Origin of the sequence: Streptomyces sp. NPDC050422, assembly GCF_044458665.1 — a bacterium.
GTDB lineage: Bacteria > Actinomycetota > Actinomycetes > Streptomycetales > Streptomycetaceae > Streptomyces.
Window position 1 is genome coordinate 1 of sequence record NZ_JBITIE010000032.1, and the last position, 55,341, is coordinate 55,341.

52 protein-coding genes and 1 pseudogene (1 of these 53 only partly in view) are annotated in these 55,341 nt (G+C 72.0%); 16 read left to right on the top strand and 37 right to left on the bottom strand.

Annotated features, from left to right (window positions below; genetic code table 11):
- Positions 1–174: pseudogene (locus ACIBJG_RS35345) on the top strand (ABC transporter ATP-binding protein); the annotation flags it as partial.
- Positions 175–337: 163 nt separating this feature from the next.
- Here ACIBJG_RS35345 and hsaA read toward each other — a convergent pair.
- The 4 genes from hsaA to ACIBJG_RS35365 form a co-directional block, all read right to left on the bottom strand.
- Positions 338–1,504 (bottom strand): 3-hydroxy-9,10-secoandrosta-1,3,5(10)-triene-9,17-dione monooxygenase oxygenase subunit, encoded by a 1,167-nt coding sequence (gene hsaA, locus ACIBJG_RS35350; RefSeq protein ID WP_399313967.1) that lies wholly within the window; start codon positions 1,502–1,504, stop codon positions 338–340.
- A gap of 42 nt (positions 1,505–1,546) precedes the next feature.
- Complete coding sequence (locus ACIBJG_RS35355) at positions 1,547–3,130, bottom strand: FadD3 family acyl-CoA ligase (RefSeq protein WP_399313969.1); 1,584 nt, start codon at positions 3,128–3,130, stop codon at positions 1,547–1,549.
- 52 nt (positions 3,131–3,182) lie between these two features.
- Entirely contained in the window at positions 3,183–3,977 is a 795-nt protein-coding gene (locus tag ACIBJG_RS35360) for an SDR family NAD(P)-dependent oxidoreductase (RefSeq protein WP_399313971.1), read from the bottom strand.
- 115 nt (positions 3,978–4,092) lie between these two features.
- A complete protein-coding gene (locus ACIBJG_RS35365; RefSeq protein WP_399313973.1) occupies positions 4,093–5,658 on the bottom strand; it encodes an FAD-dependent oxidoreductase in 1,566 nt (521 codons plus the stop codon).
- A gap of 176 nt (positions 5,659–5,834) precedes the next feature.
- On the opposite strand from ACIBJG_RS35365, the gene ACIBJG_RS35370 reads away from it, so the two are divergent.
- Positions 5,835–6,446, top strand: coding sequence for a TetR family transcriptional regulator (locus ACIBJG_RS35370; protein WP_399313975.1), 612 nt, complete (start codon positions 5,835–5,837; stop codon positions 6,444–6,446).
- A gap of 40 nt (positions 6,447–6,486) precedes the next feature.
- On the opposite strand, the gene ACIBJG_RS35375 is transcribed toward ACIBJG_RS35370, so the two are convergent.
- The 15 genes from ACIBJG_RS35375 to ACIBJG_RS35445 form a co-directional block, all read right to left on the bottom strand.
- Positions 6,487–7,428: a 3-oxoacyl-ACP reductase gene (locus tag ACIBJG_RS35375; RefSeq protein WP_399313976.1), complete on the bottom strand. Its 942-nt coding sequence runs from the start codon at positions 7,426–7,428 to the stop codon at positions 6,487–6,489.
- A 148-nt stretch (positions 7,429–7,576) separates the two neighbouring features.
- On the bottom strand, positions 7,577–8,368 hold the full coding sequence (locus tag ACIBJG_RS35380; protein WP_399313978.1) for a 2-keto-4-pentenoate hydratase: 792 nt from the start codon (positions 8,366–8,368) through the stop codon (positions 7,577–7,579).
- Positions 8,361–9,218: a MaoC/PaaZ C-terminal domain-containing protein gene (locus ACIBJG_RS35385; protein WP_399313980.1), complete on the bottom strand. Its 858-nt coding sequence runs from the start codon at positions 9,216–9,218 to the stop codon at positions 8,361–8,363. The genes ACIBJG_RS35380 and ACIBJG_RS35385 overlap by 8 nt, the downstream gene beginning before the upstream one ends.
- A complete protein-coding gene (locus tag ACIBJG_RS35390) occupies positions 9,215–10,396 on the bottom strand; it encodes a lipid-transfer protein (protein ID WP_399313981.1) in 1,182 nt (393 codons plus the stop codon). The genes ACIBJG_RS35385 and ACIBJG_RS35390 overlap by 4 nt, the downstream gene beginning before the upstream one ends.
- Entirely contained in the window at positions 10,393–10,839 is a 447-nt protein-coding gene (locus ACIBJG_RS35395; RefSeq protein WP_399313983.1) for a MaoC family dehydratase, read from the bottom strand. The genes ACIBJG_RS35390 and ACIBJG_RS35395 overlap by 4 nt, the downstream gene beginning before the upstream one ends.
- Positions 10,836–11,954, bottom strand: coding sequence for an acyl-CoA dehydrogenase family protein (locus tag ACIBJG_RS35400; protein WP_399313985.1), 1,119 nt, complete (start codon positions 11,952–11,954; stop codon positions 10,836–10,838). The genes ACIBJG_RS35395 and ACIBJG_RS35400 overlap by 4 nt, the downstream gene beginning before the upstream one ends.
- Complete coding sequence (locus tag ACIBJG_RS35405; protein WP_399313987.1) at positions 11,954–12,940, bottom strand: bifunctional MaoC family dehydratase N-terminal/OB-fold nucleic acid binding domain-containing protein; 987 nt, start codon at positions 12,938–12,940, stop codon at positions 11,954–11,956. The genes ACIBJG_RS35400 and ACIBJG_RS35405 overlap by 1 nt, the downstream gene beginning before the upstream one ends.
- Positions 12,937–14,103, bottom strand: a complete 1,167-nt coding sequence (locus ACIBJG_RS35410) for an acyl-CoA dehydrogenase family protein (protein ID WP_399313989.1) — start codon at positions 14,101–14,103, stop codon at positions 12,937–12,939. Before ACIBJG_RS35410 ends, ACIBJG_RS35405 begins: the two co-directional genes overlap by 4 nt.
- Before the next feature lie 43 nt (positions 14,104–14,146).
- Positions 14,147–15,802, bottom strand: coding sequence for an AMP-binding protein (locus ACIBJG_RS35415; protein WP_399313991.1), 1,656 nt, complete (start codon positions 15,800–15,802; stop codon positions 14,147–14,149).
- A gap of 209 nt (positions 15,803–16,011) precedes the next feature.
- Positions 16,012–16,773 carry an SDR family NAD(P)-dependent oxidoreductase gene (locus ACIBJG_RS35420; protein ID WP_399313994.1) on the bottom strand — a complete coding sequence of 254 codons (762 nt, stop codon included), beginning with the start codon at positions 16,771–16,773 and terminating at the stop codon, positions 16,012–16,014.
- A 14-nt stretch (positions 16,774–16,787) separates the two neighbouring features.
- Entirely contained in the window at positions 16,788–17,435 is a 648-nt protein-coding gene (locus ACIBJG_RS35425; protein ID WP_399313996.1) for a PaaI family thioesterase, read from the bottom strand.
- Positions 17,432–18,322, bottom strand: coding sequence for a MaoC/PaaZ C-terminal domain-containing protein (locus ACIBJG_RS35430; RefSeq protein WP_399313999.1), 891 nt, complete (start codon positions 18,320–18,322; stop codon positions 17,432–17,434). Before ACIBJG_RS35430 ends, ACIBJG_RS35425 begins: the two co-directional genes overlap by 4 nt.
- Before the next feature lie 2 nt (positions 18,323–18,324).
- Positions 18,325–20,511, bottom strand: coding sequence for an acyl-CoA dehydrogenase (locus tag ACIBJG_RS35435; protein ID WP_399314000.1), 2,187 nt, complete (start codon positions 20,509–20,511; stop codon positions 18,325–18,327).
- 10 nt (positions 20,512–20,521) lie between these two features.
- Positions 20,522–21,682, bottom strand: coding sequence for a steroid 3-ketoacyl-CoA thiolase (locus tag ACIBJG_RS35440; protein WP_399314002.1), 1,161 nt, complete (start codon positions 21,680–21,682; stop codon positions 20,522–20,524).
- Positions 21,683–21,828: 146 nt separating this feature from the next.
- Positions 21,829–22,575 (bottom strand): SDR family NAD(P)-dependent oxidoreductase, encoded by a 747-nt coding sequence (locus tag ACIBJG_RS35445; RefSeq protein ID WP_399314004.1) that lies wholly within the window; start codon positions 22,573–22,575, stop codon positions 21,829–21,831.
- 217 nt (positions 22,576–22,792) lie between these two features.
- On the opposite strand from ACIBJG_RS35445, the gene ACIBJG_RS35450 reads away from it, so the two are divergent.
- Both ACIBJG_RS35450 and ACIBJG_RS35455 read left to right on the top strand, forming a co-directional pair.
- On the top strand, positions 22,793–23,953 hold the full coding sequence (locus tag ACIBJG_RS35450) for a Rieske 2Fe-2S domain-containing protein (RefSeq protein WP_399314006.1): 1,161 nt from the start codon (positions 22,793–22,795) through the stop codon (positions 23,951–23,953).
- Positions 23,953–24,225 carry a ferredoxin gene (locus ACIBJG_RS35455; protein WP_399314007.1) on the top strand — a complete coding sequence of 91 codons (273 nt, stop codon included), beginning with the start codon at positions 23,953–23,955 and terminating at the stop codon, positions 24,223–24,225. Before ACIBJG_RS35450 ends, ACIBJG_RS35455 begins: the two co-directional genes overlap by 1 nt.
- Positions 24,226–24,419: 194 nt before the next feature.
- On the opposite strand, the gene ACIBJG_RS35460 is transcribed toward ACIBJG_RS35455, so the two are convergent.
- Genes ACIBJG_RS35460 through ACIBJG_RS35495 form a run of 8 tightly spaced genes read right to left on the bottom strand, consistent with a single transcriptional unit; the run spans position 24,420 to position 33,713 of the window.
- Positions 24,420–25,901, bottom strand: a complete 1,482-nt coding sequence (locus tag ACIBJG_RS35460; protein ID WP_399314009.1) for an FAD-dependent oxidoreductase — start codon at positions 25,899–25,901, stop codon at positions 24,420–24,422.
- Positions 25,898–26,833 carry a VOC family protein gene (locus ACIBJG_RS35465; protein ID WP_399314011.1) on the bottom strand — a complete coding sequence of 312 codons (936 nt, stop codon included), beginning with the start codon at positions 26,831–26,833 and terminating at the stop codon, positions 25,898–25,900. Before ACIBJG_RS35465 ends, ACIBJG_RS35460 begins: the two co-directional genes overlap by 4 nt.
- A gap of 41 nt (positions 26,834–26,874) precedes the next feature.
- Positions 26,875–28,059 carry an acyl-CoA dehydrogenase family protein gene (locus ACIBJG_RS35470; RefSeq protein ID WP_399314013.1) on the bottom strand — a complete coding sequence of 395 codons (1,185 nt, stop codon included), beginning with the start codon at positions 28,057–28,059 and terminating at the stop codon, positions 26,875–26,877.
- Between the two features lie 8 nt (positions 28,060–28,067).
- Positions 28,068–29,123 (bottom strand): 4-hydroxy-2-oxovalerate aldolase, encoded by a 1,056-nt coding sequence (gene dmpG, locus ACIBJG_RS35475; RefSeq protein ID WP_399314015.1) that lies wholly within the window; start codon positions 29,121–29,123, stop codon positions 28,068–28,070.
- Positions 29,124–29,150: 27 nt separating this feature from the next.
- Complete coding sequence (locus tag ACIBJG_RS35480; RefSeq protein WP_399314016.1) at positions 29,151–30,059, bottom strand: acetaldehyde dehydrogenase (acetylating); 909 nt, start codon at positions 30,057–30,059, stop codon at positions 29,151–29,153.
- A 56-nt stretch (positions 30,060–30,115) separates the two neighbouring features.
- Positions 30,116–31,153, bottom strand: coding sequence for a 2Fe-2S iron-sulfur cluster-binding protein (locus ACIBJG_RS35485; protein ID WP_399314017.1), 1,038 nt, complete (start codon positions 31,151–31,153; stop codon positions 30,116–30,118).
- A complete protein-coding gene (locus tag ACIBJG_RS35490; protein WP_399314019.1) occupies positions 31,150–32,847 on the bottom strand; it encodes an FAD-binding protein in 1,698 nt (565 codons plus the stop codon). The genes ACIBJG_RS35485 and ACIBJG_RS35490 overlap by 4 nt, the downstream gene beginning before the upstream one ends.
- Positions 32,844–33,713 (bottom strand): alpha/beta fold hydrolase, encoded by an 870-nt coding sequence (locus tag ACIBJG_RS35495; RefSeq protein WP_399314021.1) that lies wholly within the window; start codon positions 33,711–33,713, stop codon positions 32,844–32,846. Before ACIBJG_RS35495 ends, ACIBJG_RS35490 begins: the two co-directional genes overlap by 4 nt.
- A gap of 318 nt (positions 33,714–34,031) precedes the next feature.
- On the opposite strand from ACIBJG_RS35495, the gene ACIBJG_RS35500 reads away from it, so the two are divergent.
- Positions 34,032–34,595 (top strand): flavin reductase family protein, encoded by a 564-nt coding sequence (locus ACIBJG_RS35500; RefSeq protein ID WP_399314022.1) that lies wholly within the window; start codon positions 34,032–34,034, stop codon positions 34,593–34,595.
- A 43-nt stretch (positions 34,596–34,638) separates the two neighbouring features.
- On the opposite strand, the gene ACIBJG_RS35505 is transcribed toward ACIBJG_RS35500, so the two are convergent.
- The gene (locus ACIBJG_RS35505) at positions 34,639–35,466 is read right to left on the bottom strand and encodes an IclR family transcriptional regulator (RefSeq protein WP_399314068.1); all 828 of its coding nucleotides are present in this window, start codon (positions 35,464–35,466) and stop codon (positions 34,639–34,641) included.
- Positions 35,467–35,718: 252 nt separating this feature from the next.
- Here ACIBJG_RS35505 and ACIBJG_RS35510 point away from each other — a divergent pair, with 252 nt between their 5' ends.
- The 4 genes from ACIBJG_RS35510 (at position 35,719) to ACIBJG_RS35525 (ending at position 40,948) form a co-directional block, all read left to right on the top strand.
- Positions 35,719–36,324, top strand: a complete 606-nt coding sequence (locus ACIBJG_RS35510; RefSeq protein ID WP_399314023.1) for a TetR family transcriptional regulator — start codon at positions 35,719–35,721, stop codon at positions 36,322–36,324.
- A 132-nt stretch (positions 36,325–36,456) separates the two neighbouring features.
- Positions 36,457–38,061, top strand: a complete 1,605-nt coding sequence (locus tag ACIBJG_RS35515; protein WP_399314025.1) for an MDR family MFS transporter — start codon at positions 36,457–36,459, stop codon at positions 38,059–38,061.
- A gap of 192 nt (positions 38,062–38,253) precedes the next feature.
- Positions 38,254–40,419 carry a prolyl oligopeptidase family serine peptidase gene (locus ACIBJG_RS35520; protein ID WP_399314027.1) on the top strand — a complete coding sequence of 722 codons (2,166 nt, stop codon included), beginning with the start codon at positions 38,254–38,256 and terminating at the stop codon, positions 40,417–40,419.
- Positions 40,420–40,492: 73 nt separating this feature from the next.
- Entirely contained in the window at positions 40,493–40,948 is a 456-nt protein-coding gene (locus ACIBJG_RS35525; RefSeq protein WP_399314028.1) for a Rieske (2Fe-2S) protein, read from the top strand.
- Here the strand turns inward: ACIBJG_RS35525 and ACIBJG_RS35530 are convergent.
- Entirely contained in the window at positions 40,932–41,609 is a 678-nt protein-coding gene (locus ACIBJG_RS35530) for a cysteine hydrolase (protein WP_399314030.1), read from the bottom strand. The genes ACIBJG_RS35525 and ACIBJG_RS35530 overlap by 17 nt on opposite strands.
- Before the next feature lie 112 nt (positions 41,610–41,721).
- Between ACIBJG_RS35530 and ACIBJG_RS35535 the strand changes: the two genes are divergently transcribed.
- Positions 41,722–42,198 (top strand): pyridoxamine 5'-phosphate oxidase family protein, encoded by a 477-nt coding sequence (locus tag ACIBJG_RS35535; protein WP_399314031.1) that lies wholly within the window; start codon positions 41,722–41,724, stop codon positions 42,196–42,198.
- Positions 42,199–42,229: 31 nt separating this feature from the next.
- Here ACIBJG_RS35535 and ACIBJG_RS35540 read toward each other — a convergent pair whose 3' ends face one another.
- Positions 42,230–43,150, bottom strand: coding sequence for a LysR family transcriptional regulator (locus tag ACIBJG_RS35540; RefSeq protein WP_399314032.1), 921 nt, complete (start codon positions 43,148–43,150; stop codon positions 42,230–42,232).
- 74 nt (positions 43,151–43,224) lie between these two features.
- On the opposite strand from ACIBJG_RS35540, the gene ACIBJG_RS35545 reads away from it, so the two are divergent.
- The gene (locus ACIBJG_RS35545; RefSeq protein ID WP_399314034.1) at positions 43,225–44,289 is read left to right on the top strand and encodes a DMT family transporter; all 1,065 of its coding nucleotides are present in this window, start codon (positions 43,225–43,227) and stop codon (positions 44,287–44,289) included.
- Between the two features lie 50 nt (positions 44,290–44,339).
- Here ACIBJG_RS35545 and ACIBJG_RS35550 read toward each other — a convergent pair whose 3' ends face one another.
- Entirely contained in the window at positions 44,340–45,671 is a 1,332-nt protein-coding gene (locus ACIBJG_RS35550; RefSeq protein ID WP_399314036.1) for an aminotransferase class I/II-fold pyridoxal phosphate-dependent enzyme, read from the bottom strand.
- Positions 45,672–45,706: 35 nt separating this feature from the next.
- On the opposite strand from ACIBJG_RS35550, the gene ACIBJG_RS35555 reads away from it, so the two are divergent.
- Positions 45,707–46,402 carry a pyridoxamine 5'-phosphate oxidase family protein gene (locus ACIBJG_RS35555; protein ID WP_399314037.1) on the top strand — a complete coding sequence of 232 codons (696 nt, stop codon included), beginning with the start codon at positions 45,707–45,709 and terminating at the stop codon, positions 46,400–46,402.
- A 57-nt stretch (positions 46,403–46,459) separates the two neighbouring features.
- Here ACIBJG_RS35555 and ACIBJG_RS35560 read toward each other — a convergent pair whose 3' ends face one another.
- From ACIBJG_RS35560 to ACIBJG_RS35570, 3 genes are all read right to left on the bottom strand, one after another.
- Positions 46,460–47,416 carry a DMT family transporter gene (locus ACIBJG_RS35560; RefSeq protein ID WP_399314038.1) on the bottom strand — a complete coding sequence of 319 codons (957 nt, stop codon included), beginning with the start codon at positions 47,414–47,416 and terminating at the stop codon, positions 46,460–46,462.
- A gap of 158 nt (positions 47,417–47,574) precedes the next feature.
- The gene (locus tag ACIBJG_RS35565; RefSeq protein ID WP_399314039.1) at positions 47,575–48,579 is read right to left on the bottom strand and encodes an EamA family transporter; all 1,005 of its coding nucleotides are present in this window, start codon (positions 48,577–48,579) and stop codon (positions 47,575–47,577) included.
- 148 nt (positions 48,580–48,727) lie between these two features.
- Positions 48,728–49,261, bottom strand: coding sequence for a Clp protease N-terminal domain-containing protein (locus ACIBJG_RS35570; protein WP_399314070.1), 534 nt, complete (start codon positions 49,259–49,261; stop codon positions 48,728–48,730).
- Between the two features lie 248 nt (positions 49,262–49,509).
- On the opposite strand from ACIBJG_RS35570, the gene ACIBJG_RS35575 reads away from it, so the two are divergent.
- A complete protein-coding gene (locus ACIBJG_RS35575) occupies positions 49,510–49,704 on the top strand; it encodes a hypothetical protein (RefSeq protein WP_399314040.1) in 195 nt (64 codons plus the stop codon).
- Positions 49,705–49,782: 78 nt separating this feature from the next.
- On the top strand, positions 49,783–50,214 hold the full coding sequence (locus ACIBJG_RS35580) for an SRPBCC family protein (RefSeq protein WP_326734992.1): 432 nt from the start codon (positions 49,783–49,785) through the stop codon (positions 50,212–50,214).
- Between the two features lie 102 nt (positions 50,215–50,316).
- Here ACIBJG_RS35580 and ACIBJG_RS35585 read toward each other — a convergent pair whose 3' ends face one another.
- Positions 50,317–50,922, bottom strand: coding sequence for a PadR family transcriptional regulator (locus ACIBJG_RS35585; RefSeq protein WP_399314043.1), 606 nt, complete (start codon positions 50,920–50,922; stop codon positions 50,317–50,319).
- A gap of 167 nt (positions 50,923–51,089) precedes the next feature.
- Between ACIBJG_RS35585 and ACIBJG_RS35590 the strand changes: the two genes are divergently transcribed.
- Complete coding sequence (locus ACIBJG_RS35590) at positions 51,090–51,911, top strand: PhzF family phenazine biosynthesis protein (RefSeq protein WP_399314045.1); 822 nt, start codon at positions 51,090–51,092, stop codon at positions 51,909–51,911.
- Between the two features lie 63 nt (positions 51,912–51,974).
- Here ACIBJG_RS35590 and ACIBJG_RS35595 read toward each other — a convergent pair whose 3' ends face one another.
- Complete coding sequence (locus ACIBJG_RS35595; RefSeq protein WP_399314047.1) at positions 51,975–52,754, bottom strand: CPBP family intramembrane glutamic endopeptidase; 780 nt, start codon at positions 52,752–52,754, stop codon at positions 51,975–51,977.
- 184 nt (positions 52,755–52,938) lie between these two features.
- Here ACIBJG_RS35595 and ACIBJG_RS35600 point away from each other — a divergent pair, with 184 nt between their 5' ends.
- Complete coding sequence (locus ACIBJG_RS35600; protein WP_399314049.1) at positions 52,939–54,726, top strand: substrate-binding domain-containing protein; 1,788 nt, start codon at positions 52,939–52,941, stop codon at positions 54,724–54,726.
- A 42-nt stretch (positions 54,727–54,768) separates the two neighbouring features.
- Here the strand turns inward: ACIBJG_RS35600 and ACIBJG_RS35605 are convergent, their stop codons facing one another.
- Positions 54,769–55,341: the 3' end of a glutamate-cysteine ligase family protein gene (locus ACIBJG_RS35605; protein WP_399314050.1), read on the bottom strand. It continues 933 nt past the right edge of the window; the window shows 573 of its 1,506 coding nt (coding positions 934–1,506); the start codon falls outside the window, past its right edge; its stop codon occupies positions 54,769–54,771.

A 55,341-nucleotide genomic window follows, 5' to 3' on the forward strand; every position in this document is an offset into this window, starting at 1 on the left:
ACCGTCGTCATGGTCACCCACGACCCCGCCGCCGCCACCTGGGCCGACCGCGTCCTCTTCCTCGCCGACGGCACCTTCGCCGGCTCCCTGGAACACGGCTCGGCGCAGCAGATCGCGGCACGCATGGCCGCTCTTGCCTCCCGTACCGGCGCGTTGGCAGGGGTCGCTGCGTGAGTCGCTTCACCCCCAACGGCCGCGCCCGCGCGGCCTGACGGGGCGAGGCCCCGCTCGTGTACGGGGCCTTCGCCGCGGCCGCTGTGGGCCTCGCCCTGCCCGTCGTCTCCGTCCCGGCGCGAGCGGCGCTCCGCAGCCGGGGGACAGCGGCCTGCGGGCGCGCTCAGACCAGGTTGTCCTCGACCGTGAGGCCGAAGGCTCCGCGGCCGTACATGGCGAGGGCGCGCTCCACGTCGTTGGCGACGTGGACGCTGCCAGCGTGGGCGTCGCGCCAGGCACGTTCGACGGGGTTGCCCCGCCGCAGCGCGTTGCCGCCGGCGGTCTTGAAGAGCAGGTCGATGGCGGCGACGGCCCGTTCGGTGCCCCGGACCTGGTCACGGCGGGTGCGCAGCCGCAGCTCCATGGGGATCTCCTTCCCGGCGGCGGCGAGTTCGGACAGCTCGCGCATGTTCCGGTCCATCTGGAGCACGGTCGCGTCGATGTCGGAGGCGGCGCGCGCGATGGCGACCTGGGCGAACGGGTCCTCGGTGAAGTTGCCGCCGCCCAGGCTGAGCCGCACCCTCTCCTTCATCCGCGACACGTACGAGGCGTAGCCGCCGGAAACGGCCCCGATCACCGGCGCGGTGACGGCGCTGGTGAAGATCGCGCCGAACGGCAGCCGGTACAGGGGCCCCGGGTTGACCTGCTGCCCCGGCACCTTCAGCTGCGCCTGTTCGTAGTTGCGCAGGACCCGGTGGGCGGGGACGAACGCCGTTTCGACGACGACGTCGTTGCTGGCGGTGCCGCGCAGCCCGACCACGTCCCACATGTCTTCGATGCGGTAGTCGGACCGGGGCACCAGGACGGTGAGGAAGTCCACCGGCCGCCCCTGCGCCCCGACGACGAGGGCACCGAGCAGCGCCCATGTCGCGTGCTCGCAGCCGGAGGAGAAGCTCCACCGGCCGGCCAGTTCGTAGCCGCCCTCGACGGGGGTGAGCCGGCCCACGGGGGCGTACGACGAGGAGATGAGCGTGTCCGGGTCCTCGCCCCACACGTCCTTCTGGGCCTGCTCGGGAAACAGGCCCAGCTGCCACGGATGGACGCCCAGGACGGACGTCACCCAGCCCGTGGAGCAGCACACCGCGGAGATCTCCCGCACCACTTCGTAGAAGTCGGCCGGATCGCCCTCCAGGCCGCCGAACCGGGCCGGGTGAAGCATCCGGAACACCCCGGTCCCAGCCAGCTCGCGGATCGTGACATCCGGGATGCGCCGGGCCTCGTCCGTGGCGACGGCCCGCTTCTCGATGGCCGGCAGCAGGGCGCGTACCGATTCCAGAACCTCGTTGCCCACAGTGCGTCCTCCATACCTTTGTCGCCCGGTGAGGCGTGTCGGTCAGACCGTCCGCAGGACGGCCTTGTCCACCTTTCCGGTGGCGTTGCGCGGAAGGGCCCCGAGGACCACGATCTCGCGGGGGACCTTGAAGTTGGCGAGCCGCTCGCGGCAGTAGCCGACGAGGTCGTCCGGCTCCGCCCCGGTGCCCGGCCGCACCGTCACGTACGCGCGACCGACCTCGCCGAGCCGTGGGTCCGGGACGCCGACCACGGCGGCCTCGGCGACGGAGTCGTGCCCGGCGAGCACCTGCTCGACCTCGGCCGGGTAGACGTTGAACCCGCCGACCACGAACATGTCCTTCGTACGTCCGGTGATCACGAGGTTGCCGCGGGTGTCGAGGTGGCCGATGTCGCCGGTGTCCAGCCAGCCGTCGGCGTCGACGGCCGCCGCGGTGGCCGCCGGATCGTCCAGGTAGCCGTGCATCACGTGGTATCCGCGTACCAGGATGCTGCCGTCCTGACCGGCCGGCAGCGGGCGGCGGGCGACGTCGGCGATGCGCACCTCGGTGCCGTCGATCGGACGGCCCGCGGTCAGGGCCACGGTCTCGGCGTCGTCGTCCGCCGAGCACACGGTGACCGTGCCGCAGGTCTCGGTCAGTCCGTACGCGGTGAGCACCTCGGGGAAGAGTTCGGCACGCATCCGCCGCACGAGGGCGACCGGTACGACGGCCGCGCCGGTCACCGCCAGCCGCAGGGACGACAGGTCGAAGTGGCCCCGGCCCGGCGCGTCCAGCAGTTCCGTGTAGATGGTGGGCGGGCCGGGCAGTACGGTGATCCGCTCGGCCTCGACGGCGCGCAGCGCCCGGTCCACGTCGAAGACCGGCTGCAGCACCATCGTGGCGCCCCGCAGCAGGCAGGCCAGCACGCCGGCCTTGTAGCCGAAGCAGTGGAACAGCGGGTTGATGACGAGGTAGCGGTCGTCGCCCGTGACCCCGGTCCGGCCGCTCCAGGCCCAGTAGGTGGCAAGGTTCTGCCGGTGGGTGGTCAGGGCGCCCTTGGGGCGGCCCGTCGTCCCCGAGGTGAAGAGCAGGTCGGAGGGGTCGTCGGGCTGTACGGCGGCCGTACGGGCCGTGGCCTCGGCGTCCGGCAGGTGCGCCCCGTGCCCGAGGAACTCTTCCCAGGGCAGGGTGCCGGACGGTGTGGTGTCATCGAGTGTCACCACGTGTTCCAGCGCAGCCGGCCGGGGCTCGGCCGTTCCCTCGTCCCCGGTGGTCAGCATGGACAGGTAGTCCTTGCCGAGGAATCCGTTCTCGACGAACAGCAGCCGCGCACCGCTGCGTTGCAGCAGCAGGCGCGCCTCGGCGCCCTTGTAGCGGGTGTTGACGGGGACCAGCACCGCGCCCGCCGACGTGGCGGCGAGTGCGGCGACGACCCAGCGGTAACTGTTGGGTGCCCAGACGGCGATCCGGTCGCCGGGCCGGATGTCCAGCGCGATGAGGGACTGCACGGCTGCCCGTACCAGGTCGCTCAACTCTCCCCAGGTCAGGCGTACATCACCGTCCACGACCGCCTCGCGGCCGGGGTTCCGGCTCGCGGCGAGGCCGAGGGCGCCAGGGATCGTGAGGGGGTGCTCGGTCTCGCTCATCTGCTCTCCGGGAGGGGACGGACGGTCGGCGCGGGCATGCTCCGGTGGACCGTCAGGAAGAGGGCGGCAGCATCTTCTTGGACGCTTCGTGGGCAGCCAGTGCCAGCTCACCGCGGGGGAACCCGCTGCGCTTCTCCGCGGCCGCCGCGTTCCCGCCGGCGACCAGAACGGGCCCGTCGGCGAGGTGTTCCAGCCCCTCCCGGGCGACGTCGTCCGGCTCCGCGACCCGCAGTCCGGGCAGGTCCATGCGCAGCCCGGCGCGCTCCATGGCGGGGGTCCGGGTCACGCCGAGGACGAGCTCCAGGACGTGGACACCGTGCGGCCGGAGTTCCAGCCACAGGCCCTCGGCGAAGACCCGGCTGAAGGCCTTGGCCGCCGAGTAGACGCTGATCTGCGCCTGTCCGAGGTATCCGGAGAGCGAGCCGACCAGCATGATGCCGCCCCGGCCCCGTTCCTTCATCAGGGCGCCGAAGTGGTGGGTGAGGGCGAGTTGCGCGGTGATGTTGAGGTCCAGGACGCCCTGGACACGTGTCAGGTCGCCGGACACGAACTCGTGGCCGTAGCTGTTGGCGCCCGCGTTGAAGATCAGCAGGCCGACCTCGAGACCGTCGGTGACCGCGCGGACCGAGTCCAGGGCCCCGGGGTCGAGCAGGTCGAGTTCGAGCGTGCGGACCTCGACGCCCTTGGCGCGCACCTTCTCGGCGGTCTCGTTCAGGGGGCCCGGCTTGCGGGCGATGAGGACCAGGTTGATCCCGGCGTCGGCGAGCTGGTCGGCGAACGAGGCGCCGACTCCCTCGGAACCTCCGGCGACGACCGCCCAGGGCCCGTACGCGTTCTTGTCGATCATCGAGTACCTCTCTTTGTCCTGGCCGCCGCGGTGCCGCGACCGTAGAGCGCTCTTCCGAGGGCTTGCCCCGGGCATCCCACTGGCCGGGATGTCCGGGTCCGAACGTCGGGACGGGTCAGCCGGCGTCGGCGGGCTGCCCGGCCATGTGCCGGACGGCGAGTGAGGCGAAGACCATGGCGGTGCCGATGGGGACGCCGGGGCCGGGGTACACGCGGCCGGTGAAGGACGCGCCGGTGTTCCCGGCGGCGTACAGGCCGGCCAGCGGGCGCCCCCGCGTGTCGAGGACGCGCGCGTCGGTGTCCGTGCGCAGACCGCCCTTGGTGCCGAGGTCGGAGAGGACGAGGCGGGCCGCGTAGTACGGCGGCCGGTCGACCGGGACCAGGCACGGGTTCGGCCCGGGGGCAGCTGACCGGTCGGCGAAGAACAGGTCGTACGGGTCCTCGCCGCGGTGGTGGTCCTCGTCGGTGCCACCGGCCGCGAAGCCGTTGAAGCGGGTGACGGTCGCCGCCAGGGCGTCGGCCGGTAGGCCGATGAGTCCCGCGAGCTCCGCCACTGAGTCCGCCCGCACCCAGGTGCCGGCCGCCAGGCCGTCCGCCGGGTCGACGGGAGGAACCGTGATGGCCGGCAGGGCGCCGCCCGCGCGTGAGTCGAAGACCAGGTGGACGGGTGAGTCCGCTTCCTGGGCGGCGGCGATGGCGCGGCCCATGCGGTCGTACGGCAGCGACTCGTTGGCGAACCGCCGCCCCGAGCCGTCCACCATCAGGCCGCCGCGCAGCCCAAGGGTGAACGCGGCCGAACCGTCGGGGAGTTCGGTCCCCGGGCACCACCAGGCCTCGTCCATGAGGCCGGTGGCGGCACCGGCCTCGACAGCGGCACGCAGCAGCTCACCGGTGTTGGTCCCGCGCGGCGCCATGCTCCAGGCCGCCCCGCCGGGCACCCGGTGCTCGGCGCGCAGGGGGCCGTCGCCCTCGAAGCCTCCCGCGGCCAGCAGCACACCGCGGCGGGCCCGCACCCGGACCGTGCCGTTCGGCGTCTGTGCCTCGACGCCGGTGACCCGGCCGTCCTCGGTGACGAGACCGGTGACGTGGTGCTGGGTGCGGATGTGCGCGTTGCCGGTGCGGGTGCCCGCGAGGAGGAGGCGGCCGATCAGGGCGCGGCCCGCGGTCAGCGGTGCGCCGGCGGGGTGGCCCTGACCCGCGCGGTCCCGGTCGACCGCCGGACGTACCAGGGGCAGGAGCTCGCCGAGCAGCTCCGGGTCCAGGTCCAGCGGGACGAACGAGCGGCCGGCGTCCATGCGGCCGGGGGCGGCGACGTAGTCGGGGAAGGCGCGCCACTCGAACTCGATCGCCGGGTCGCGTTCGAGCCGGGCCACCAGTTCGGGGGCGTGCCGCAGGAAGGCTTCCCTGCGCGGCGCTTCGGCGTCGTCGGTGACGGCTCGCAGATAGGCGTCGGCCGCTTCGGTGGAGTCGTCGAGCCCGGCGCGTTCCTGCACCTGGGTGCCGGGCAGCCAGCAGGCGGCCCCGGAGTAGGCGGAGGTGCCGCCGAGCAGCGCCGTCCGTTCCAGTACGACGGTGTCGAGGCCGTCGCCCGCGGCCGTCAGGGCCCCGGTCATCGCTCCCGCCCCGGAACCGACGACGATCACGTCGTGGGTGGCGTCCCAGTCCTGCCGGCCGTCCTGCATGGGATGACCCCTCCTGCCGCTCGGTGGTGTGCGGCCTCAGCAGACCCTTCCCGGCCGCGCGTCGGCGGGGCCGGTCCCGCTGAGCGGTACGACGGGGCGAGCGCACCTGACGCGTGGCCGGGCCCGGCGTATTGTCTGTGCAGCTGTAGACACCACCGAGCTCCGGGAGAGAACGCGTGCCCAGAATCGCCGAGGCCAGGGCCGGGGCCGAGCCCAGTTCGCCCCGGCAGCGCGCACGCCGTCAGAGCATCCTGAAGGTGGCGGCCGACATCGCCGCCACGACGGGTCTCGAGCGGGTACAGATGCAGGAGGTCGCCAAGTCGGCGGGGGTCGCCATCGCCACCCTGTACCGGTACTTCCCGTCGAAGACCCATCTGTTCACCGCGCTGATGGCCGACCAGATCGAGGGGTTCGCGGCGCGGGTGCCCGAGCGCCCCGCGGGCACCTCGCCCGAGGACGCCGTGTTCGAGACGCTGGGCAGCGCCACGCGCAACCTGCTGCGCAGGCCGGCCCTCGCCACGGCGATGATCCAGTCGGCGAACGCGGCCCGCGCCTCGACCGTCCCGGACCTGGCGCGGATCGACTCGGGGTTCATCGATCTGCTGCTGCGGGCCTGGGGTGTGGAGGAGCCCACGGACCACCACATCACCCGTCTGCGGCTGCTGATCCTGCTCTGGTACGGCGTGCTGCAGTCGCGGCTCAACGAGCGGCTCAGTCCGCAGGAGGCCGATGCCGACCTGCGGATGGCGTGCCACCTGCTGCTCGCCCCGGGGCCGGACGCCGGCTGACCACAGCCGCTGCCCCCGGCGGCCGGGGCCAGCGCGTCGTTCACCGTGCCTGCTGCGTCCCCGTGGTGTCGAGTCCGGCGATGCCGTAGGCGGCGTACGTCCGGTGCGGGTCGCGGCCGCGGAAGTACGCCGTCAGCTGCTCGTCGAGTTCGGCCGGGGTGAAGGTGCCGTCCGCGGCGGTGAACTTCTGTTCCACGGTGGGCGGGGCCAGCAGCGCGACCATGTCGCCGTAGACGACGAAGACCTGCCCGTTGATCTCGTCGGCGGCGGGTGAGGCCAGGTGCCCGACGAGGGTGGCGACGCGCTCGGGAGCCATGATGTCGAGGCCGCCTGGCGCGGTCGCGCCCTCACCGAAGGCCTCGGCGGTCATGGCGGTGCGTGCCCGGGGGCAGATCGCGTTGGCGCGTACGCCGTAGCGGGCCAGGCCCTGCGAGGTGGCGAGGGTCAGCGCGGTGATGCCGGCCTTGGCGGCGGAGTAGTTCGGCTGACCCGGGGACCCGAACAGGAAGGCCTCGGACGAGGTGTTGATCACGCGGCCGTAGACCGGGGCGCCGGACGTCTTGCTAGCCGCGCGCCAGTGCACGGCAGCGGCACGGGAGACCGCGGCGTGCCCCTTGAGGTGGATCCGCAGGACGTCGTCCCAGTCGGACTCGGTGAGGTTGAACAGCATCTTGTCGCGGAGGACGCCCGCGTTGTTGACGACGATGTCCAGGCTGCCGAAGCTCTCCACGGCGGCCTGCACCAGCCGGTCGCCCATGGACCAGTCGCCGACGTCACCGGTCACCGCCACGGCCCCCGTTCCGAGGGCCTTGATCTCGGCGGCCACGTCGTCGGCCGCCGGGCCGATGTCGTTCACCACCACATTGGCGCCGAGCGCCGCGAGTGCCAGTGCCTCGGCGCGGCCGAGCCCCGCTCCCGCACCGGTGACGACGGCGGTGCGCCCCTGAAGGGTCTTCGCCGAGGGGGTGTGCGTCGCGCTCATGCTGCCTCATTCCATGTTCCGTCGGTCCGCTGGATACGCGGGCGCACCCCGGGAAACCTCCGCCGGGGTGCGCCACACACACGAAACTAGTATTGATTTCAGTTCTTGGCCGGGCGGTGTCCCGTTGAGTGGACGCAGGCTTGTCCCGTCAGGAGTGGACGAAGCCGACGGAGACGGATCCGAGACCCTCGAAGTCGGCCCGGTAGCTCTCCCCCGGCCTGACGTCGACGGCCTTGGTGCACGACCCCGGCAGGATCACGTGTCCCGCCTCCAGCCGCACCCCGAAGGACGCGACCTTGCGGGCCAGCCAGGCGACGGCCTCGGTGGGGTCGCCGAGCACCGCACTGGTGTTGCCCCGGGCGATCTCCTCGCCGTCCCGGTGCAGGACGGCCTCGATGTCGGCCGGGTTCAGGTCGCCGGGCCGCACCCGGGCGGAGCCGAGGATCACCCCGGCGGACGACGCGTTGTCGGCGATGGTGTCGGCGAGCCCGATCCGCCAGTCCCTGATCCGGCTGTCGATGAGTTCGAGGCTCGGGACGATGTACTCGGTGGCCGCCAGGACGTCCTCGGTGGTGCAGTCCTCCCCCGGCAGGCTGCGGCCCAGCACGTAGCCGATCTCGACCTCGATCCGCGGGTAGCAGTAGCGGTCGGCCTCGACGGGGACCTCCTGGGGCAGCACCATGTCGGAGAGCAGATGGCCGTAGTCCGGCTCGTCGACTCCCATCATCTGCTGCATGACCTTCGAGGACAGACCGACCTTGTGCCCGCGGACGGTACGGCCTTCGGCCAGCTGCCGGCGGATGTTGATCAGCTGGATCTCGTAGGCGTCGGCCGCGTCGATGCGCGGGAAAGTGGTGGTGAGCGGCTCCACGGGGCTGCGGCCCTGCTGGGCGGCCCACAGCGCCGCGGCGGCCTCGGCGCGCTGTACGGGATCAAGCATCGGGGTTCTCCGTCCGGTCGGGGGTGGTGGGGCGGAAGCGGGCCCGGCCGCCTGTGAGCACCGCACGGCCGTCGTCGGCCGTCGCCTCGAAGCGCACGGCGCGGTCGTGGGGGTTGTCGTCGCCGGGGGCGTCGGCCCAGCCGCTCAGGCCGAGCCGGTCGCCGGGGAACACCGGTGCGGCGAACCGGGCGTCCAGTTCAGTCAGTTCGGCCGGGTGCACGCCCAGGGCGTCGGCCAGCGGAAGCAGGCTCGCGGCGAGGGTGCACAGCCCGTGCAGGAAGGGCCGGTCCATCCCGGCCGCCTTCGCCGCCTCCGGGTCGATGTGCATGGCGTGCCGGTCGCCGAGCAGCCGGTAGAAGGCCGCCTGCCGGGCGTGCGTGGAGACGGTGAGGGCGTGTTCGGCGGGGCGGTCCGGGCGGCGCGGGGCGGACTGGCCGCGTTCGCCGCCGAAGCCCCCGCAGCCCGGTGCGAAGATCGACCAGGTGGCTGTGAAGTGCGCGCAGGACACCTCGACGTCGAAGACGGCGGCGGCGCCCTTGTCCCGGACGGCGGAGACCCGTGCCGTGGTGTCCAGCTTCCCGGACGGAGCCAACGGACGGTGCACGAGGAGGTGTTGGCTGCCGTGCACGGCCGTGGTGGTGTCGAAGGCGCCGAGCTCGCCGAGCGCGTCGGGCGCCCACTGGGCCAGGGTCAGCGCGAAGGTGGGCAGGACCCTCAGCCGCTCCTCGTACACGAGGTCGAGCCGGTCGGCGGGGGCGCCGACCGCGAGTGCGTACAGGGTCGCGTCCCGCTCGGTCCAGGAGACGGTACGGGTGCCGAGTTCACGGCCCTCCCACGGGGAGACGGTCATCGGTCGGCTCCCAGGATCAGACCGCTGGTGGGTACTCCGGTGCCGGCGGTGACCATGACGTGGTCGGCCTTGTCCGGCTGGTTCACCGAGGTGCCGCGGACCAGCCGGACGCCCTCGGCGATGCCGTTCATTCCGTGCAGGTACGCCTCGCCGAGCTGCCCGCCGTGGGTGTTGAAGGGCAGCCGGCCGCCGAGCTCGAGGTGGCCGTCGGCGATGAAGTCCTTGGCCTCGCCGGGCTTGCAGAAGCCCAGCTCCTCCAGTTGCGGGAGGACCAGCGGGGTGAAGTGGTCGTAGAGCACGGCCGCGTCGATGTCGTCGGGACCGAGGCCGCTCTGCGCGTACAACTGTCGTCCTACGAGCCCCATTTCGGGGATCCCGGTGATCGTCGGCCGGTAGTAGCTGGTCATCATGTGCTGGTCGGCCGCGAGCCCCTGGGCCGCCGAACGGATCATCGCAGGCGGGTGCGGCAGGTCGCGGGCGCGTTCGGCGGAGACGATCACCAGGGCCTGTCCGCCGTCGGTCTCCTGGCAGCAGTCCAGCAGCCGCAGCGGTTCGGCGATCCAGCGGGAGTCCCGGTGGTCCTGGAGGGTGATGGGGCGGCCGTGGAACCAGGCCGCCGGGTTGTTCGCCGCATGTTTGCGGTCGACCACGGCCACGCGGCCGAAGTCGTCGGTGGTGGCGCCGTACTCGTGCAGATAGCGGCGGGCGAACATGGCCACCCACTGGGCGGGGGTGCTCAGCCCGAAGGGCGTCATCCAGGCGTACGCCGCCCGGTCCGCGGTGGTGTCCATGGGGCGGGCGGCCTGCCCGAGCCCGTACCGCTCGCCGGAGCGTTCGTTGAACGCCCGGTAGCAGACGACCACGTCGGCGACCCCGGTCGCCACGGCCATGGCCGCCTGCTGCACGGTGGCGCAGCCGGCTCCGCCGCCGTACCCGATGCGGGAGAAGAAGGTGAGGTCGCCCATTCCGGTGTTGCGCGCCACGTGGTTCTCGGCGTTGGTCTCCGCGGTGAAGGTGACAAGACCGTCCACGTCAGAGGGTTTCAGACCCGCGTCCGTGAGGGCGGCGAGCACGGCCTCGCAGGCGAGCTGGAGTTCGCTGCGCCCGGAGTTCTTGGAGAACTCGGTGGCGCCGATGCCGGCCACGGCGGCAGCCCCGGACAGCGCAAGGGTGCTCATCGGTCATCCCCCGACAGCTGCACCGAGACGCTCCCGGTGACATGTGCACCGAGGCTGTTGGCGCCCGTGACCGCGATCTCGACGCGGCGGTCCGCGTCCGACTTCGCGGTCACCGTGCCGGTGAGCACCATGGTGTCCCCGGGGTGGTTGGGCGCGCCGAGCCTGATCCGGATGGCCTTGACGACACAGGCGGGTCCGGCCCAGCCGGTGACGTACCGGTCGACGAGGCCGTTGCTGGTCAGGATGTTCATGAAGATGTCCTTGGAGCCGCGTTCCCGGGCCAGTTCGGGGTCGTGGTGGACGTCCTGGTAGTCGCGGCTCGCGAGGGCGGTGGCGACGATCAGGGTGCGGGTGAGGGGGATCGACAGCTCGGGGAGTACGTCGCCGACGGCCACCGAGTCGTAGGTGCGGGACGGCGGGAGGGTGCGCGGGGGCGGGGTCATGAGGACACCGCCGTGCCGGTCAGCAGGGCTCCGAGGCGTTCGAGGTCGGCGCCCGCGCCGCCCAGGGTGGTGGAGATCTGCTTGCCCCACAGGAAGTGGCGGTGCACCGGGTAGTCGGTGTCGACGCCGATGCCGCCGTGCACGTGCTGAACGCGGTGCACGGTGTTCAGTCCCCCTTCCGTGGCCCACCACTTGGCGACCGCCGCGGCCCGGTCGGCGCTCGACGCGTCGAAGGGTTCCTCCAGTGAGTCCACGGCCTGCCAGAGGGTGACCCGCATCGCCTCGATATCGATGTAGCAGTCGGCGAGCTGGTGCTGGACGGCCTGGAACGTGGCGAGCGGACGGCCGAACTGCTCCCGCTCGCGCAGGTGCCCGGCCGCGTGGGCCAGCGCCCCGTCGGCCACGCCGGTCTGGACGGCGGCCAGGGCGACGAAGGCGTTCCGCACGAGGTGCGCGGCGGCCCCGTCGCCCGGGGTGCCGACGGGCTCGCCCGGGGCGTCGTGCAGGGTGAGGTGGGCGCTCATGTCGTGGCTGGTGGTCTCCGCGTACTCCCAGCTCACGCCCGGGGCGTCCGAGGCGACGAGGAAGAGGCCGGGCCCGGACTCGGTCGCGGCCGTCACCAGGACGTGCCGTGCGCCGGCGGGCGCGGGCACCACGGCCTTGACCCCGCTGACACGCCATCCCGGTCCGTCGGCGGCCGCGGCCGTGCGAGGCGCCAGGGGCTCGGCGGGGCCGAACTCCTCCAGGGCGACGGTCAGCCGGTCCGTACCGTCCGCGATGTCCGGCAGCAGCCGGGACCGCTGCGCCGCGGTTCCGTACGCCGCCACGGCGAGAGCGCCGGTCAGCGCGGGCCAGAGCGGCAACGGGGCCACGCGGCGGCCCTGTTCCTCCAGGAGGACGCAGAGCCCGGCCATGCCGAGGCCCGCCCCGCCGTCCGGTTCGGGCAGGACGGCCGCGAGCAGCCCGGCCGTGGCGAGGTCCGCCCACAGCTGTTCGTCGACGCGGCTCGCCGAGGTCTCGACCTCACGCAGCCGCTCGGGCGTGACGCGGTCGGTCAGGATCTCGCGCGCCAGGTCACGGACTGCTTCGAGCTCTTCTCCCAGGGAGAAATCCATCAGGGCGCCTCCGTCGGGGCGGGCCGGAACACCGGCAGGGTCAGTTCGGGGTCGGCGTCGAGCCAGTCGAGGACCACGGCCATGCCGATGGTGACCTCGTCGGGGGCGACACCGGTCAGGTTGGTGACGATCCGGGTGCCTTCGGCGAGTTCGACGACGGCGACGAGGTAGGGCGAGTCGAAGGCCGGGTGCCGTGGATGGTGGTTCACGACGAAGCTGTACACATGGCCGTGGCCGGCGGCCTCGACGGTGTCCCACTCCAGTGAGCCGCACGCGGGGCAGCACGGCCCCGGGGGGTGGCGCAGTGCGGAGCAGGAGGCGCAGCGCTGGATGAGCAGCCGGTGCTGCTGCGCGCCCTCGAAGAAGAAGGCGTTGTCGCGGTTGACGGCCGGGCGCGGACGCAGGGCGGGGACCGGCTCCGGAGCCGGAGCCGGCTCCGTTTCGGGCGCGGGCCGGAACCTCAGGGTGCGCCACCTCTGGGTGGCGACCGTCTCGCCGTGCTGATCGGTGTAGGTCTTGAGGGTGGTGACGAACCGTCCGGTGCCGAGGCCGGTCTTCTTCTCCGCCGAGACCGAATCGACGCTCTCGCGGACGGCGACGTGATCCCCGGGGACCAGCTCCCGCAGGAAGGTGAACTCCGAGTCGGTCGCCACCACGGAGCTGTAGCCGCACTCGTCGAGCAGGGCGACGAGCTCGTCGAAGCCGTTCGTGCCGCCGTCCGGCGGGGCGGTCGTGGCCGCGTACCCCCGCATCGTCCAGGCCTGGACCATCGACGCGGGTGCGACCACCCCCTCGCGGCCGGTGGCGCGGGCCGCCTCGGCGTCGGTGTACACCGGGTTGGTGTCCCCCATCGCCTCGGCCCAGTGCCGGATCATCGGCTGGTTGACGGGGTCCTGCGCCGGGGTGGCGGCCCGCAGTTCGCGCCCGGTGAAGGCCTGGAGGCGCTGCTCGTACTCCGACTGCGGCTGCTCGCCGTGCCCGGTCATGCGCCGCGTCCCTTGCGCGGCAGCCCGAGTCCCTGGGTCGCGACCATGTCGCGCAGGATCTCGTTGACTCCGCCGCCGAAGGTGTTCACGATGCCCTGCCGGGAGAGCTGTTCGACCTGTCCGGCGAGGACGGCGCCCGGTGACTCGGGCCGGATGCGGCCCGCGGCGCCGAGGATCTGGGTCAGCCCGCGCTGGACTGCGATGTGGGTCTCGGTCCCGTACGCCTTGGCGGCGCCCGCGTCGGCGCCGGTCAGCGCGTCGCGGGCGACGGCGGACGTCATCTTCCAGTTCATCAGCCGCATCGCCTCCAGCCGGGCGTACGTACGCGCGAACTCCTGCCGCACCCACGGGATGTCGGCCGTGCCGTTGTCCCGGGCCCAGTCCAGGACCCGTTCCCACAGCTGGATCATGCGGCCGCCGAGGGCGGCGAGGCCGATGCGTTCGTGGTTCAGCTGGGCGGTGATCAGCCGCCAGCCGCCGTCCACGTCACCGACCACGTCGGCGGCCGGGACGCGCACCCCGCTGTAGTACGTCGCGGTGACGACCATGCCGCCGACGGTGCGGATGGGGCTCCAGGAGAAGCCGTCGTCGGCGGTGGGCACGATCAGGATGGAGATGCCCTTGTGCTTGGGGGCATCCGGATCGGTGCGGGCGGCGAGCCACACGTAGTCGGCGGTGTTGGCGCCGCTGGTGAAGATCTTGCTGCCGTCGACGACGTAACTGTCGCCGTCCCGGGCCGCGCGGGTGGTCAGCGAGGCGAGGTCGGTGCCGGCCCCGGGCTCGGTGTAGCCGATCGCGAAGACGATGTCGCCGGAAAGGATACCGGGCAGGAACCGCTTCCGGTGCTCCTCGGAGCCGTACGCCATCAGGGTCGGGCCGACGGTGTTGACCGTGACGAACGGGAAGGGCAGGCCCGCCCGTTGGACCTCGTCGAAGAAGACGTACTGATCCTCGACCGACCGGCCCTGGCCGCCGTACTCGGTGGGCCAGCCGATGCCCAGCCAGCCGTCGGAGCCGAGCCTCTTGACGACCTCACGGAAGCGGTCGCCGCCCACGCCCTCCTCGCCGACGCGACGGCGCTCGTCCTCGGGCATCAGTCCCGCGAAGTACGCCCGCAGTTCCCGCCGCAGCTCCTGGTGCGCGGCGCTCTCGCGCAGTTGCATGTGTGGTTCTCCTCGCTCGGTGCCGCTGGTTCATGACGTCACGTCAGGGAAGGAATCGTGCGCGCCCGTTGGCATGGAACTCGCCGCGCAGCGCGGCCTTCTCCTCGTCGGTCATCGGCGTGTACGCGGGCCGGCCCCGGCCCGCCCAGCGGTACACCGGGTCGCCGGTGCGCCAGCCGTCCATCTGCATCTCCTTCTTGCGCAGCTTGTTGGAGGCGGTGGCCGGCAGTGCGTGGGAGACACGGACGAAGCGGGGGGCTCCCTTGGTGCCCAGGTCCTCCTGGCGGTCCAGGAAGCCGGGCAGGTCCAGGTCCTCGAACCGGCTGCCGGCGGCGATCTCGACGGCGGCCATGACCTGGTCGCCGGAGCGCGGGTCGGGTACGCCGAAGACTCCGGCGTCGATGACACCGGGGTGCCTGCGCAGGATGCGTTCGGTGAGCAGGGCGGAGATGTTCTCGCCGTCGACGCGGATCCAGTCGCCGGACCGGCCCGCGAAGTAGAAGTAGCCGGCCTCGTCGACGTATCCGAGGTCGCCGGTCCAGTACCAGCCGTGCCGGACGCGTTCGGCGTTCGCCGCGTCGTTGTTGTAGTAGCCCTCGAAGCGGGCGGCGCCCTCGGTGTCGACGATCTCCCCGATGGCCTCCTCCGGATTGCGAACCCGGCCGTAGGAGTCGAGTACGGCGGGCGGGCAGGTGGTCCGGTTCGTGGGGTGCACGATGCGGACGCCGTCCCGGGCCGGCCTGCCGAGCGCGCCCGTGGGCGCGTCGGGGACGCGCTTGAGCATGCCGGCGCCCTCGCTGGAGCCGTAGCCCTCGACGAGGCGGCAGCCGAAGCGGTCCAGGAAGCGGGTCGCGTCCTCGGGCGAGGCCTCGGTGCCGAAGGCGTGGGTGAGCCGGTTACCGGCGTCGCCGGGGGTCTCGGGGCGGGCCAGGATGTAGCCGATCGCCTTGCCGACGTACGTGAAGTAGGTGGCGCCGAAGTGCGTCACGTCGGGGAGGAATCCGGAGGCGGAGAACTTGCGAGTGAGGGCGATCGTGGCGCCGGCGGAGAGGGCGGGGGCCCACAGGGCCATCAGCGCGTTGCCGTGGAACAGCGGCATCGGGCAGTAGCAGGTGTCCTTGCGGGTGATGTCGTACTTCGCGCTGTTGGCGGCGCCGAGTGCGGCCAGCCGGCCCTGCGAGCAGATCGCCGCCTTCGAGGTGCCGGTGGTGCCGGAGGTGAGGAGCAGCAGCATCCGGGTGGTGGCGGTGACGCCGGGGGCGAGGGCGGGCAGGCCGGCGTACGCGGCAAGGCGGTCCTCGTACTCCGGTGTGTCTATGACGAGGAAGCGGTCCGGGTCCACGCCGATGTCCAGTCCGTCGAGCAGGGCGGCGCCCGCCCGGTCGGTGACGATCACCTGGCAGTCGGTGTGCCGTACCTCGCGCTCGAGTTCGGCGCCGCGGCGGGTGGGGTTGATGCCGACGACGGCTGCGCCGGCGAGGGCGGCGGCGCCCAGCCAGAAGACGTACTCGGGTTCGTTGTCCAGGAGTACGCCGATGTGGAACGGCCCGTCGGTGCGCAGTTTCCGGGCCCAGGCGGCGCGGGCCGCGCTCTCCTCGACCACCTCTCCCCAGGTCCAGGACCCGTCACGGGTCAGCAGGCCCGGGTGGTCGTCCCCGGCGCGGGCGAGCAGCTGCTCGGCAATCGTCTCGTGTGGCAACGTCGGTCCCTCTCACCCGGTGGCCGGGTCTGCCGGTGTCGGTACGGGGGTGGGTCGCGCGGCGCGCCCCGTGGCGGCGGCGGGCGCTTCCCGTGGTGGCCTCGGCGCGTTTCGTGGTGATCGTGGCGCCCGGCGTGGCGACGCTAACCGCGGGCGGGACGGCCCGGACCGGGCCGTCCCGCTGACCGGGAGGGGTTGCCGGCCCCCGGTCAGCCGAAGTTGGCCTGGCCGCCGTCGAGGGGCACCGTGGCGCCCGTCAGATAGCGGGCGTCCGGGCCGCACAGCATGGCCACGGCCCGGCCGATGTCCTGTTCGCAGTCGCCGACGTACCCGAGCGGAATGGAGGCGCAGAATGCGGCGGCCTCCTCCGGGTGGGCCGCCTGCCAGCCCGCGTAGGCGGGTGACGTGGCGTGCGGGGCGATCGCGTTGACCCGGATGCCGTCACGGCCCCATTCGTTGGCCGCGGCCCTGGTCAGCGAGCGCAGGGCGGACTTGGCCGCCGCGTACGCCCCGTACGTGCTCAGGTCCCAGCGGACCATGGCGGACGTGACCAGGTTGATGACGGAGCCGCCGCCGTTGAGCTTCAGGTACGGATGCGCGGCCTTCATGAAGGCGAACGCCGCGAACGGTCCGCTGTCGAAGCCCTTCCGGAACTGTTCGTCGCTCAGCGACAGGAGCGGTCCGTAGCATCCGGAGTAGGCGTTGTTGACCAGGATGTCGATCGAGCCGAAGCGCTCGGCGATCTCCTCCACGACGGAGGGGATCCGGTCCGTGTCGAGGACGTCGAGGACGAACGGCTCGGCCCTCACCCCTCGCTCGCGCAGCAGCTCACAGGTCGCTTCCAGCTTCGCGGCGGTCCGCCCGAGGACGGCCACCGAGGCCCCTTCGGAGGCGAGGGCCAGGGCGATGCCCTGACCGACGCCCTGCCCGGCGCCACTGATGACCGCGACCTTGCCTTCGAGGTTTCCCATCGCCCCGGCCTCCCTCAACTCGGCCTGGGGAGCTGCTTGTTGATGAACAGGCCCTCCGCGGTGACGCAGGCGCGCCCGCCGGCCCTGATCTCGCCGACCGTACGGATCCGCGAACCGTCCACCGAGATCTGGCGTCCGGTGACCGTCAGCGGCTCGAACAGCGGGGTGGGCCGCAGATAGCGCAGGGTCAGTTCCGCGGTCATGCCGGAGGGGCCGCCCCAGTGGTTGGCCACACCCAGCGTGTGGTCGAGGAGCAGGGCCGAGATCCCGCCGTGCACATGGCCGGGCGGGCCCTGGTAGGGCAGGTCGAGCGTGACGACGCCTTCGACGGAGCCGTCGTCCTTGCCGTGCAGGTGCAGCGGCGGTGCGAGGGCGTTCTCCGGACCGGTGACGGGGTCGTGCCGGGTGACACCCTCACCGCGCCACATCTCGGCGAGGCGCTTCTCCATGGAGGGCGCCCTCTCGGCGAGCCCGTCCGCGACGGCGTCGAGCCGGGCGGCGATCTCGTTCATGTCGGCGCCGGTCCCGTCACCGGCGCGCAGCAGGGCCGTGACCACCCGGCGGGCGGCGGCGACGGCCGCGTCGACGCCGTCCTTGTGCGGTTCGGCGACCAGGCGGGGACCGGTGACCTGTGCGGTGTTCTCGTCGCAGGGGACGCTCATGCCGTCACCGTCGCCGTCGCGTGGGTGAGCACGGGCGCACCGTCGCGCTCGGGGCAGGCCGCGTGCAGCACGAGCTGCTGCGTGCCGTCGTCGGCCGGTTCCCGGCACCATACGGAGGTGGCGAGGGACTCGCCGGGGACGAGGGGTCCGGCGAAGCGCACGGTGAGTCCGGTGAGGCGGGTGACGTCGCCGTCGAGGATGCCGTCGACGAGGGCCTTGCAGACGAGGCCGTACGAGGCGAGTCCGTGCAGGATCGGCCGGTCGAAGCCGGCCGCCCGGGCGAAGGCCGGGTCGGCGTGCAGCGGGTTGAGGTCACCGTTGAGCCGGTACCACAGGGCCTGCTGGGGGGTGGTGGCGGACGTAAGCACCGTGTCGGCGGGACGGTCCGGTGCCGCCCACTCCTCCCCCGGGCCGGACTCTCCGCCGAAGCCGCCCTCGCCGCGGGCCCAGATGCGGGTGGTGGAGGTCCACAGCGGTTCGCCGTCGGCGTCCGTGGCCGCGGACTCCAGGACGATGAGCGCGGCCTTGCCCTTGTCCCACAGCTCGGCGACGCGCGAGGTGAGCGTGGCGGTGCCCGAGGCCGGCAGCGGCCGGTGGACCGTGAGGCCCTGGCCGGCGTGGAGGACGGCCCGCAGGTCGATGTCGATACCGGGCAGGTGGAAACCGGGTGGACCCGCCTCGCCGGCGGAGATGCCGGAGCCGGCCACCATGGCGAAGGTGGGCAGCACGCCGAGGCCGTTCTCATAGGTGAGGTGCAGCTCGGGGCCGGTGGCCGCGTCGGCCCCCGCGCCCAGGCTCAGGTGGTACAGGAGCACATCACGGGTGGTCCAGTGGATCTCGCGGACGGACGGGTCCGCGGTCAGCGCCTTGTCGCGGTCGATGGACATGGTCAGCCTTTCTGGGAGGGCTCGGGGTCGCGGGGCAGGCCGAGCATGCGCTCGCCGATGATGTTCAGCTGGACCTCCGTCGTACCGCCCGCGATGGACAGGCAGCGGGCGTTGAGGAACTGCCAGGTGGCGTCGAGGCGTTCGCCCTCACCGGTGAGCGCGGCGGAGCCCTGCCACTCCATGCAGGTCTCCCAGACCCGCTGCTGGTGTTCGACGCCGAGCAGTTTGGCGACGGACGCCTCGGCACCGGGCTGCTGCCCGGAGACGCTGCGCAGGGTGGTGCGCAGGGCGAGGACGCCGCCGGTCTGGGCGTCGCAGAGATGGCCGCCGAGCGTGGTGAGCTGTTCGTCGTCGAGCCCGTCCGAGCCTGCCGCGATCTCCAGCAGGGCCTCGGCGCCGGAGCCGACCGAGTCGTGGGAGAGGGCGACGCGTTCGTTGGCGAGCGTGGTGCGGGCGAGCTTCCAGCCGGCGCCCGGGGAGCCGACGAGCAACTCGTCGGGGATGAACACCTCGTCGAGGAAGACCTCGTTGAACTCGGCGTCCCCGGTGATCTGCCGCAGCGGCCGGATGTCGATCCCGGGGCTCGTCATGTCGAGCAGGAAGTAGGAGATGCCCTTGTGCTTCGGCACGTCGGCATCCGTGCGGGCGAGCAGGACGCCCCAGTGGGCGTCGCGGGCCATGGACGTCCACACCTTCTGTCCGGTGATCCTCCAGCCGCCGTCCACCTTATCGGCGCGGGTGGTGAGCCCGGCGAGGTCGGAGCCCGCGCCCGGTTCGCTGAACAGCTGGCACCAGCGGATGTCGCCGCGCAGGCTCGGGGCGAGGAAACGCTCCTGCTGTGCCGGGTCGCCGTGCGCGATGATCGTGGGCACCACCCAGCCGCCGATGATCATGTCGACCGGGGTGAGCTCCGCTGCCTGCAGCTCCTCGGCGATGACGAGCTGGTCCACCGGCCCTGCACCCTTGCCCCAGGGGGCCGGCAGGTGCGGTGCGGTGTAGCCGTGGTCGGCGAGGTGGGTGAGCCGGTCCTTGCCGTCCAGGCCCGCGGCTGCCCGCAGTTCGGCGCGGATCTCCTTGCGTACGGCTTCGGCCTCGGCCGGCAGTTCCACGCTCAGGGTGCGGCGGGTGCCGTCCAGGGTGAGGCGGGCGACGCGGCGACGCCAGGCGGCAGCCGGGCCCAGCGCGATCCGGAGGGTCTGGGCGCGGCGCAGCGCGAGGTGTGCGTCGTGCTCCCAGGTGAAGCCGATGCCGCCGAGCACCTGGATGCAGTCCTTGGCGACGGAGAACGCGGCGTCGACGGCGACCGCTCCGGCGACCGCGGCGGCCAGGGACGCCTCGGTCCGGTCCACGACGTCGTGCGCGCGGGCGGCGTCCCAGGCGCAGGCGCGGGCCTGTTCGGCCTGGGCGAGCATGCGGGCGCAGCGGTGCTTGACGCCCTGGAACTGGCCGATGCGGCGGCCGAACTGCTCCCGCACCCGGGCGTATTGCGCGGCGGTCGTCACGCAGCGGTCGGCGAGCCCGGCGGCCTCGGCGGCGAACAGCGTCGCGGCGAGGTCCCGGGGCGTGCGCGGGTCGAGGTCCAGCAGGTCGGTGGCGGGGACCGGCACCGACCGTACGGTCACCCGGGACGAGCGCCGGGTCAGGTCGTGGCTGCGGACGTCGGTGGTGTCCACGGCGGCGCGGGGCAGCACCAGCCAGGTGGTCCGGCCGCCGTCGGAGGCGGGCAGCACGAACACGTCGGCGAGGTGTCCGCCGATCACGAGTTCCGAGGTGCCGGTGACCGTGACCGTGCCGTCGGCGGCGCGGGCCAGGGCGAGGCTGCCGGGGGCGAGCCCCACCGCGCCGAGGGTGGTGCCGGCGGCGAGCGGGGCGAGGTGGGTCCGGTGTCCGGCGGCGTGCAGGACGGCCGAGGCGAGCGTCGTCGGCAGGAAGGGGCCGGGGGCTGTGGCCCGGCCCAGTTCCTCGGTGACGACGGCGAGTTCGACGAGTCCGTACCCGGCGCCGCCGTCCTCCTCCGGCAGGTGCAGGCCGAGGAGGCCCTGTCCGGCGAGGCCGCTCCAGTGGGCGGGGAGGGCCTCCTTGTCGGCGTCGGCCGCCGTACGAAGGGTCTCCTCGGTGATGTGCCGTGTCGCGAAGGCGCGTACGGCGTCGCGCAGGTCCAGGTGCTCCTGGGTGAGTCCGATGGTCATGGCGCGCCCCTCAGATGCGTTCGATGACGGTGGCGGTCGCATGCGCCCCGCCGGCGCACATGGTGATCAGTGCGGTGGACTTGCCCGTGCGCTCCAGTTCGTACAGGGCCTGGGTGATGAGCCGGGCACCGGTGGAGCCGACGGCGTGACCGAGCGCGATGGCGCCGCCGTTGACGTTGACCTTGTCCATGTCCGCCTTGTGGACCTGGGCCCAGGACAGGACGACGGAGGCGAAGGCCTCGTTGATCTCGACGAGGTCGATGTCGTCGAGGGTCATGCCGGCGCTGTGCAGGACCTGTTCGGTCGCGGCGACGGGTCCGTCGAGGTGGTAGTACGGGTCGGAGCCGACCATGGCGGAGGCCACGATCCGGGCGCGCGGCCGCAGCCCTTCGCGGGCGGCGCGCTCCCGGCTCATGAGCAGGACGGCGGCGGCGCCGTCGCTGATCTGGGAGGAGTTCCCCGCGGTGTGGATGCCGTCCGGGAGTACGGGCCGCAGGGCGGCCAGCGCCTCGTGGGTGGTGTCGCGCAGCCCCTGGTCGCGGCTGACGAGGGCGGTCTCACCGGTGGGCCCCTCGGGTCCCATGACGGGGGCCTGGATATCGATGATCTGCCCGTCGAAGCGGCCCTCGGCCCAGGCGCGGGCGGCCTTCTGCTGCGAGACGAGGCCGAGGGCGTCCGCGTCGGCCCGGGTGATGCCCCGGTTGCGGGCGATGCGTTCGGCGGCGGTGAACTGGTCGGGCATGTCCAGGCCCCAGTCCTCCGGCGCCGGGGAGCCGTTGCCGGGGGTGAGCGCGGCACCGAGGAAGACGCGGCTCATGGACTCGACGCCGCAGCCGATGCCGGTCTCGATGGCGCCGGACGCGATCAGGCCCGCGACCAGGTGCACGGCCTGCTGGGACGAGCCGCAGGCGCAGTCGATCGAGGTGCAGGCGGTGGTGTAGGGCAGTCCGGCGTGCAGCCAGGCGTTGCGCGTGACGTTGTTGGACTGCTCACCGGCCTGGGTGACACAGCCCCCGATGACCTGCTCCACGGTGTCGGGGGCGAGGCCGGCCCGCGCCAGCAGGCCCTTCTGGGCGAGCCCGAGGAGCTGCGCCGGGTGGAGTCCGGACAGGACACCGCGGCGCCGGCCGACCGGTGTCCGCGCGGCTTCGACGATGACGGCCTCGGTCATGGCTCTCCAAAAGGTGTGAGGGGCCCGGGGGCCGGGACACTGAGGGACCAAAACTAGAATTCGTTCTCGAAACAAGCAAGGGTCAGTCCCGCTCAGTGGCCTCGCGCACCCCGGACCGGGCCGCGGCGTCAGAGGGGGATCCGCCGTCAGATGTGGGATCCGCCGTCGGCCCGGAGCTCCGCGCCGGTGAGGTAGCCCGCGTCCCGCGACGCCGCGAAGGCGATCACCCCGGCGATCTGCTCGGGCTGCCCGGCGCCGAACGGTGAGCGGATCCGCGCGTAGTACGAGGCGTCGAGGTCCGGCGGCAGCACGTGCGGCCCGGCCAGGGGCGTGGCGACGGAGCCGGGCGACACGGGCACGACCCGGATGCCGCGGTGCGCGACCTCGGCCGCCAGGGACAGCGAGAAGCCGAGGACCGCCCCCTTGGACGCGGCGTACGCGGTCATGTACGGGTTCCCGTGCCCCGCCGCCGACGACGCCACGTTGACGATGACCCCGGAACCGTCCGGCAGATGGGGCAGCGCCTCCCGGCAGAACAGGGCCGTGCCCACCGTGTTGACCGCGAAGAGCCGCTCCATGTCGGCCACCGTCAGCCGGTCGATCGGCGTCGTCCGGTGGATCCCCGCCACGTTGACGAGGACGTCGATGCCACCGAGTCCTCCGGCCGCGGCCCGCACGCACTCGACCACCGCGTCCTCGTCGGCGACATCGACGACCCGGGTCACGATCCACCCCGGCCCGTCCGCCGCAGCAGCGGTGTCCGCCAGGCCGTCGTGCGACAGGTCGACGCCGAACACGGCCGCACCCTCGGACACCAGGCGGAGCGCGGTCGCCCGCCCGATCCCCGATCCTGCCCCGGTGAGCAGGACTTTGACGCCGTCGAATCGGTTCATCACGGGCTCCTCGACTGTGTCTTCCGGTGGGCAAGTCGGCGGACGCTACCCGCGGCCGGCGGCACCACGAAACCCCGGTCCCACCGACCGGGACCCGCCCTCGACGGGCCGCGGAGGGCCGGTTCCGGTCAGTGGGACTCCCTCGGCCGGGCACCGGTGAGCGCGCCTACCGTCCGGGAACCTGGAAAACCATGCGTCCTTAAGGGGATGAGAGAACGTGAGCGCAGTCGAGTCAGCACCCGACGACGTCAGGGCCATCGAAGCCGCAGCGGCACCCACGCGCTTCGCGCGCGGCTGGCACTGCCTGGGCCTCGCGGAGAAGTACAGGGACGGAAAGCCTCACTCGGTCCTGGCGTTCGGCCAGAAGCTCGTGGTGTTCCAGGCGGGCGACGGCACGCTCAGCGTGCTGGACGCCTACTGCCGGCACATGGGCGGCGACCTCTCGCAGGGCACCGTCAAGGGTGACGAGATCGCCTGCCCGTTCCACGACTGGCGCTGGGGCGGCGACGGCCGCTGCAAGCAGATCCCGTACTCCAAGCGCGTGCCGCTGCGGGCCCGCACGGCGTCCTGGCCCACCCTGGACCAGGACGGCATGCTCTTCGTCTGGAACGACCCCGAGGGCAACCCCCCGCCCGCCGACGTGACCATTCCCCGGATCGAGGGCGCGACGGGCGACGAGTGGACCGAATGGCTCTGGTACGAGACCACCATCGACGCCAACTGCCGTGAAGTCGTGGACAACGTGGTGGACATGGCCCACTTCTTCTACGTCCACTACTCCTTCCCGACGTTCTTCAAGAACGTCTTCGAGGGTCACACCGCCACCCAGCACATGCGCGCGACCGGCCGCCCCGACGCCCGCCCCCAGGAACAGGGCGACAAGCCGAAGACCACCGGCTCCAACTCGCTGGCCTCGTACCACGGCCCGTCCTTCATGATCGACGACCTCACCTATCACTACGAAACAGGTGACCAGCAGTCGGTCCTGATCAACTGTCACTATCCGGTCGACGCCAACCGGTTCGTGCTCCAGTACGGCATCATCGTCAAGCGCTCGCCGTCGATGAAGGGCAGTGAGGCAGACGAACTCGCGGCAGGCATGGCCCAGTTCATCAAGCTCGGCTTCGAGCAGGACATCCAGATCTGGCAGAACAAGGCCCGCATCGACAACCCCCTCCTCTGCGAGGAGGACGGCCCCGTCTACCAACTGCGCCGCTGGTACGAGCAGTTCTACGTGGACGTGGCCGATGTGAAGCCGGAGATGACCGACCGGTTCGAGTTCGAGCTGGACACCACACGGCCCGTCGAGGCGTGGCAGAAGGAGGTCGATGCGAACCTCGCCCGCAAGGCTGCCGCCGCCGAGGGCCGGCCGGTCTGATGCGGGCCGACAACCGGCTCACCGACGGCGCCCCCATGCGGCCGCTGGCGTGCGACCGGTGCGCGGCGCAGGTGCTCGTACGCAAGAGCAGCTGGCAGCAGACGAGTGTCCAGTGGAACGGCGGGGCGGTGGCCCTCTGCGCGGAGCGCGACGGGGCGGGCGCGGCCTTCGAGGGCTGTGGGTCGCTTCGTGACACGATCCGCGAGGCGGCGCTGCGGGGCTCGATCGAGCTCGTGGGCGACGACGCGGACGGGCCCGCACCCGGCGGCTGACGCCTGAGGACACACAGAAGAGGCCGGGTACGCGTACCCGGCCTCCTTCGTGCCCTACGTCCTGTCCGGAGTCCCGCGTCGTCCGCGCGGAGCGCGGCTGCGCAGGCGCGGGACTCCGGACAGGACGTAGGGCCTTTCGTTTGGATCATGCCGGGCTCGCGGGGTCCGGCCTGATCCAAACGAAAGGCCCTGGCTCAGACGGCGCCCGCCGCGGCGACACCCGCGCGCCGCCCGAAGAACGTCCCGTCACCGAGCGAGGTGCCGCTGACGTATCCCTCACCGTGGATGCCGGAGGCGGCCCGGCCCGCGGCGAACAGCCCGGGGACGGGATCGCCGGACACGTCGAGCACCGCACCGTCCACGGTGGTGTGGAGCCCGCCCAGGGTGAACCCCGCAACCCCCGTTCCGGCGCCCGCAGCGGGACGGCCGCCCCGGTGGAAGCCGGTCCGCGGGTCGACCGCGGCGAACGGCCCCGTCAACGGCCGCAGCCAGCGCGGGTCCTTGTGGAAGTACGGGTCCTTTCCGCTCGCCGCGTGGGTGTTGTACGTGCCGACCGTGGACTCCAGGGCTCCCTCGGGCATCCCGAGTTCGCTCTCCAGCTCCGCCAGGGTCTCCGTGACGAACCGGGGCACCACACCCCAGCGCTCCGCCTCCGGAATCGACTCGTACCCCTCCTCGTCGATGATCACCCAGTAGGGGGCGGGCTGGGTCAGCACGGCGGCCACGCTGAACAGGCCCGGGTACACGTCCTCGTTGATGAAACGCTGTCCGTGGGCGTTGACCAGCATGCCCCGGGTGACCATCGCGGGCAGCGCGGTCAGCGCCAGTTCGACCACGCCCATCCGCCGGGTGGCAGCGCCGAGCGCGGCGGCCATGCGGATGCCGCTGCCGTCGTCCAGACCGTCGCTGACCTTGTCGTGGCCGATGAGGTGCGGGGCGTGGTCCGCGAGCATCTCCTCGTTGTCGGCGAAGCCGCCGGTGGTCAGCACGACCCCCTTGCGGGCCCGGTAGACGAGGTCCCGGCCGTGCCGGCGTGCGCGGACCCCGACGACCCGTCCGTCGTCGTCCACGACGAGGGCCGTGGCCAGGGTGTCGGCGTGTACGGCGGCCCCGGCGTCCTGGGCGGCGGCGACCAGTTTCTCCATCACGAGCCAGCCGCCGAACGCGTTGGTCGCGCAGCGGTGGCCGCGCGGTGCCGGGCGGGCGATCTCGTTGTACGGCCAGGCGTTCTCGCCCAGCCACATCAGCCCGTCCTTGGTGGTCGGCATCCAGGTCGGCGCGTCCCACAGGGTCGGCTCGAAGGTCAGCCCGCGGTCCACGAACCACTGGAAGTGGCCGGCACTGCCCTCGCAGTACAGGCGCAGCTTCTCCTGGTCGGCGTGCGGCCCGAGTGCGGCGTCGAGGTAGGCGAACATGTCGTCCGCGCTGTCCTCGAAGCCGCACGCGCGCTGCACCGGGGTTCCGCCGCCGAGATACAGCTCGCCGCCCGACAGGGCGGAGGACCCGCCGGGGCCCCCGGCCCGTTCCAGTACGAGGACGTCGGCGCCCGCCGCCGCTGCCTCGTACGCGGCGGCGGCTCCGGCGCATCCGAAGCCGACGACCAGCACGTCGGTCTCCCCGTCGTAGTGGTCGACGGTCCCGGCGGGCACGGGTGTCACCGGCCGGGCGGTGCTCATGTGGCCGTCCCTGGCGGGGTGAAGGCGGCGAGGGGTTCGGAACCGGACCAGTCGTGGCCCCAGTAGCTGTCGGCGGTGATCTCCTCGGCGGTGTAGTGCGCCTCGTCGACGCGCATCCCGTCGTAGCCGTACTCGAGGTCCCAGCCGCCGGGGGCGCGCACATAGAACGACACCATCTTGTCGTTGGTGTGCCGCCCCAGGGTGGAGGAGAGCGAGAAGCCCTGCTTGCCCACGTTGTCGAGGGCGCGGCCGACCGCGTCCAGGCTGTCCACCTCGACCATCAGGTGCACGAGGCCGGGCGCCTCACCGTGCGGGGCGCCGCAGACGGCGAGGCTGTGGTGGCGTTCGTTGACGCCCATGAAGCGCACACGGCGGGGCGGGGCGTCCGAGGGCCGGTCGCCGACCCGCATGGCGCCGCGCGGCAGGAAGCCGAGCACCTCGGTGTAGAAGGCGACGGTCTCCTCGGGGCGGGTGGTGGGCAGCACGATGTGGCCCATCCCCTGGCCGCCGGTGACGAACCGCTGGCCGAACCCGGTCCTTACGGGGCTGTGGTCGAGGATCGGCGCGAAGAACACCTCGACGGGTACACCGGCCGGGTCGTCGAAGACGATGCCCTCCTCGACGCCCCGGTCGTCGGCCTCCTCACGGCCGAGCGGTTTCACCGCCGTTCCGGACGCCTCGACGGCGCGGCCGACGGCGGCGAGCGCGAACTGGTCCCGCACCTCCCAGCCGACCGACAGCACCCGGTCGCTGTCGCCGGGCAGGACGACGAGCCGGGTGCGGCGCTCGTCCATGCGCAGGTACAGGCCGTCCGGGTCCGGCCCGGAGCCTTCGGCGAAGCCGAGGGCGTCCACGGTGAGTTCGCGCCAGCGGTCGATGTCACGGGTCTGGACCCGGAGATATCCGAGCCCTCGGATCTGTGTCTGTGTCATGGGGGGGGTCCTCTCTGAATCAACTGCTCCGGGTGAAGGACTCAGATCATCGAGCGCATCGGGCCCTGCGGCGGCTCGACCCCGATCTCGGTGAGGGCCGAGGCGTGGAAGACGGATCCCGGCACATGGATGGCGTGCGCGAGGCCCATGTGCGCGTCGCGCCAGAAGCGCTGGATCGGGTTGTCCAGCCGCATCGCGTTGCCGCCGGAGCGGGCGACGACCTCATCGACCGCGCGGACCGCCCGCCAGGCGGCGGCGGCCTGGGTGCGCCGGCCGACGGCCCGGCGCTCGAAGCTGATCTCCTCGCCGGCGGCCACGGCGTCGTAGATCCGGCAGATGTTGTCCAGGAGCGCCGACCGGGAGGCCGCGATCTCGGCCGCCGCGTCGCTGATCGCGTACAGGACGTACGGGTCGTCCTTCACGGCCTGGCCGGTGATCTGCACCCGGGTGCGCTGGTAGTCGAGGTGGTGGGCGAGCGCGCCCTCACAGATGCCGATCACGGCGGCGGTGATGCCGAGCGGGAACGCGGCCGAGAAGGGCAGCCGGTAGGCGGGGTTGGTCAGCCCTGCCTCGGCGGCCAGGGAACCGTCCACGACCTTGTTGTACTCGATGACGCGGTAGTCGGGTACGAAGGCGTCCTTGACGATGACGTCCTTGCTGCCGGTGCCGCGCAGCCCGACCACGTCCCAGGAGTCCTCCACGATCTCGTAGTCGGCGCGCGGCAGGATGACGTGCACGGACTGCGGGGGGTTCAGCCGGTTGCCGTCGGCGTCGGCGAGGAAGCCGCCGAGGAAGATCCAGCGGCAGTGGTCGGTGCCTGAGGAGAACTGCCAGCGGCCGTTGAAGACGTAGCCGCCGTCGACGGGCCGCAGCAGGCCCATCGGCGCGTACGGGGAGGCGATCCAGGTGTCGGCGTCCTCGCCCCAGATCTCCTCCTGGACCCGTGGGTCGGCCATCGCCATCTCCCACGGGTGGACACCGACGACACCGGCGACCCAGCCGGCCGCCCCGTCCAGGGAGGCGATTCTCATGACGGTCTCGGCGAACTCGCGCGGGTGCAGTTCGAGGCCGCCGTACGTCTTCGGCTGGAGCATGCGCATCGCCCCGACGTCCCGCAGGATCTTCGCGGCCTGGTCGTCGAGCCGGCCGAGCGCCTCGTTGGCCGGGCCGAGCGCACGGATCTCGTCGGCGCGCGCTTCGACGGCTTCGAGTACGGGATTGGGCATGGCTGTTCTCACTTCCCCGAGGAGTGCTGGGCGGTCCCGGAGCGGTTCTTCGCCGCGAGGGCGACCGCGATCTCGATGAGCTGGTCCTCCTGGCCGCCGACGAGCTTGCGGCGGCCGGCCTCCATGAGGATCTCGGCGCCGGACACCTGGTAGGTGGCGGCCTGGCGGGCGGCGTGCTTCAGGAAGCTGGAGTAGACCCCGGCGTAGCCCATCGTCAGGGACAGCCGGTCGAGCAGACACTCGCCGTCCATGACGGGCCGTACGACGTCCTCGGCCGCGTCGATGATCTTCAGTACGTCGATGCCGGTACGGATGCCCAGCTTCTCGGCGACGGCGGCGAATCCCTCGACGGGCGTGTTGCCTGCGCCCGCGCCGAAGCGGCGGGTGGATCCGTCGATCTGGGTGGCTCCGGCGCGTACCGCGAGGACCGAGTTCGCGACGCCGAGGCCCAGGTTCTCGTGGCCGTGGAAGCCGACCTGCGCGTCGTCGCCGAGCTCGGCGACGAGGGCGGCGATGCGGTCGCTCGTCTGTTCCATGATGAGGGCGCCGGCGGAGTCGACGACGTAGACGCACTGGCAGCCGGCGTCGGCCATGATGCGGGCCTGCCGGGCCAGCACCGAGGGTGGCTGGCTGTGCGACATCATCAGGAACCCGACGGTCTCCAGGCCCAGTTCACGGGCGAGACCGAAGTGCTGGACGGAGATGTCGGCCTCGGTGCAGTGGGTGGCGATCCGGCAGATCGAGGCGCCGTTGTCGGCGGCCTCGCGGATGTCGTCCTGGAGGCCGAGGCCCGGCAGCATCAGGAAAGCGATCTTCGCCCGGCGGGCGGTCTTCACCGCGGCCTTGATGAGCTCCTGCTCGGGTGTGTGGCTGAAACCGTAGTTGAAGGACGACCCGCCGAGGCCGTCGCCGTGCGTGACCTCGATGACGGGAACGCCCGCGTCGTCGAGGGCGGCGACGATGGAGGTGACGTGATCGACGGTGAACTGGTGCTGCTTGGCGTGCGAACCGTCCCGCAGGGACGAGTCGGTGACCCGGATGTCCAGGTCTGAGCTGTAGGGCATGGCTCGTGTCTCCTCGGTGAGCGGCGGTCAGGCGCCGGCGCGGCGGGCGGTGATCCGCTGGGCGAAGCCCTCGCCGACCCTGGTGGCGGCGGCGGTCATGATGTCGAGGTTTCCGGAGTACGGCGGCAGGAAGTCGCCCGCGCCCTCCACCTCGACGAAGACCGCGACCCGGGCGAGCCCGCCGCTGACCGCGGTCGGCCGGTCGAACTGCGGCTCGGCGCGCAGCCGGTAGCCGGGCACGTACGCGGCGACCTTCGCGACGGTCTCCTGGATCGAGGCGGTGACGGCGTCCCGGTCCACGTCGGCGGGGACGGCGCAGAAGACGGTGTCCTGCATCAGCATCGGCGGCTCGGCCGGGTTGAGGATGATGATGGCCTTGCCCTTGGCCGCGCCGCCGATCGTCTCGATGCCCCGGCTGGTGGTGAGCGTGAACTCGTCGATGTTCGCGCGGGTGCCGGGCCCTGCGGACGGCGAGGCGACACTCGCGACGATCTCCGCGTAACTGACCTCGGTGACCCGGGACACGGCGTGCACGATGGGGATGGTGGCCTGGCCGCCGCAGGTGATGAGGGAGACGTTGGGCGCGTCGAGATGGTCGCCGAGGTTGACGGCGGGCACGACCGCCGGACCGATCGCGGCAGGGGTCAGGTCGATGGCCTGGATGCCGAGTTCGGCGTACTTGGGGGCGTTGGCCCGGTGGACGTACGCGGACGTGGCCTCGAAGACCAGGTCCGGACGCTCGTCGCCGGCCAGCAGCGCGTCGACGCCGTCGGCGCTCGCGTGCAGGCCGTGATCGGCGGCGCGCTTGAGCCCGGGGCTCTGCTCGTCGATGCCGATCATCCAGCGCGGCTCGATGTCGGGCGAGCGCAGGAGTTTGTACATCAGGTCGGTGCCGATATTGCCGGATCCGACGATCGCGGCGGTCGCCTTGGTCACGGTTCGAACCTCATCCGGGTCGAGTGGGAACGGAGAACGGGTACGGGAGGGGCGGCTCAGCCGTCGTACGTGGCCTTCAGCCGGTCGCTGAGCGGGCGCGCCTGGCAGGCGAGGATCAGGCCGTCGGCGAGGTCGGTCGCGTCCAGGACCTCGTTGCGTTCCATCGCCACCTCGCCCTCGGTGAGAACACAGGCGCAGGCGCTGCAACTGCCCTCCCGGCAGGAGTAGGGCGCGTCGAGTCCGGCGGCGAGCAGCACGTCGAGCAGAGGGGTGTTCCGGGGCCAGTCGACGGTGTGACGCACCCCGTCCAGCTCCACCTCGGCCGTGCTGACAGGCCCGTCGGTGTCCGGTTCCGGCGCGGGCTCACGTTCCGCGAAGGGGTCGCCGGTCAGGGAGGTGAAGCGCTCCACCGTGATCCGGTCCGGCGGTACGCCCAGTTCGGTGAGCGCGCCGGCCGCCAGTTCCATGAAGGGCCCGGGCCCGCAGACGAAGGCGGGGCGCCCGGCGCAGGGGCGGGCGAGGGCGCGCAGGCCGGCTGCGGTGGGCCGGCCCTGGACGGACTCCAGCCAGTGCAGGACGGTCAGCCGGTCTCCGTACTCCCTTGCCAGTTCGGCCAGTTCGTCGCGGAAGATCACGGACTGCTCGTCGCGGTTGGCATAGAGGAGGGTGACCGTGCCGGTTCCCGCGTGCAGGGCGGAGGCGAGGATCGACATCACCGGGGTGATGCCGCTGCCCGCGGCGAGCAGGAGGAAGTCGCCGTCGAGCGAGTCCGGGGTGAAGGTGCCCGCGGGCCGCAGCACCTCCAGGGTGTCCCCCTCGGTGACGTGGTCGCAGATCCAGTGGGAGGCGTACCCGCCGGCCGTGCGCTTGACGGTCACCTTCAGATGCTCGTCACGCACCGGGGAGCTGCACAGCGAGTAGCAGCGGGCGGCTCCGCCGGGGCGGTCGGAGGGCACCCGTACGGTGAGGAACTGGCCCGGCCGGTAGGTGAACCGGGCCCGTTCCCCGTCCGCCGGTTCCAGGACCAGCGAGTGCGCGTCGGCCGTCTCCCGGATCACCTTGACCACGCGTACGGTCAGCGGCGCCGGGCTCATGTGGTGGCTCCGCCGGCCCGGGTCCCCGCACGGGTGGTGGCGGCCGCGTGCCGGGCCGCGAGGTAGCCGAACACGATGGCGGGGCCGATGGTGGCGCCGGGTCCGGCGTACTCGTTGCCCATGACGGCCGCGGAGGTGTTGCCGGTGGCGTACAGCCCGGCGACGGCCGTGCCGTCCTCGCGCAGCACCCGGCTGTGCTCGTCGCAGACGAGTCCGCCCTTGGTGCCGAGGTCGCCGACCTCGATGCGGACGGCGTAGTAGGGGGCCTTGTCGAGCTCGTCGAGGTTGGGGTTCTTCATCGTCGGGTCGCCGTAGTAGCGGTCGTAGGCGCTGTCGCCCCGCCCGAAGTCGGTGTCGTGCCCGGTACGGGCGAAGCCGTTGAACCGTTCGACGGTCGCGGTGAGGGCGTCCGCCGGGACGTCGATGCTCCGGGCGAGCCCGGCGATGCTGTCCGCGCGGTGCACGGTGCCGTTCTCGTAGAACGCCTTGGGGAAGGGCATTCCGGGGAGGATCTGCGCGAACGGGTAGCGGGCCCGGGCCTTGGCGTCCATGACGAACCAGGCGGTGGTGTGCCCGCCTTCGAGCTGGTCGTGGACGAAGTTGACGTACGGGGACGACTCGTTGGTGAAGCGCCTGCCGTCGGCGGAGACGATCACGGAAGGCGGGATGCACCGCTCGGAGACCAGCGGGATCGTGGCTCCGGAGGGGTGGTGCACGGACGGCATCCACCAGGCGTCGTCCATGAAGCCGAGCGCGGCGCCGAGTGCCTGGCCGGCGAGGATGCCGTCGCCGACGTTCTCGACGGCGCCGGCGCTGTGGTTGTCGCGGCCGCCCTCGGGCAGGTACTTCTCGCGCATCTCCTGGTTGTGGTCGAAACCGCCGGTGGCGAGGAGCACGCCGTGCCGGGCGCCGATCCGTACGGCTCTGCCGTCACGGGTGACGACGACGCCGGTGACCGTGCCGTCTGCGTCGGTGACGAGCTCGGTCATCGGGCTGCGCAGATACACCGGCACGCCGGCTTCCTTGAGCGCCATCCGCATCCGTGCCACCAACGCCCGTCCCCCGGTGGCCATGTGGCGCCGGCGGACCATGTTGGACGAGACGCGCCAGGCGGCGATCACGGAGGCCCAGCGTCCGCGCCAGGTCCGCTTGACCATGGCGAGGTTCCGGTAGTCCTTGGCGGTGATCCAGAGTCCGAGCGGGCCCTTGAGGCTGTTGCGCCGCTGGTGCTTCTCGTCCTCGCCGAGCTTGCGGGTGTCGAAGGGCAGCGCCTCGACCGACCGGCCGAGCGGGCGGCCCCCGTCGTACTCGGGGTGGTAGTCGGCGTACCCCTTGACCCAGAAGAAGCGCATCCAGCGGCTCTTCTCCAGCAGCTCCATCGCGGCCGGCCCGTGGTCGACGTACGCGTCGAGGCGGGCGCCGGGCACGCGGTTCTCGGTGAGCAGGTCGAGGTAGCGGCGGACGGACTCGCGGCTGTCGTCGTGCCCCTTGGCCTTCAGCGTGGGGTTGTTGGGGATCCAGATACCGCCCCCGGAGATGCCGGTCGTTCCTCCGTACATCGCCCCCTTCTCGACGACGACGGTGCTCAGTCCGCTGTCGGCCGCGGTCAGGGCGGCGGCCATGCCGCCCCCGCCGCTGCCGACGACGACGAAGTCGAACTCCTCGTCCCAGGCTCCCTGGGCCGGGGCACTCACGCCGCGTCCTTACGGGTGAGGAAGGCGAGGACCGCGCTCTCCCAGGCGGCCTTCTGTTCGATCATCACCCAGTGCCCGCAGTCGGGGAAGACGTGCAGTTCGGCGTCGGGGATGGTGCGCATCGGCAGGATCGACATGTCGACGGGGCTGACCCGGTCGTCGCGGCCCCAGGTGAGCAGGGTCTTCGCGCGGAGCCGGTGGAGCATGGCCCAGTAGGGTGCCTCGTCGGACGCGGCGGCCGCCGCGGAGCGCACCGCGAACGCCTCGCTGCCGTACATCCGGCGGGCACTGGCCAGCGTCTCCGGGTCGGTGGCCTGGGCCCACCGCTCCTCGATGAGCTCCTCGGTCACCAGCGAGCGGTCGTACACCATGGAGTTCAGCCAGCGGATCAGGCCCTCCCGGGAGGGTGCGTCGGTGAACTCGGAGAGCAGTTTGATGCCTTCGCCGGGTCCGGGGCTGAACAGGTTCCGGCCGATGCCGCCGATCGTGACGAGGCGGCGTACCCGGTCGGGGTGGGCGAGCGCGAACTGCGTGCCGACGATGCCGCCCATCGAGTTGCCGATGACGTCGACCTGCTGGAGCCCGAGCCCGTCCAGGAAGCGGGTCACGGACGAGGCCGCCGTCGCCATGGGGTGGCCGTCGGCCGGGTCACTGACCCCGAACCCGGGGAACTCCAGGACCAGGCAGCGGAAGTGCTCGGCGAACGCGCCCAGGTTGTGCCGGTAGTTGCGCCAGCCGGTGACCCCGGGGCCGGAGCCGTGCAACATCAGCAGGGGCGGGCCGTCTCCGGCCTCGTGGTAACGCAACACGCCCTGATCTGTGGCGAGTTCACGCAGTGTGGAGTCGTGGCTCAGCGCCGTCATCATCCCTGCCTCGGTTGACCTCGGTGTCCGGTGGACCGGTGACCCGGTGGGCCGGCCCGGGGGTGGTCCCTCCGGGCGGCGCACGGGTGCCGTGTGATCGGTTCCTGGACGGTAGCCACGGCCTGCCGGACCGCGCGGCGGACGTCTCAATCAGCGGGATGCGTACGGTCGCCGGGGTACGGGCGGCCGACGACGGTCCACGGCCCCGGGCCGTTCCACTCATCGGGAACTGCCCCCCGGCGCTTCGGACCGCTGTCCTACTTTCGGCCTCCTGCCCGGTCCCGGGCACACCACCGCACCGTCCCCGTCGAGGTGAACCCGATGACCGCAGAGCCCCTGTCCGCGCCCGAGGCATGCGAGGAGAGCGAGCCGACCCCTGCACGGATGCGGCACACCATGGGCACCTTCGCGTCCGGGGTCACGGTGGTCACCGGGATCGGCCGGGACGGCGTGCCCGCGGGTTTCGCGTGCCAGTCGTTCGCCTCGGTGTCGCTGGAGCCGGCCCTGGTCCTGTTCTGCGCGGACCACCGGGGGCGGGCCTGGCCGAGGATCAGGGAGGCGGGCCGGTTCGCCGTGAACATCCTGGCGGAGGACCAGACGGATCTCTGCGGCCGGTTCGGCTCGAGCAAGGGCCGCAAGTTCGAAGGGCTGGACTGGGAGGTCTCCCGCTGGGGAACCCCGTCCCTGCCCGGTGTCCTGACCCGGGTGCACGCCGATGTGTACGACGTGCACGGCGCGGGCGACCACGACGTGGTGGTGGGCCGGGTCCTCGCCCTGGAGACCGTGACCGACCGGCAGCCGATGCTCTTCTTCCGCGGCGGCTTCGGCGTCGGGAGCCCCGCGGCGCCCCCCGGCCCGTGGGGCTGGGGCGACCACTGGGGATGAGGGCCGGCGACCCCGGTCGTATACGGGTCTCCCCGCCCGCGTGCTACTGCCAGTCGCCGTACTGTCCGGCGGCCAGCAAGCGGTCCATGGCCTGGGGGGACCATGTCTCCTCCGGCGCGGCGGCCGTCCGGCGCGCCCTGACCGGCGTCTCCGGCTCGGGGAACAGCTCACGCGACACCTGCCGCGCCGCGTCCACGACCAGCGGCGCCACCTTCTCCAACGGGGACCAGGCGTCCCCGACCAGGGAGATCGCCGCGACCGGCCCCTCGGGCCCGCGGACGGCGGCGGCGACGCAGGCGATGTCCGGGAAGCACTCGCCACGCTCGAAGGCGAGGCCGTGGCGGCGCCGGATGCGGTTGAGTTCCTGGTGCAGGGTGCCGACGTCGGCGATGGTGCGCTGCGTCAGACGGCCGATGGACTCGGCGGCCCTGGCCTCGACGTCCTCCGGTTCGAGCCAGGCCAGCATGGCCTTGCCGAGCGCGGTGGAGTGGGCCGGGGCCCGGCCTCCGACACGGGAGGGCACGGCCGCGGCGAAGCGGCCGCCGACCTTGTCGAGGTAGTGCACCTCCGCCCCGTCCAGGACGGCCAGGTGGACGACCAGGCCGGTCTTGATCTGGAGGTGGTGCAGCCGGGCGGCCGCCGCCTCACGGATCCTGCCGTGCGCGCCGTCCCCGCCGCCGAGGCCGAGGGCACGGCGGCCGAGTCCGTAGCCGAGAGCGGTGTGTTCGAGCCAGCGCAGCCGTACCAGCTGGTCGAGTATCCGGTGCGCCGTCGACCTGGGCAGTTGTGTGGACCGGGCCACTTCCTCCAGCGAGAGCCGGGCCGTCCTGCCCTCGAAGACGTCCATGATCAGCGTCATGCGCTCGACCATCGACGGTGGCAACTCGCGACGAACCGGGGCATGCACCTGGGGAGCGTCTTGGACAGCCGTCATGGGTGCCTCCAGTCACAGACTGAAATGAATTCTTGTTTTCCGGAATGTAACAGCGCCCCCCGAGCCGAGTGAAGGGATGCGCACCGTCTCTTTTGCGCACACGCGGCACCGAGGGCCCACGAGCCGCCCCCGACCAGCACTTTCCAAAAAATTTTGCCCATGGTGCAAAATTGCATAGCATGCACCTTCATGAGTGCCGACGACACATCCCTCGGGCTGCGTGAACGCAAGAAGCGCGCCACGCGCGACGCCCTTGCCGACATGGCGCTTCGCATGGCAGCGGACCGCGGGATCGAGAACGTGACCGTGGAAGCGGTCACCGACGCGGTCGGCGTCTCCGTGCGTACGTTCTTCAACTACTTCCCGTGCCTCGAGGACGCGATCACCCGCCCCGGTCACGAGAACGCCGAACGGACCCGTCGTGCCGTACTGAACGCCCCGGAACACCTCACGGCACTCGAAGCCCTCAGTGAGGCGCTCGCCCAGGAACTAGCCCAGATCGAGGAGGACCACGAACGCTGGGCGCTCCAGATGACGGTGCTCAGGTCGAGCCCTTCACTGCTCCCGGGATTCCTGGCCGCCCAGGGCGCCGACGAGCGCGCCCTGGTCGCCGTCCTGGCCGAACGTCTGGGCCAGGACCCCGAGACCGATCTGCAGCCCCGGCTGCTCGCACACGTGGCGATCGCCGCCGTGCGCGCCACCGTGGAGGTCTGGGCGGCCTCCGGACGCACCCGTACGTTCCAGAGTCTGTACCGCGAGGCGTTCGCCGCCTTGGCCACAGGCCTGAAGACCTGAAGCCCGGAAGCCCGGAAGACCTGAAGCCCCGAAGCCCCGAAGCCCCGAAAGCACGCCACCCGGGCTGCACCCGCGTCACCACAGAACCACTCGTCACAGAACCAGTCACCAGAGAATGAGGAACGTCAGCCGATGACCGCTGCCGTCACACCCGAAGCCGGTACTGCCGGCGGGCCCGAGGGGCCCGCATCCGGCATGACGCGCCGCCAGATACTCCAGGCCATGTCCGGCCTGATGGCCGGAATGTTCGTGGCCATCCTGGCCTCCACCGTGGTCGCCAACGCCCTGCCCCGGATCATCGCCGACCTGAACGGCACCCAGTCCGCGTACACCTGGGTCGTCACGTCCGAGCTGCTCGCCATGACGGCGACCGTCCCGATCTGGGGCAAGCTGTCGGACCTCTACGACAAGAAGCTGCTCATCCAGCTCTCGCTGTCGATGTTCGTCGTCGGTTCACTCGTCGCCGGCTTCTCGCACAGCGTCGGACTGCTCATCGTGAGCCGCGTCCTGCAGGGCATCGGCGCGGGCGGTCTCACCGCACTCGCCCAGGTCGTCATGGCAGCGATCATCCCGCCGCGTGAACTCGGGCGCTACTCCGGCATCTTCGGTGCCGTCTTCGCGGTCGGCACCGTCGCGGGACCGCTCATCGGGGGTGTGCTCGTGGACACCTCGTGGCTGGGCTGGCGCTGGTGCTTCTTCATCGGCGTACCGTTCGCACTGCTCGCCATCGCACTGCTCCAGATGACGCTGAAGCTGCCGACGATCCGCAGAGAAGTGAAGATCGACTACGTCGGTGCCGTCCTGATCATGAGCGGGGTCAGTGCGCTGCTGCTGTGGGTGACCCTCGCGGGCAACCAGTTCGACTGGGGGTCGTGGCAGACCGCCGCACTCGTCAGCGCCGGTGTGGTCCTGCTGGCCGTCGCGGTCTGGGTCGAGTCCAGGGTCCAGGAACCGATCATCCCGCTGGCCATCTTCCGCAACCGCACCGTGGCACTGACGACGGTCGCGAGCCTCCTGGTCGGCGTCGCCATGTTCGGCGGCACCGTGTTCCTCTCGCAGTACTTCCAGATCTCGCTCGGCAAGACGCCGACCGTCGCGGGTCTGATGAGCCTGCCGATGATCCTCGGTCTGATGGTCTCCACGACCGTCGCCGGGCAGATCATCTCCTCCCGGGGCAAGTGGAAGGGCTTCCTGATCGCGGGCGGCATCATCATGACGGCGGGCATGGGCCTGCTGTCCACGATCGGCGCCGACTCCTCGTTCGGCCTGCTCAGCCTCTATATGGTCGTGCTCGGCGTCGGCGTCGGCATGCTGATGCAGAACCTGGTGCTGGCGGCCCAGAACGACGTACCCGCGTCGGAACTCGGTGCGGCGACCTCGGTGCTCTCGTTCTTCCGCAGCCTCGGTGGGGCGATCGGTACGAGCGCCCTGGGCGCGGTACTCGGTCACCGGGTGGCCCAGGAGATGGAGAAGGGCTTCGGCGGGGCAGCGGACAACGGAGGTGCGGGGCACGGCGTTCCCGACCTCAGCACGCTTCCCGAGCCGGCCCGTCAGGTGGTCGAGCACGCGTACGGCGTCGCGACCGCGGACGTCTTCCTGATCGGCGCCCCCTTCGCGTTCCTCGCCCTGATCGCGGTGCTCTTCATCAAGGAGAAGCCGCTCAAGACGCAGAGCGGCATGGAGCGGCTCGCAGAGGAGACCGCGGCGGCGGAGTCCGCCGCCGCCCCGACGCACTGATCACTGATCGCTGATCACTGATCGCTGGGTCATGGAGCCCCGCATCGCACGCGCCTGTCGCGTGTCGGTACGGGGCTCCGTCGTAGCCGCACCGGTATCCGCGGGACCTCCGCCCCGCCGAAGCGGAGCCCCGCGCCATATGGGGGCGGACCGGGATGGAACGCGCGCGTTTCAACCTGTCATGGTGTCGCCATGACTCCCTCTTTCGACGCACCCGCCGACGCGTCCGCGACCGCCACGGAGCGTTTCCCCCTCCAGTTCGCCCGCACCCGCCGCTTCTCGCTCGGTGTGCCCCGGCAGTTCGCCGTCTCCCCCGACGGCGAGCGGGTGCTGTTCGTCCGGACCGTCTCGGGCACCGACCCGGTGAGCAGACTCTGGCTGTACGAGAACGGCGTGGAGCGACTCCTCGCCGACCCCCTCGGGCCCGGCCTCGCCGACGACACCCCCGGCGAGGTGCCGCCCGAGGAACTGGCCCGGCGGGAGCGGGCCCGTGTCACCTCCTCGGGAGTGGTGTCCTACGCCGCCGACGCCTCCGCCCGGCTGGTCGCCTTCGCGCTCCAGGGCGCCCTCTGGGTGCTCCGCACCGACGGCGGCGCCGCACGCCGGGTCGCCACGGCCGGACCGGTCGTCGATCCGCGCCCCTCCCCCGACGGAACCCTGATCGCGTACGTGTCCGGGGGCGCGCTGCGGACCGTGCGGGCGGACGGGACCGACGACCGGCCGCTCGCCGAACCCGACGGCGAGCACGTGACGTACGGGCTGTCCGACTACGTGTCGCAGGAGTCGATCGGGCGCTCGCGCGGCTACTGGTGGTCGCCCCGCAGCGACGCACTCCTGGTCGCCCGGGTGGACACGGCCGACGTCGGGCGCCGGTACATCGCCGACCCCTCACACCCGGAGCGGCCGCCCCGGGTGGTGGCGTACCCGGCCGCCGGCACGGCGAACGCGAAGGTGTCGCTGCATCTGATGCGGGTGTCCGGGGAGCGGATCAATGTCCGCCTGCCCCGGGAGGCCGGGGACGGACACCCCGAAGGCGTGTGGACGGACCGGGCGTTCGAGTACGTCGTGACGGCGGGCTGGGACGGCCACGGCCCGCTCGTCTCCGTACAGACGCGGGACCAGCGGTCGGTCCACGTCCTGGAGGTGGACGAGACGACGGGCGCGACCCGTACCTCGCACCGCACCCACGCCCCCTCCTGGGTCGCCCTGCGTCCGGGCACACCGCTGCGCCTCGGCTCCGGAGCGCTCGTCGTCCCCGCGCGGCCGGGCGGCGACACCCAGGGGCTGGACATCGGCGGCGCCGCGACACCGGCGGGGCTGGAGGTCCGCGAGGTGATCGGCTCTGCGGACGGGCGGGTGTTCTTCACGGCAGGCGAGGAACCGACCGAGATCCACGTCTGGTCGTACGCCGCCGGTGATCCCGAAGCAGTCCCCGTACGCGTCAGCAGCGCGCGCGGTGTGCACACGGCGGCGGTCGGCGGCACGACGGTGGTCCTCGACAGCAGGACACCGGACGGCCACACCGTGACGGTGCTCCGCGCCGGCGTGCCGACGGGCAGCATCGCGGTCCTGGCCGAGGAACCGCTCGTCCCCCCGCGGCCGCTGGCCCTGAGTCTGGGCGAGCGGGAACTGCGCAGCCGGCTCTACCTGCCCTCCTGGCACCGGCCGGGCGACGGCCCGCTTCCGGTACTGCTCAGCCCTTACGCCGGACACGGCATGCAGCTCGTCCTGGAGGTGCGGACCTGGTGGGTCGCGGTCGCCCAGTGGTTCGCCGAGCAGGGGTTCGCGGTGCTGGTCACGGACGGGCGGGGCACGCCGGGGCGCGGTGAGGCATGGGAGAAGTCGGTGCACGGCGACCGGCTGACCGCTGTGCTGGAGGATCAGATCGACGCGTTGCGCACGGCGGCCTCCCGTCATCCGGACCTCGACCTGACCCGGGTGGCGATGCGTGGCTGGTCGTTCAGCGGATATCTGGCGGCGGCTGCCGTGCTGCGGCACCCGGAGGTCTTCCACGCGGCGGTGGCGGGCGCGACTCCCGCCGACCGGCGGCTCTACGACACGCACTGGGAGGAGCGCTTCCTGGGCCACCCGGACGTGCAGCCCGAGAACTACACCCGCAACTCGCTCCTGGACGAGGCGGCGGCGCTGACACGGCCGCTCATGCTCGTACACGGACTTGCCGATGACAATGTGGCCGCGGCGCACACGCTGCGGCTCTCCGCAGCACTGCTCGCGGCGGGCAGGCCGCACACGGTTCTGCCGCTGTCGGGCACCGGCCACCTGGTCGGCCAGGAGCGGACCGCGAGCGATCTGTTGCTGCTGGAGCGGGACTTCCTGAGGAAGTCCCTCGGGCTTTGAACACAGATCACCGGCTGCGCGTACCCCTGGACGAAGCGTCGGAGCCGAGAACACCGTGGAAGGAAACACCAGCATGAGTGCATCGCAGGACCACGAAGTCCGCATCGGACGCCGGACCGTCGTCACAGCGGCCGGCGCCGTCTCCGTGGCCGCCGTACTGACCGCGTGCGGCGGTTCGAAGGAGGCGGCCGGTGCCGGTGCCGTCAAGCAGATCGACGACGGCGGGGACGGCGGCGGGGGCCCCGTCCTCGCGAAGACCGCCGACATCCCGGAGGGCGGCGGCAAGATCTTCGCGGAGCAGGGGGTCGTGGTGACGCAGCCCGCGGCCGGTGAGTTCAAGGCGTTCTCGTCGAAGTGCACCCACGCGGGGTGCGCGGTGTCCAGCGTCTCGGACGGCGCCATCAACTGCCCCTGCCACGGCAGCAAGTTCGATGTGGCGACGGGCGCGGTCAAGGCGGGTCCGGCCACCACTGCGCTGCCCACCGCCGCGATCACGGTCGAGGGCGACTCGATCAGCCTGGCGTCGTAGCGTCCCGCCCGCCCTGTCGCCCCACGCTCCGTCCGCCCAGCCAGCAGCCGAGAAGGTCATCGGTCGTGGTCACGGTGGCGACGAGGGCGAGAGTGTTACGGATCATCGCGGGGGTGTAGTCGGCGGGCACCCCCGCGATGGCGTCGGCCGGCACCACTGCGGTGTATCCCCGGTTCACCGCGTCGAAGACCGCGTTGGGAATGGCCACGTTGGCCGAGACGCCGGTGACCACCAGGGTGCGGCAGCCCAGGTTGCGGAGCAGGGCGTCCACGTCCGTACCCGCTATCGGCGAGAGCCCGTGCAGCCGGCGCACGACGAGGTCCTCGTCCGCCACCTCGATGGGCTCGGCGATCCGTACCGCCGCGCTGCCGGAATGCTGCTGTACGGGAAGCCGCCCCGCGGCACGGAAGAGACGGGCGTTGCTGTTGGCGCCCCGGCCGTCCGGGCGCCGCTCGGCCACCGCGTGCAGCACCTGGACGCCCGCCTCGTGCGCGGCGGCGACCAGTCGCGCGACGTTGTGCAGGGCCCCGGACGACCTGGCCTCCTCGGCCAGTTCGGGCAGCGCGCTGCGGGGCCCCACCACACCCTGCTGGCACTCCACCGTCAGCAGGACGGTGGTGGCCGGATCGGTCTGTTCGGCTAGCTGTTCCCTGGACGGCACGACTGCCCCTCTCGGTGACGGATCGGGCGCGCGAGGCTAACCGCCATTGCGTGATGAAGGAAGAGGCACCATGATTCCTGACACCTAGTCAGCTAACAGGAGGGGGCTTCCCATGGCCGTCAGTCAGCGGCGGGGCCGCCGGATCATGATGACGGACGAGGAGCGGGACGCCTACCTCGCCGAACAGCGCACCTGCCGGGTCGCCACCGTCGCCGCGGACGGCCGCCCGCACGTCGGCGCGCTCTGGTTCTGCTGGGACGGCGCCTCGCTCTGGCTCTACTCCATCACCCGGAGCCTGCGCTGGTCGCAGCTGAGCCACGACCCGAGGATCTCGGTGGTCGTCGACGACGGGGTGGAGTACGGGGAGTTGCGCGGCATCGAGCTCGCGGGCGAGGCCGTCTTCGTCGGGGAGGCTCCGCGCACCGGCGAGCCCTGCCCCGAACTCACTGCCCCCGAGCGACTGTTCGCGGCGAAGTACTTCGGCATGGAGACGATGCCGCACGACGGCCGGCACGCCTGGATGCGGCTCACACCCGACGCCGTCACGTCCTGGGACTTCGGCAAACTGGTCGCTCCCACCGGCCCGTGAGCGCGCGGCACTCCGAAGGGCGCCCCGCCCGCTACGCGTCCCCCAGGGGATCGTCCAGCACCCGCCCCGCCTCCCGGAGTGCCGCGACCGACGCCCTGATCGACGGCCGCCGGTCCGCGTCCGCCCGCCACACCGCGTGGACGTGCCGTCGCATCTTCTGCCGCACCGGAACCAGCCGCACCCCGTCCGGCACCGGCCCCCGGCCCAGCCGGGGCGCCACACAGACACCCATTCCCGCGGCGATCAGGGCGAGCTGGGTGTGGTGCTCGCCGGCGAGGTGGGCGATGCGCGGCTCGATCCCCTTGGAGCGGAGCGTGAACATCAGCCAGTCGTAACAGAATTCACCCTCGGGCCACGACACCCAGTCGTCGTCGGCGAAGTCCTCCAGGTCGACCTCGTCCCGTTCCGCGAGCGGATGCCCGGCCGGCATGGCGATGTCCGGCGCGTCGTCGAGCAGGTGCGCACGGGCGAGACCGCCCGGGACCGGCAGCCTCTTGTTGCTCCAGTCCAGCACCACGGCGAGATCGATGTCGCCCCTGAGCACGGCCCGGATTCCGTCCTCGGGTTCCAGCTCCTGTGTGCGCACCCCGAGTTCGGGATGGTCGGCGCGCAGGGCGAGGAGCGTCGCCGGGAAGAGCCCGCGTGCCGCGGTGGGAAACGCGCCCAGCCGGATCTCGCCCACCACCTCGCCCCGCTGGGCCTCGATGTCGGACTGGGCGAGCTCGACCTGCGAGAGGATGCGGGCCGCGTGGTCCGCGAGCAGCTGCCCCGCGTCGGTGAGCCGGATACCGCGCCCGTTCCTGGCCAGCAACTGCTGGCCCACTTCCCGTTCCAGCTTCGCCATCTGCTGTGAGACGGCCGACGTGGTGACGTGCAGCCCCTCGGCGGCACCGCTGACCGAACCGAGCCGGGCCAGGGCATCGAGGGTACGCAGGCGCTCCAGGTTCAACATGTAAGCAATGCTACGCGGACACCGACACAAAGTCTCACTTGTGCTACGCGATCGTATTGGTCATCGTTGTCCTCATGAGCGCACCGCCCGCACCGGGAAGCCCGGCCACCACACCCCCGGCAACCAAGCAGACCGCCCCGGCGTCCTCCCCTGCCGGTCCTGCCGGTCCTGCCGCTCCCGCCCAGTCCACCGGTCCCGCCGGTCGTCCCTCGCTGGACTGGCAGCTGCGCTTCGCGGCGCTCTCGCTCATCTGGGGCTTCAGCTTCCTCCTGATCAAGGTCGGAACGCATGGCTACGCGCCGTTCCAGGTCACCCTCGGCCGTCTGCTGTCGGGGACCGCGGTCCTGGCGGTCGCCATGGTGGTGAAGCGGGAGCGGCTGCCGCGCACCGCCCGCACCTGGGGCCATCTGGCCGTGGCCGCCTTCTTCCTCAACGCGCTGCCGTTCTCCCTGTTCGCCTACGCGGAACTGACGATCCCGTCCACCCTGGCCGGCATCTGCAACGCGACCTCACCCCTGTGGGGCATGGCGCTGTCCCTCGTCGCGCTCTCCGAGGACCGCCCGACCCGCCGCCGCGTCGCCGGTCTCGGGCTCGGCTTCCTCGGCGTACTGACCGTGCTGGGCGCATGGCAGGGCTTCTCCGGTCTGGACGTCAGCGGTACGGCGATGGCGCTCCTGGCCTCCCTCAGCTATCCCGTCGGCTGGATCTACGTCCGCCGCACCCTGGCGGGCAGTGGTTCCTCGACCCTCTCCCTCACCGGCAGCCAGCTCCTTCTCGGTACGGTGCAGCTCGCCCTGGTGACTCCGCTGTTCACCTCGGCACCGAACGGATTCCCGTTGTGGCCCACCCTGGCCGTCGTCGCCCTGGGGGCCCTGGGGACGGGGCTCGCCGTCCTGCTCCAGTACGGCCTGGTCACCGAGGTCGGCCCGACGACCGCGCAGATGGTCACCTACTTCATCCCGGTGATCGCCACCGCCGCCGGAGTCGCCGTGCTCGGCGAGCAACTGAGCTGGAACACCCCGGTCGGCGCCCTCGTCGTCCTGGCGGGTGCCGCACTGACCCAGAGCAGACCTCGCGCCACAGGAGCGTCCGCCCCGCCGAGGCGCGCCCCCGGACCGCGGCGCCGGAAGCTGCCGTAGAGGGCGTCCGACACGCCTGCCGCGTCACGACGCCCGGCACGCCCCCTGACTCATCCGTAGCTCAGCGGGTTCGCGGGTCCTGCCGCCACCGCCACCGCGTCCGCGAGCGGAACGATGTCGGCGTCGGTGAGGGGCGACACGGTGAGGCGTATCCCGGGGGGTGCGGTCATCCGGAAGCGGGCTCCGGGCGCCACCGCCCAGCCCGCGTGCAGCAACCGCGCCACGGCCCCCGTCTCGTCGCTGACGGGCACCCACACATTCATCCCGCTGCGCCCGTGCGCCTCGACGCCCCGGTCCTCCAGCGCCCGGACGAGCGCGTCCCGGCGGCGCGCGTACGACCGGGCCACCTCGCGGGTCTCGACCGCGCCCGTCTTCCACAGGTGCACCACCGCCCGCTGCAGCAGCCGGCTGACCCAGCCGGGCCCCAGCCGCTGCCGGCCCGAGACCCGGTCGGCGGTCACCGCGTCCCCGGTCAGCACGGCGACCCGCAGGTCCGGCCCGTACGCCTTCGCGACGGACCGCACGAACGCCCAACGGTCCGTGGCACCGGCCAGGGGGTACAGCGGCAGGTCCACGATGGCGTGCCCGTGGTCGTCCTCGATCAGCAGCACGCCCCGGTATCCGGCGAGGACCGCCCGCAGTTCGGCCGCACGCCCGGCACCGATCGCCGCCCCGGTCGGATTCTGCGCCCGGTCGGTGATGACGGCCGCACGCGCACCGTCCCTGAGCGCGGCGTCGAGGGCGTCCGGCAGCGGACCGTCGTCGTCGACCGCGACGGGAACCGGGCGCATGCCCAGCGCCGGGACGAGATCCAGCAGACCTCCCCAGCCGGGGTCCTCCACCGCGACCGCGTCGCCGGGTCTGAGATGGGCGACCAGCACCCTTTCGATCGCGTCCAGCGAACCCGAGGTGGCGATCACCGGCCCGGCCGGAACGCCGTCCGCGTCGAATCCGGCGCGCGCCAGCGCGGCGAACTCCGGGTCCACGGGCGCCTGCGCGTACATCCCCGGCGCCCGCGCGTACGCCTCGGCGACCGAGGCGAAGGCTTCCCCCAGCGCGGGCAGCAGCGCCGGGTCGGGGTTCCCCTCCCCCAGGTCCCGCACCCCCGGTGGCGCCTCCACCCGCACCGACCCGCGCGCGGTGCTCGCCGGCCGCGGCCGGACCCTGCTGCCCCTGCGCCCGGCCGTCTCGATCACGCCGCGCTCCCGCAGGGTGCGGTAGGCGGCCGCCACCGTATTGGGATTCACCTCCAACCGACTCGCCAACTCCCGCATGGGAGGCAGCACTTGTCCGGGTGCCAGCTCACCCGAACCGACCGCCCGCTCCACACTGGCGGCAATTTCCGATGCACGCCGTCCACTGATCCGATACTCTCCTAGCACAAAGACAAGTATGCACTAGTGCAATGGAGTGCGCAATGCCGGAGACCGAACTTCAGCAGACCACGGACCCGGACGCCCCAGCCGCTTACGCCCCGACCGGACGCACGGTCCCGACCCGCTCCCGCGAGCGGGCCTCGTACGACCGGGAGCAGGTCCACTCGATACTCGACGAGGCGTACGTCTGCCACCTCGGCTTCGTACGGGACGGCGCACCGGTCGTTCTTCCCACGCTCTTCGGCCGGGTCGGCGAGCGGCTCTACGTGCACGGCTCGACCGGCTCCCGCCCGCTGCGGGCGGCCGGCGGGGGCGACGGCGGACTGGCCGTATGCCTGACAGTGACGCATGTCGACGGCCTGGTGCTGGCCCGCTCCGCCTTCCACCACTCGCTGAACTACCGTTCCGTGGTCGTCCACGGCGTGGCGCACACGGTGACCGACCCCGAGGAGCGACGCGTCGCTCTCGACGCGATCGTGGAGCAGGCCGTGCCCGGACGGTCCAAGGACTCCCGGCCCGCCGACGAGAAGGAGCTGGCGGCCACCGCCGTGATCCGGCTGGACCTGCGAGAGGTCTCCGCCAAGGTCCGCACCGGCGGCCCGAACGACGACGAACGGGATCTGGCGCTTCCCCACTGGGCCGGCGTCGTCCCCCTGACACATGGATACGCCGAGCCGGTTCCGGCGGACGGCCTCGCCCCCTCGATCGCCGTCCCGGGCTATCTGAAGGCACTCTGAACCGGAGCCGGGCGGCGGGGCCGCAGGACGGGCACACCGCTCCGCCACCCGTGCCGGTCACGCGGGAACGGCCGCCTCCCGGCGGGCGTTCGCGGCACCGCGCGTCTCGGCGACGGCCAGCCCCACCACCGCGGTGAGCAGCAACAGCGTCCCGGCAACCGTGGCCGGCGTGAGCTGCTCATGGAGCACCACGACGGCGATGACCGCCGCGCTGACCGGTTCGAGCAGCATGATCACCGACACGGTGGCGGCCCGCACCACCGCCGCGCCCGCGAAGTAGAGCGCGTAGGCGAGGGCCGTCGGGATCGCCGCGACGTACACGAGCAAGGTCACCACCTGCGCCGCGTGTTCCGTCTGCGGGACGATTCCCTCACCGGCCGCCATCGGCAGCAGGACCACCGCGGCGATCGCGAACGCCCAGGCGCTGGTACCGAGCGGGTCGGCGCCGCCACCGTCACGGCCGAGCCACCGGGTGAGCAGGGTGATCGCCGCGTAGCCGGCCGCGGAGAGCAGGGCGAGCGCGATCCCGGCGGGCCGCACCGTACCCGCATCGCCTCCGAGCACCAGTACGGCGAGACCGGTCAGCGCCCCAGCGACCGCGGCGAGTCCGCCGAGCCCGAGCCGCTCCCCCATCGTCAGCCGGGCGCCGACGGCGATGAGGACGGGGCCCGCCCCGAGGGTGACCACGGTGCCGACCGCGAGGCCGGTGGCCTGGACGGCGGCGAAGTACGCCGTCTGGAACACGGTGAGGCCGAGGCCCGTACCGAGAATGCGCAGCAGCCGCCGACGTCCGGACTCGGCGACGGCGGCCGGACGGCCGGGCCGCAGCGCGAGCGCGGCGAGCAGGAGCACGAGGCCGCCCGCACAGCGCCAGAACGACAGGGCGAGAGGGCCGATGTCGCTGGCCTCGAAGAGCAGTGAGGCAGCGGCTCCGGCCGTGCCCCAGGCCACTCCGGCAATGATCAGATAGCACAGGCTCCGCCCGACGGGCAGGCCGGAAACAGGGTTCGACACGTGACTTCTCCACAGGAGGACAGGAAGGTGGTCGCTCGACTCCGCACGCGGGCAGCGACGAACCGCTCGGGGACTGCCCGAGCCCGGTCTTCGTCAGGAGTGGCTGCCCGCGCTAGGCGGCAGGCGGCGGAAGTACGGTCAAACGCATGATCGCGACTCTACGGGGCCGCGCGGCCGGCCGACAACTCCCCCTCGGCCGCGGCCTGCTCCCCGCCCGGCCCCGAGGCAATGGAGCCGGAGGGCGCCTTGGGCGTCGACGACTGCGCGATGAAGGCGCCGGTCAGCACGAGTGCACCCCCGATGAGCTGCGGGGCGGCCAGATGCTCCCCGAGCAGTACCCACGCCAGCACGGTCGCGATGACGGCTTCCAGACAGGCGACGACGCCCGCCACCGCCGGTGACAGGAGCCGCACCGAGATCACGCCGGTCACATACGCGATGACGGTGGCGAGCAGCACGATCCAGACGAGGAGCAGCCAGGCGGGCACGTCCGAGCCGTTCATGGCGGTGTCGCCGCCGAGCACGGACCAGTCCATGCCCCAGGGCCGCGCCACGACGGTGAGGACGGCTGCCCCGATCAGCAGCCCGTAGGCGATGACGCCGACCGGATGCGGCGGCTCGGCACCGTCGCCCGAGTCCGCGCTGCCCTGATCGGAGAGGACGAAGTAGCCGACCTGGCAGCAGGCGGCACCGAGGGCGAGCAGCAGTCCGACGGCGTCGAAGCTCAGCCCGGACCACACCTCGACCACGCAGGCCAGGCCTCCCACCGCAAGGACGACGCCGACGGCGGCCGCCCTGGTCACCGGGCGGCGCTGGACGAAGCGCACCCACCCGAGGACGAGCGCCGGCGCCAGGTACTCGACGAGCAGCGCGACGCCCACCGGGATGCGGGAGATGGCGGCGAAGTAGCAGGCCTGCACGCCCGCGACGGCGAGGAGCCCGAATCCCAGCAGCAGCACCGGGCGGCTGCGGACCAGGTCCCGGTGCCGCCAGGCCACGGGCAGCATGACGAGCGCGGCGCCCGCCACCCGGAGCCACACCACGTGGAGCGGGTCGAGCCCCGCCTCGATGAGCGGCTTGGCCGCCACTCCGGAACCGCCGAATGCGAAGGCCGAGGCGAGGGCGAGTCCCAGGCCGGCGCTTCTTCCCTGAGACGCGTGCATCGGCACATCATGGCAGCTGACGACAGGAGCGTCATCCATGTGACGCCTGACCCGGGTAACACTCCGATGTACTCTGCGGGGCACCTCGGCGACCGCGTCGCCGCCGAGCCCTTGATGCGTCGCGCGGCCACCCGGCCGATTCCGGCGGTCACCCCCGGTCGGTCGCCTCCCCGATCCGGTCCGCGAGCAGCGCAGCGTCGACGCCCGCCCGCTCCAGCACCTCGACGGCCCGGCACTCCCGGTCCTCGGCCAGCGCCGCGAACAGGTCCAGCCCGTCGGCCCGTTCGCGCCCGACAGCCCCTGCCCGACGGGACGCACCCGCCATGGCGGACGCCGCAGAGGGCGACCAGCCCTCGGAGTCCGCTTCCGTCACCACCCGGACCGCGCCCGTGTCCTCGACCGCCCCCTGCCAGCGGAGCCCGTATCCGATGCTGCGCTGGACGAGGTAGCCGAGCACCCTGGCCAGCTGCGGGCCGCCGTCGAAGGCCGTGCGGACCGCGGGGTCGGACTCGATCAGGGAGTGCAGCAGATGAGCCGTGTCGATCTGCCGGTCGCCGTCCCGCAGGGCGCGCCTGCGCGCACTCGTCACCACGGCGGCCAGCTCATCGGTGAGTCTGGCGTCGAGCTCAGCACGGTGGTTCGGTGCGGGCTGCTGAGGGATCCACGGCGTCCGGTTCTGCACACTTACTTCCACCCCATCAGCCGTCACGGGCCGGAGCGTCCCCGGGGAGTCCCATTGCCGCATCCCACCCGAGTTGGGCACAGAGGAGCGAGCCCTCCTCCTTACGGATGAGATCGCGCCGATCCGGGGCCGGATTCACGCAAACAGCGCGCGCCGCCTTGCCTCGCGCTCCCGGAGCAACCGAAAGCCTCCCCGTACACGTCTCACACGGCCGGAGCACGGTTACGGCGGCGGGAAGGGGGCCGGAGGTGAGCTGGCTCGTCGCGCTGCCGGCACTCGACGGGCGCGACTACGTGTACCGGGTCCACGCGCCGTCCGACGCGCTGCGCGCGGATCTCTTCTGGGCGGCGTTCCACTGCCATGACGACGGACCGCATCCACGCGCCTGCGACCGGTTCGACGCGGCCTTGATCTGGCGGACCGGACCCCTCCAGCAGATCTGACGCTTCATCAGTATTGAATGTTCTCGCCGCTGCGGCTACGTTCCGCGACACCGTAACCCGTCGAGAAGGGGTGGCCCCATGGCCGAAGTCAGTGCAGAGGCGCGCATCGAAGCACCGGCCGGGAAGGTCTGGGCCCAGCTGACCGACTTCAGCACGTACGGGGAGTGGAACGCCACCCACACCAGCTTCCCCAAGGGGGGCCCGGCCACTCTCGAACTCGCGGGCACCTACGAGGAGAACATGAAACTCATGGGGTTCCCCGCCGAGGTGACCTGGACCGTGTCGGAGCTGGAGGACGGCCGGCTGCTGACCACCACGGGCAAGGGGCCGATGGGCGTCAACCTGAAGATGAGCTACGTACTGACGCCGGACGGGGACGCCACCACGATCCGCATCGACGGCGAGTTCACCGGAGCAGCCGTCTCCCTGATGGCCGGCAAGCTGAAGGACTCGGCCACCGCGGCCCTCGTCGAGTCGCTGCGCAAACTGGACGGGCTGATCGTCGCCTGACGCACCCGCGGGGACGACCACACCGCGCGCCGGTGACACCGGAGGGCCCCGCAGCAGCGGGACCCTCCGGCGCATCCCTCCTCGACTCTCCCACCGTCCGGCTCAGTGCTCGTCGGCGAGGATGAGGTAGAGCTTCTTCCGGGCGTCGTTGATCACCGTCAGCGCCTTCTCGCGCTGCTCGGCCGAGCCGGTCTTCCAGACCTGGCCGAACGCCTCCATCATGCCGAAACCGGCCTGCCGGACCTCGTTGAGGCTCTCCCAGTCGACGCCGCGCCCGGCTTCCTCCCAGGGCGCGTCGGCCCCCGACTCCGCCTCGGTGCGGCCGGCGTCGGTGAGGGTGAACAGCTTCTTGCCGCCCTCGCTCGCACTGACGATCAGGCCCTCGTCCTCCAGCAGCTGAAGGGTGGGGTACACCGAGCCCGGGCTGGGCCGCCAGGCCCCTCCGCTGCGCTCGCCGATCTCCTGGATCATCTCGTAACCGTGCATCGGCCGGTCCTTCAGCAGCGCGAGGATCGACGCACGCACGTCACCGCGGCGCGCCCTCCCCCGGCCGCCACCACGGCCGCGCCCTCCGCCGAACGGGCCACCACCACCGAACGGCGGTCCGAACTGCCCGAAGGCCGCCCGGCGCCCCTCGAAGTCGCCCCGCTCGTGCCCACAGGGGCCGTGCCCATGACCGTGACCGTGCTCATGTCCATGCGAACGCATGACCGTACTCCTTCTCACATTGATCGTTTACCTATCGCTGTACTGTCGCGATGCGTCAACGATATATCGGAACCGGTCGCTTGACAAACCCCTTGCGTGAGTTTTCCGAGCCGCCGATACGGAATTGGCCTTGGCCTGCGGCTTCGCCCCGCTCCTACGGTCGGACCATGAGGATTCGTATCGTCGACGCGTTCACCGACCGCCCCTTCTCCGGCAACCCCGCAGGCGTCCTGCTCCTGGGCCCGGAGGGCTTCCCCGATGACAAGCGGCTCCAGCAGATCGCCACGGAGCTGAACCTCTCCGAGACGGCGTTCGCCCACCCGCTGCCGCCGGGCGCCGCCGCCGACTGGGCGTTGCGCTGGTTCACCCCGTCCACCGAGGTCGACATGTGCGGTCACGCCACCCTGGCCACCGCCCACGTCCTGCACACCACCTCGACGGCGAGCGGCACGGTGCGCTTCGCCGCCCGGTGCGGAGCGCTCACGTCGACCACGGCCCCGGACGGGTCGATCGCACTCGACTTCCCGACCGCGCACCTGACCCCCGAGGCCCCGTCACCGGGACTGGTCGCCGCCCTCGGCGCGGAGCCCGTATCCGTCCACGACACGGGCCCGCACATCGGCGATCTGCTCGTGGAACTGGCCGACGAGGCGGCCGTACGGGGACTCTCACCGGACTTCGCGGCACTGACCGCCCACTCGCAGCGCGGCGTCATCGCGACCGCGGCAGCCGCCTCTCCCGACTGCGGCTACGACTTCGTCTCCCGCGGCTTCTTCCCCGCCGTGGGCATCGACGAGGACCCGGTGACGGGCAGCGCCCACACCGCCCTCGCGCCGTTCTGGTCGGCGCGGTTCGGCCGCGACGAACTGACCGGCCTCCAGGCCTCCGCCCGGTCGGGACTGGTCCGCACGTCACTGCGGGGAGACCGCACCCTGCTGACAGGCCGCGCGGTGACGGTCGTGGACGGTGAACTGCTCGTCACCCTGTGACCACGGCGAACGACAGGAGGGGGTGTGCGGACGAGCCGCACACCCCCTCCTGTCGCCCCGGGCTCACGGGGTCGGCAGCCAGCCCACCTTCCCGGCGAGCACCGCGTACCCGACGAACGCGCCGATGTCGAGCAGGGCGTGCGCGGCGACCAGCGGCCCCACCCGCTGCCAGCGGCGGTACAGCAGCACGAAGACGAGGCCCATCACCATGTTGCCGATGAAGCCGCCGATGCCCTGGTACAGGTGGTACGAGCCGCGCAGGACCGAACTCGCCACCAGTGCGGCCATCGGCGACCACCCCAACTGCCCCAGCCGGCGCAGCAGATATCCGACGACGATCACCTCCTCCACCACGGAGTTCTGGATCGCCGACAGGATGAGAACCGGGAACTTCCACCACACGTCGGGCAGCGACTCGGGAACGACCGTGAGGTTGAATCCGGCAGCGCGGACGACGAGGTAGAAGGCCAGCCCCGCGCTGCCGATGCCCGCCGCGACCAACGCCCCGCGTCCCAGATCGGACCACGGCCTGGTCCGGTCGAAGCCGATGGCGCGCAGCCCGGCACCCTCCCTGATCAGCAGGTGCGCCACCAGGGCGACCGGCACCAGCGCCGTCGTGATCCCGAAGAGCTGCCAGGCGAGATCCAGCCATGGGCGTCCCGGCGCGTAGGAACTGTTGAGGGTGGCCGCCTGATCCTTCAAACCCCCCGGTTTCGTCAGGGATCCGACAAAACTGATCAGGGCAGACACCCCGCTGGCACCCAGCGAGAGAGCCAGCACCAACACCGTTTCGGACCGCAGAATCCGTCGTGAGACGGCCTCCTGAGGAAAAGAATCAGCCACGCGCCCCGCCTCCACCTGTACACCTGCCCTCAGTTGTGCATTCACGTCCCATGCCACTCCCCGTCCCGCTAGGGTCTCGAATGCAGGTACGAAGATCATGCGCGACAGGCCGGGGGGCGAGCACCATTGCCGATGGTGTGGTCCCCCATTTCCTTGTTCATCCTCAAGGAGGGGCACCACCGACATGGGACGTCACAGCTTGCCCGACGACTACGCCACGGACGGAAGCGGGGACCGTCCACCGCGCCGCCGTCGCACCGTAGCCATCGCCACCACGCTCGTTCTCGCAGTGGCCGCGGGAACGGCGGTCGCGGCACAGGGCGGCTTGCTGTCGTTCTCGAAGTCCTGCGAGGACACCGCCGTACACCTGTCCATGATGACCTCACCGGACATCGCTCCGGCCGTGCGTGCCGTCGCCGACAAGGCGCGCAAGGACGATCTCAGATCCGACGGCCGCTGTCTGGACGTGGACGTGGTGGCCCGTGACTCGTACAAGGTGGCGGACGCGCTCGCCCGCGGCACCCGCGCACCGGACTACCAAATGTGGCTCCCCGACTCCGATCTCTGGCTGAACCGGGCGAAGGGCACGGGCGAGGCCATCCCGATCACCCCGGGCGACTCCGTCGCGTCCTCCCCCGTCACCCTCGCCATGGTCCCCTCCGCCGCCAAGAGCCTCGGCTGGCCCGAGAAGAAGTACTCCTGGGCCGAACTGACAGCAGCGGCCATGGAGTCCGACAAGGTACGTCTGGGCTCGGCCGACCCCGCGCGGAGCGCCACCGGGCTGCTGGCGCTGACGAGCATCGGAATCTCGTCCGACAAACTGGGCGGGGACAGCGACACGAGGGCCGCGTCCACCGCCAAACTGCTCGCCCAGCGGATGTCGGACGGCGACACCCAGGTGGTCGGGACCCTGCCCCAGGACAGCTCCGGCGCGGAGCAGGGAAATCCGGCGCGCAACCAGGCGGTGCTCCTGTCCGAACAGGCCGCGTTCGCCCACAACGCCGAGTCGACCGGGGACGGCAAGCTCGACCTCTTCTACCCCAAGGACGGCGCTCCGCTCCTCAACTATCCGTTCACTCTGGTCAACGAGGAGGAGCAGACGACGGACGAGAGCCGGGCAGCCCTGCGGTTCATGACGCTGCTGTCCGAGGACGCCTCCCAGCGCACCCTGCAGGAGCACGGCTTCCGGACCGTCGAGGGCGCGGCGGACGAGACCCTGGTCGCCTCGGCCGGCGGCAAGGCGCCCCAGCCGTACGCCACATCGCCCGGAGCCGCACCCTCGGACGAGACGCTGCAGGAGACGCTCGGCATGTGGACGATCACCGTGCAGAGCGCGCGGCTCACCACCGTCGTCGACGCCTCGGGGTCGATGGCCACGATCGTGCCGGGCCGCAACCAGTCCCGGATGGACGTCACCAAGGCGTCCCTGATCCAGGCGCTCAACCAGTTCACGCCGAACGACGAGGTCGGCCTCTGGGAGTTCGCCACCACACTCGACGGCGACAAGGACTACCGCAGGCTGGTGGCGACCGGCCGGCTCGGCGACGCGGCCAAGGGCGGCGGCACACACCGCGACAAGCTCGCCGCGGCGTTCTCCGCGCTGAAGCCAGTCCCCGACGGTGCCACGGGTCTGTACGACACCGCGCTGGCCGCGTACAAGGAGGCGCAGCGCACCTACGTGAAGGGCAAGTTCAACGCGGTCGTCATCCTCACCGACGGCTCGAACCAGGACGACCGCTCCATCTCCCGCTCCGCCCTGATCGCCGAGCTCGAGAAGCTCACCGACCCGGAACGGCCCGTGCCGTTGCTCGCCATCGCGGTCGGCCCCGATGCCGACCGCGACGAGGTGAACGAGATAGCGAAGGTGACCGGTGGCGGCGGCTACCAGGTCAGCGACCCGGCGGAGATCCAGGCGGTGATCCTGCAGGCCGTCATGACCGCGGGACAGAGCGGCGGGGCAGCCGGGGAGTAGGGCCCCCGCCCCGCCACGGCCCCCTTCCGGCCACCCGCCCCCTCACCGTGCGGGGAGGTCCACCGGCCAGGTGTGCACGGGCTCGCCGTCCTGCATCAGTTCGGCGTACCGCCGGGTCATGGCGGCGAGAGCCTCGGCCCGCCCCAGGCCCGCCTCCCGCGCCCGGTGGTAGGTGTCGGCCTGCCAGGACGCCCCGTTCGTCCGCCGCCTGCACCGCTCCTCGATGATCCCGAGGTAGTGGTCCCGGTCCGCGGGCTCGATGTTCCAGGCGTCGAGGCCCGCGGCCGCCAGGGGCAGCAGTTCGTCCCGCACCAGCTTGACGGCCGGCACCCGGGTCAGACCGCCGGAGCGGCCGGGGCGGGGCCAGAGCAGTTCGGCGTCGATGCCCCGGCGGCAGGCGGTGTCGAAGTTCTCGGCCGCGGCGCTGAAGGGCATCCTGGTCCACACCGGCCGGGATTCCTCTGCGAGGGCCCGTACGAGTCCGTAGTAGAGCGCGGTGTTGGCGATCACGTCGGCGACGGTCGGCCCCGCGGGGAGCACCCGGTTCTCCACTCGCAGGTGCGGTACGCCGTCCGCGAGCCCGTACACCGGGCGGTTCCACCGGTAGACCGTGCC

Coding starts and splice junctions, on each gene's coding strand:
- ACIBJG_RS35535 (WP_399314031.1), top strand. CDS start 41,722: ATGGCCGTCAGTCAGCGGCGGGGCCGCCGGATCATGATGACGGACGAG.
- dmpG (WP_399314015.1), bottom strand. CDS start 29,123: ATGCCCTACAGCTCAGACCTGGACATCCGGGTCACCGACTCGTCCCTG.
- ACIBJG_RS35510 (WP_399314023.1), top strand. CDS start 35,719: ATGAGTGCCGACGACACATCCCTCGGGCTGCGTGAACGCAAGAAGCGC.
- ACIBJG_RS35360 (WP_399313971.1), bottom strand. CDS start 3,977: ATGATCGACAAGAACGCGTACGGGCCCTGGGCGGTCGTCGCCGGAGGT.
- ACIBJG_RS35430 (WP_399313999.1), bottom strand. CDS start 18,322: ATGTCCATCGACCGCGACAAGGCGCTGACCGCGGACCCGTCCGTCCGC.
- ACIBJG_RS35565 (WP_399314039.1), bottom strand. CDS start 48,579: ATGCACGCGTCTCAGGGAAGAAGCGCCGGCCTGGGACTCGCCCTCGCC.
- ACIBJG_RS35500 (WP_399314022.1), top strand. CDS start 34,032: ATGACCGCAGAGCCCCTGTCCGCGCCCGAGGCATGCGAGGAGAGCGAG.
- ACIBJG_RS35540 (WP_399314032.1), bottom strand. CDS start 43,150: ATGTTGAACCTGGAGCGCCTGCGTACCCTCGATGCCCTGGCCCGGCTC.
- ACIBJG_RS35440 (WP_399314002.1), bottom strand. CDS start 21,682: ATGACCGAGGCCGTCATCGTCGAAGCCGCGCGGACACCGGTCGGCCGG.
- ACIBJG_RS35455 (WP_399314007.1), top strand. CDS start 23,953: ATGCGGGCCGACAACCGGCTCACCGACGGCGCCCCCATGCGGCCGCTG.
- ACIBJG_RS35470 (WP_399314013.1), bottom strand. CDS start 28,059: ATGCCCAATCCCGTACTCGAAGCCGTCGAAGCGCGCGCCGACGAGATC.
- ACIBJG_RS35545 (WP_399314034.1), top strand. CDS start 43,225: ATGAGCGCACCGCCCGCACCGGGAAGCCCGGCCACCACACCCCCGGCA.
- ACIBJG_RS35495 (WP_399314021.1), bottom strand. CDS start 33,713: ATGATGACGGCGCTGAGCCACGACTCCACACTGCGTGAACTCGCCACA.
- ACIBJG_RS35520 (WP_399314027.1), top strand. CDS start 38,254: ATGACTCCCTCTTTCGACGCACCCGCCGACGCGTCCGCGACCGCCACG.
- ACIBJG_RS35445 (WP_399314004.1), bottom strand. CDS start 22,575: ATGAACCGATTCGACGGCGTCAAAGTCCTGCTCACCGGGGCAGGATCG.
- ACIBJG_RS35355 (WP_399313969.1), bottom strand. CDS start 3,130: ATGAGCGAGACCGAGCACCCCCTCACGATCCCTGGCGCCCTCGGCCTC.
- ACIBJG_RS35405 (WP_399313987.1), bottom strand. CDS start 12,940: ATGACCGGGCACGGCGAGCAGCCGCAGTCGGAGTACGAGCAGCGCCTC.
- ACIBJG_RS35410 (WP_399313989.1), bottom strand. CDS start 14,103: ATGCAACTGCGCGAGAGCGCCGCGCACCAGGAGCTGCGGCGGGAACTG.
- ACIBJG_RS35420 (WP_399313994.1), bottom strand. CDS start 16,773: ATGGGAAACCTCGAAGGCAAGGTCGCGGTCATCAGTGGCGCCGGGCAG.
- ACIBJG_RS35365 (WP_399313973.1), bottom strand. CDS start 5,658: ATGCAGGACGGCCGGCAGGACTGGGACGCCACCCACGACGTGATCGTC.
- ACIBJG_RS35600 (WP_399314049.1), top strand. CDS start 52,939: ATGGGACGTCACAGCTTGCCCGACGACTACGCCACGGACGGAAGCGGG.
- ACIBJG_RS35425 (WP_399313996.1), bottom strand. CDS start 17,435: ATGAGCGTCCCCTGCGACGAGAACACCGCACAGGTCACCGGTCCCCGC.
- ACIBJG_RS35400 (WP_399313985.1), bottom strand. CDS start 11,954: ATGGATTTCTCCCTGGGAGAAGAGCTCGAAGCAGTCCGTGACCTGGCG.
- ACIBJG_RS35435 (WP_399314000.1), bottom strand. CDS start 20,511: ATGACCATCGGACTCACCCAGGAGCACCTGGACCTGCGCGACGCCGTA.
- ACIBJG_RS35505 (WP_399314068.1), bottom strand. CDS start 35,466: ATGGTCGAGCGCATGACGCTGATCATGGACGTCTTCGAGGGCAGGACG.
- ACIBJG_RS35515 (WP_399314025.1), top strand. CDS start 36,457: ATGACCGCTGCCGTCACACCCGAAGCCGGTACTGCCGGCGGGCCCGAG.
- ACIBJG_RS35395 (WP_399313983.1), bottom strand. CDS start 10,839: ATGACCCCGCCCCCGCGCACCCTCCCGCCGTCCCGCACCTACGACTCG.
- ACIBJG_RS35390 (WP_399313981.1), bottom strand. CDS start 10,396: ATGAGCACCCTTGCGCTGTCCGGGGCTGCCGCCGTGGCCGGCATCGGC.
- ACIBJG_RS35465 (WP_399314011.1), bottom strand. CDS start 26,833: ATGACACAGACACAGATCCGAGGGCTCGGATATCTCCGGGTCCAGACC.
- ACIBJG_RS35590 (WP_399314045.1), top strand. CDS start 51,090: ATGAGGATTCGTATCGTCGACGCGTTCACCGACCGCCCCTTCTCCGGC.
- ACIBJG_RS35555 (WP_399314037.1), top strand. CDS start 45,707: ATGCCGGAGACCGAACTTCAGCAGACCACGGACCCGGACGCCCCAGCC.
- ACIBJG_RS35580 (WP_326734992.1), top strand. CDS start 49,783: ATGGCCGAAGTCAGTGCAGAGGCGCGCATCGAAGCACCGGCCGGGAAG.
- ACIBJG_RS35375 (WP_399313976.1), bottom strand. CDS start 7,428: ATGAGCGCGACGCACACCCCCTCGGCGAAGACCCTTCAGGGGCGCACC.
- ACIBJG_RS35385 (WP_399313980.1), bottom strand. CDS start 9,218: ATGACCGTCTCCCCGTGGGAGGGCCGTGAACTCGGCACCCGTACCGTC.
- ACIBJG_RS35460 (WP_399314009.1), bottom strand. CDS start 25,901: ATGAGCACCGCCCGGCCGGTGACACCCGTGCCCGCCGGGACCGTCGAC.
- ACIBJG_RS35585 (WP_399314043.1), bottom strand. CDS start 50,922: ATGCGTTCGCATGGACATGAGCACGGTCACGGTCATGGGCACGGCCCC.
- ACIBJG_RS35380 (WP_399313978.1), bottom strand. CDS start 8,368: ATGCTTGATCCCGTACAGCGCGCCGAGGCCGCCGCGGCGCTGTGGGCC.
- ACIBJG_RS35525 (WP_399314028.1), top strand. CDS start 40,493: ATGAGTGCATCGCAGGACCACGAAGTCCGCATCGGACGCCGGACCGTC.
- ACIBJG_RS35485 (WP_399314017.1), bottom strand. CDS start 31,153: ATGAGCCCGGCGCCGCTGACCGTACGCGTGGTCAAGGTGATCCGGGAG.